The 57,671-nt window shown below is 26.3% G+C and carries 53 protein-coding genes and 1 pseudogene; 41 read left to right on the top strand and 13 right to left on the bottom strand.

What is annotated here, in order from left to right:
* The 10 genes from HMPREF1092_RS00895 to HMPREF1092_RS00935 all read left to right on the top strand — a co-directional run.
* The coding region (locus HMPREF1092_RS00895; protein ID WP_002596689.1) for a ferritin family protein at positions 1-162 on the top strand (162 nt) is incomplete at its 5' end.
* Between the two features lie 164 nt (positions 163-326).
* Entirely contained in the window at positions 327-689 is a 363-nt protein-coding gene (locus HMPREF1092_RS00900; protein WP_002596690.1) for a DUF1540 domain-containing protein, read from the top strand.
* A 19-nt stretch (positions 690-708) separates the two neighbouring features.
* The gene (locus HMPREF1092_RS17620) at positions 709-831 is read left to right on the top strand and encodes a hypothetical protein (RefSeq protein ID WP_002596691.1); all 123 of its coding nucleotides are present in this window, start codon (positions 709-711) and stop codon (positions 829-831) included.
* A 150-nt stretch (positions 832-981) separates the two neighbouring features.
* A complete protein-coding gene (rlmD, locus tag HMPREF1092_RS00905) occupies positions 982-2,349 on the top strand; it encodes a 23S rRNA (uracil(1939)-C(5))-methyltransferase RlmD (RefSeq protein WP_002596692.1) in 1,368 nt (455 codons plus the stop codon).
* Positions 2,350-3,362: 1,013 nt separating this feature from the next.
* On the top strand, positions 3,363-3,650 hold the full coding sequence (locus tag HMPREF1092_RS00910) for a DUF503 domain-containing protein (protein ID WP_002596694.1): 288 nt from the start codon (positions 3,363-3,365) through the stop codon (positions 3,648-3,650).
* 371 nt (positions 3,651-4,021) lie between these two features.
* Positions 4,022-6,241 carry an ABC transporter ATP-binding protein gene (locus tag HMPREF1092_RS00915; RefSeq protein WP_002596695.1) on the top strand — a complete coding sequence of 740 codons (2,220 nt, stop codon included), beginning with the start codon at positions 4,022-4,024 and terminating at the stop codon, positions 6,239-6,241.
* Positions 6,234-8,063: an ABC transporter ATP-binding protein gene (locus tag HMPREF1092_RS00920; RefSeq protein WP_002596696.1), complete on the top strand. Its 1,830-nt coding sequence runs from the start codon at positions 6,234-6,236 to the stop codon at positions 8,061-8,063. Before HMPREF1092_RS00915 ends, HMPREF1092_RS00920 begins: the two co-directional genes overlap by 8 nt.
* Before the next feature lie 242 nt (positions 8,064-8,305).
* The gene (locus HMPREF1092_RS00925) at positions 8,306-8,941 is read left to right on the top strand and encodes an MBL fold metallo-hydrolase (protein ID WP_002596697.1); all 636 of its coding nucleotides are present in this window, start codon (positions 8,306-8,308) and stop codon (positions 8,939-8,941) included.
* A 62-nt stretch (positions 8,942-9,003) separates the two neighbouring features.
* A complete protein-coding gene (locus HMPREF1092_RS00930) occupies positions 9,004-9,189 on the top strand; it encodes a hypothetical protein (RefSeq protein WP_002596698.1) in 186 nt (61 codons plus the stop codon).
* A gap of 124 nt (positions 9,190-9,313) precedes the next feature.
* Positions 9,314-10,090: a pseudouridine synthase gene (locus HMPREF1092_RS00935; RefSeq protein ID WP_002596699.1), complete on the top strand. Its 777-nt coding sequence runs from the start codon at positions 9,314-9,316 to the stop codon at positions 10,088-10,090.
* Positions 10,091-10,117: 27 nt separating this feature from the next.
* On the opposite strand, the gene HMPREF1092_RS00940 is transcribed toward HMPREF1092_RS00935, so the two are convergent.
* The 6 genes from HMPREF1092_RS00940 to HMPREF1092_RS00970 all read right to left on the bottom strand — a co-directional run bounded on the left by HMPREF1092_RS00940 (position 10,118) and on the right by HMPREF1092_RS00970 (position 15,347).
* Entirely contained in the window at positions 10,118-10,567 is a 450-nt protein-coding gene (locus tag HMPREF1092_RS00940; RefSeq protein ID WP_002596700.1) for a hypothetical protein, read from the bottom strand.
* A gap of 99 nt (positions 10,568-10,666) precedes the next feature.
* Positions 10,667-11,104, bottom strand: a complete 438-nt coding sequence (locus HMPREF1092_RS00945) for an ImmA/IrrE family metallo-endopeptidase (RefSeq protein ID WP_002596701.1) — start codon at positions 11,102-11,104, stop codon at positions 10,667-10,669.
* Between the two features lie 15 nt (positions 11,105-11,119).
* Complete coding sequence (locus HMPREF1092_RS00950; RefSeq protein WP_002596702.1) at positions 11,120-11,542, bottom strand: helix-turn-helix domain-containing protein; 423 nt, start codon at positions 11,540-11,542, stop codon at positions 11,120-11,122.
* A gap of 136 nt (positions 11,543-11,678) precedes the next feature.
* Positions 11,679-13,364: an ABC transporter ATP-binding protein gene (locus tag HMPREF1092_RS00960; protein ID WP_040413591.1), complete on the bottom strand. Its 1,686-nt coding sequence runs from the start codon at positions 13,362-13,364 to the stop codon at positions 11,679-11,681.
* A 54-nt stretch (positions 13,365-13,418) separates the two neighbouring features.
* Positions 13,419-14,468 (bottom strand): ArsR/SmtB family transcription factor, encoded by a 1,050-nt coding sequence (locus tag HMPREF1092_RS00965; RefSeq protein WP_002596704.1) that lies wholly within the window; start codon positions 14,466-14,468, stop codon positions 13,419-13,421.
* A 198-nt stretch (positions 14,469-14,666) separates the two neighbouring features.
* Entirely contained in the window at positions 14,667-15,347 is a 681-nt protein-coding gene (locus HMPREF1092_RS00970) for a helix-turn-helix transcriptional regulator (protein WP_002596705.1), read from the bottom strand.
* Between the two features lie 268 nt (positions 15,348-15,615).
* On the opposite strand from HMPREF1092_RS00970, the gene HMPREF1092_RS00975 reads away from it, so the two are divergent.
* From HMPREF1092_RS00975 to pulA, 13 genes are all read left to right on the top strand, one after another.
* A complete protein-coding gene (locus HMPREF1092_RS00975; protein ID WP_002596706.1) occupies positions 15,616-15,885 on the top strand; it encodes a metal-sensing transcriptional repressor in 270 nt (89 codons plus the stop codon).
* 39 nt (positions 15,886-15,924) lie between these two features.
* Entirely contained in the window at positions 15,925-18,606 is a 2,682-nt protein-coding gene (locus tag HMPREF1092_RS00980; protein ID WP_002596707.1) for a heavy metal translocating P-type ATPase, read from the top strand.
* Positions 18,607-18,682: 76 nt separating this feature from the next.
* Positions 18,683-18,880 carry a heavy-metal-associated domain-containing protein gene (locus HMPREF1092_RS00985; RefSeq protein WP_002596708.1) on the top strand — a complete coding sequence of 66 codons (198 nt, stop codon included), beginning with the start codon at positions 18,683-18,685 and terminating at the stop codon, positions 18,878-18,880.
* Positions 18,881-19,519: 639 nt separating this feature from the next.
* Positions 19,520-20,629: an ABC transporter ATP-binding protein gene (locus HMPREF1092_RS00990; RefSeq protein WP_002596709.1), complete on the top strand. Its 1,110-nt coding sequence runs from the start codon at positions 19,520-19,522 to the stop codon at positions 20,627-20,629.
* A 60-nt stretch (positions 20,630-20,689) separates the two neighbouring features.
* A complete protein-coding gene (locus HMPREF1092_RS00995) occupies positions 20,690-21,901 on the top strand; it encodes a sugar ABC transporter substrate-binding protein (protein WP_002596710.1) in 1,212 nt (403 codons plus the stop codon).
* Positions 21,902-21,973: 72 nt separating this feature from the next.
* Positions 21,974-22,903 carry a carbohydrate ABC transporter permease gene (locus HMPREF1092_RS01000; protein WP_002596711.1) on the top strand — a complete coding sequence of 310 codons (930 nt, stop codon included), beginning with the start codon at positions 21,974-21,976 and terminating at the stop codon, positions 22,901-22,903.
* Between the two features lie 4 nt (positions 22,904-22,907).
* Positions 22,908-23,834 (top strand): sugar ABC transporter permease, encoded by a 927-nt coding sequence (locus HMPREF1092_RS01005; protein ID WP_002596712.1) that lies wholly within the window; start codon positions 22,908-22,910, stop codon positions 23,832-23,834.
* A gap of 219 nt (positions 23,835-24,053) precedes the next feature.
* Complete coding sequence (locus HMPREF1092_RS01010) at positions 24,054-25,067, top strand: LacI family DNA-binding transcriptional regulator (protein WP_002596713.1); 1,014 nt, start codon at positions 24,054-24,056, stop codon at positions 25,065-25,067.
* Between the two features lie 47 nt (positions 25,068-25,114).
* Entirely contained in the window at positions 25,115-27,229 is a 2,115-nt protein-coding gene (locus HMPREF1092_RS01015; RefSeq protein ID WP_002596714.1) for a TIM-barrel domain-containing protein, read from the top strand.
* A 23-nt stretch (positions 27,230-27,252) separates the two neighbouring features.
* On the top strand, positions 27,253-28,746 hold the full coding sequence (malQ, locus tag HMPREF1092_RS01020; RefSeq protein WP_002596715.1) for a 4-alpha-glucanotransferase: 1,494 nt from the start codon (positions 27,253-27,255) through the stop codon (positions 28,744-28,746).
* Between the two features lie 65 nt (positions 28,747-28,811).
* Positions 28,812-31,172, top strand: a complete 2,361-nt coding sequence (locus tag HMPREF1092_RS01025) for a glycogen/starch/alpha-glucan phosphorylase (RefSeq protein WP_002596716.1) — start codon at positions 28,812-28,814, stop codon at positions 31,170-31,172.
* A 23-nt stretch (positions 31,173-31,195) separates the two neighbouring features.
* The gene (locus HMPREF1092_RS01030) at positions 31,196-33,211 is read left to right on the top strand and encodes an amylo-alpha-1,6-glucosidase (RefSeq protein ID WP_002596717.1); all 2,016 of its coding nucleotides are present in this window, start codon (positions 31,196-31,198) and stop codon (positions 33,209-33,211) included.
* Between the two features lie 90 nt (positions 33,212-33,301).
* Complete coding sequence (gene pulA / locus HMPREF1092_RS01035; RefSeq protein ID WP_002596718.1) at positions 33,302-35,296, top strand: type I pullulanase; 1,995 nt, start codon at positions 33,302-33,304, stop codon at positions 35,294-35,296.
* A 170-nt stretch (positions 35,297-35,466) separates the two neighbouring features.
* On the opposite strand, the gene HMPREF1092_RS01040 is transcribed toward pulA, so the two are convergent.
* Positions 35,467-35,769: a hypothetical protein gene (locus tag HMPREF1092_RS01040; protein WP_002596719.1), complete on the bottom strand. Its 303-nt coding sequence runs from the start codon at positions 35,767-35,769 to the stop codon at positions 35,467-35,469.
* A 248-nt stretch (positions 35,770-36,017) separates the two neighbouring features.
* On the opposite strand from HMPREF1092_RS01040, the gene HMPREF1092_RS01045 reads away from it, so the two are divergent.
* Entirely contained in the window at positions 36,018-37,550 is a 1,533-nt protein-coding gene (locus tag HMPREF1092_RS01045; protein WP_002596720.1) for a sodium-dependent transporter, read from the top strand.
* Between the two features lie 19 nt (positions 37,551-37,569).
* Entirely contained in the window at positions 37,570-37,716 is a 147-nt protein-coding gene (locus HMPREF1092_RS16905) for a MetS family NSS transporter small subunit (protein ID WP_002596721.1), read from the top strand.
* A gap of 35 nt (positions 37,717-37,751) precedes the next feature.
* Here the strand turns inward: HMPREF1092_RS16905 and HMPREF1092_RS01050 are convergent, their stop codons facing one another.
* A complete protein-coding gene (locus HMPREF1092_RS01050) occupies positions 37,752-38,558 on the bottom strand; it encodes a dimethylarginine dimethylaminohydrolase family protein (RefSeq protein ID WP_002596722.1) in 807 nt (268 codons plus the stop codon).
* Between the two features lie 253 nt (positions 38,559-38,811).
* Between HMPREF1092_RS01050 and gloA the strand changes: the two genes are divergently transcribed.
* Together gloA and pfkA are read left to right on the top strand one after the other, a co-directional pair.
* The gene (gene gloA / locus HMPREF1092_RS01055; protein ID WP_002596723.1) at positions 38,812-39,192 is read left to right on the top strand and encodes a lactoylglutathione lyase; all 381 of its coding nucleotides are present in this window, start codon (positions 38,812-38,814) and stop codon (positions 39,190-39,192) included.
* 54 nt (positions 39,193-39,246) lie between these two features.
* Positions 39,247-40,197: a 6-phosphofructokinase gene (pfkA, locus tag HMPREF1092_RS01060; RefSeq protein ID WP_002596724.1), complete on the top strand. Its 951-nt coding sequence runs from the start codon at positions 39,247-39,249 to the stop codon at positions 40,195-40,197.
* 47 nt (positions 40,198-40,244) lie between these two features.
* On the opposite strand, the gene HMPREF1092_RS01065 is transcribed toward pfkA, so the two are convergent.
* A complete protein-coding gene (locus HMPREF1092_RS01065; RefSeq protein WP_002596725.1) occupies positions 40,245-42,188 on the bottom strand; it encodes an FUSC family protein in 1,944 nt (647 codons plus the stop codon).
* A 244-nt stretch (positions 42,189-42,432) separates the two neighbouring features.
* Between HMPREF1092_RS01065 and HMPREF1092_RS01070 the strand changes: the two genes are divergently transcribed.
* Positions 42,433-42,759 (top strand): winged helix-turn-helix transcriptional regulator, encoded by a 327-nt coding sequence (locus HMPREF1092_RS01070; RefSeq protein ID WP_002596726.1) that lies wholly within the window; start codon positions 42,433-42,435, stop codon positions 42,757-42,759.
* Positions 42,760-42,867: 108 nt separating this feature from the next.
* Here HMPREF1092_RS01070 and HMPREF1092_RS01075 read toward each other — a convergent pair whose 3' ends face one another.
* Positions 42,868-43,791: a DMT family transporter gene (locus HMPREF1092_RS01075; protein ID WP_002596727.1), complete on the bottom strand. Its 924-nt coding sequence runs from the start codon at positions 43,789-43,791 to the stop codon at positions 42,868-42,870.
* A gap of 507 nt (positions 43,792-44,298) precedes the next feature.
* Between HMPREF1092_RS01075 and HMPREF1092_RS01080 the strand changes: the two genes are divergently transcribed.
* The 8 genes from HMPREF1092_RS01080 (at position 44,299) to citG (ending at position 51,959) form a co-directional block, all read left to right on the top strand.
* Entirely contained in the window at positions 44,299-45,270 is a 972-nt protein-coding gene (locus HMPREF1092_RS01080; protein ID WP_002596728.1) for a sugar-binding transcriptional regulator, read from the top strand.
* Positions 45,271-45,472: 202 nt separating this feature from the next.
* Positions 45,473-46,615, top strand: coding sequence for an NAD(P)-dependent malic enzyme (locus HMPREF1092_RS01085; RefSeq protein WP_002596729.1), 1,143 nt, complete (start codon positions 45,473-45,475; stop codon positions 46,613-46,615).
* 50 nt (positions 46,616-46,665) lie between these two features.
* Entirely contained in the window at positions 46,666-47,718 is a 1,053-nt protein-coding gene (citC, locus tag HMPREF1092_RS01090; protein WP_002596730.1) for a [citrate (pro-3S)-lyase] ligase, read from the top strand.
* A 27-nt stretch (positions 47,719-47,745) separates the two neighbouring features.
* Positions 47,746-48,039 (top strand): citrate lyase acyl carrier protein, encoded by a 294-nt coding sequence (citD, locus tag HMPREF1092_RS01095; protein WP_002596731.1) that lies wholly within the window; start codon positions 47,746-47,748, stop codon positions 48,037-48,039.
* The gene (citE, locus tag HMPREF1092_RS01100; RefSeq protein WP_002596732.1) at positions 48,039-48,944 is read left to right on the top strand and encodes a citrate (pro-3S)-lyase subunit beta; all 906 of its coding nucleotides are present in this window, start codon (positions 48,039-48,041) and stop codon (positions 48,942-48,944) included. Before citD ends, citE begins: the two co-directional genes overlap by 1 nt.
* Positions 48,934-50,472 (top strand): citrate lyase subunit alpha, encoded by a 1,539-nt coding sequence (gene citF / locus HMPREF1092_RS01105; RefSeq protein ID WP_002596733.1) that lies wholly within the window; start codon positions 48,934-48,936, stop codon positions 50,470-50,472. Before citE ends, citF begins: the two co-directional genes overlap by 11 nt.
* 97 nt (positions 50,473-50,569) lie before the next feature.
* A complete protein-coding gene (citX, locus tag HMPREF1092_RS01110) occupies positions 50,570-51,100 on the top strand; it encodes a citrate lyase holo-[acyl-carrier protein] synthase (RefSeq protein WP_002596734.1) in 531 nt (176 codons plus the stop codon).
* Entirely contained in the window at positions 51,093-51,959 is an 867-nt protein-coding gene (gene citG / locus HMPREF1092_RS01115) for a triphosphoribosyl-dephospho-CoA synthase CitG (protein ID WP_002596735.1), read from the top strand. The genes citX and citG overlap by 8 nt, the downstream gene beginning before the upstream one ends.
* Before the next feature lie 195 nt (positions 51,960-52,154).
* On the opposite strand, the gene HMPREF1092_RS01120 is transcribed toward citG, so the two are convergent.
* A complete protein-coding gene (locus tag HMPREF1092_RS01120) occupies positions 52,155-53,339 on the bottom strand; it encodes an MFS transporter (RefSeq protein WP_002596736.1) in 1,185 nt (394 codons plus the stop codon).
* 868 nt (positions 53,340-54,207) lie between these two features.
* Here HMPREF1092_RS01120 and rbsK point away from each other — a divergent pair.
* The 5 genes and pseudogenes from rbsK to HMPREF1092_RS17790 form a co-directional block, all read left to right on the top strand.
* Complete coding sequence (gene rbsK / locus HMPREF1092_RS01125; RefSeq protein ID WP_002596737.1) at positions 54,208-55,137, top strand: ribokinase; 930 nt, start codon at positions 54,208-54,210, stop codon at positions 55,135-55,137.
* A gap of 6 nt (positions 55,138-55,143) precedes the next feature.
* Complete coding sequence (gene rbsD / locus HMPREF1092_RS01130) at positions 55,144-55,539, top strand: D-ribose pyranase (protein ID WP_002596738.1); 396 nt, start codon at positions 55,144-55,146, stop codon at positions 55,537-55,539.
* A gap of 43 nt (positions 55,540-55,582) precedes the next feature.
* Positions 55,583-56,764 carry an MFS transporter gene (locus HMPREF1092_RS01135; protein WP_002596739.1) on the top strand — a complete coding sequence of 394 codons (1,182 nt, stop codon included), beginning with the start codon at positions 55,583-55,585 and terminating at the stop codon, positions 56,762-56,764.
* An 81-nt stretch (positions 56,765-56,845) separates the two neighbouring features.
* The gene (locus tag HMPREF1092_RS17835; protein WP_479723509.1) at positions 56,846-56,983 is read left to right on the top strand and encodes a PH domain-containing protein; all 138 of its coding nucleotides are present in this window, start codon (positions 56,846-56,848) and stop codon (positions 56,981-56,983) included.
* A gap of 140 nt (positions 56,984-57,123) precedes the next feature.
* Positions 57,124-57,204: pseudogene (locus tag HMPREF1092_RS17790) on the top strand (SHOCT domain-containing protein); the annotation flags it as partial.
* An 87-nt stretch (positions 57,205-57,291) separates the two neighbouring features.
* Here the strand turns inward: HMPREF1092_RS17790 and HMPREF1092_RS01140 are convergent.
* Both HMPREF1092_RS01140 and HMPREF1092_RS16910 read right to left on the bottom strand, forming a co-directional pair.
* Positions 57,292-57,531, bottom strand: a complete 240-nt coding sequence (locus HMPREF1092_RS01140; RefSeq protein ID WP_002596740.1) for a VOC family protein — start codon at positions 57,529-57,531, stop codon at positions 57,292-57,294.
* Positions 57,532-57,540: 9 nt separating this feature from the next.
* Complete coding sequence (locus tag HMPREF1092_RS16910) at positions 57,541-57,657, bottom strand: VOC family protein (RefSeq protein ID WP_002596741.1); 117 nt, start codon at positions 57,655-57,657, stop codon at positions 57,541-57,543.
* Positions 57,658-57,671: the final 14 nt, after the last annotated feature.

The raw sequence follows: 57,671 nt of genomic DNA on the forward strand, positions 1-57,671 counted from the left end.
GTAGATGCTGAATTTGGAGCTTGCCAAGGTAAGAAAGAATTAGCTACATTAGCTAAACAATTAAACTTAGATGCAATCCATGACACAGTTCACGAAATGTGTAAAGATGAAGCTAGACATGGAAGAGCTTTCAAAGGTTTATTAGATAGATATTTCGCATAATTTTATAGATAGAACAAAACAATTTACTACGAAATCCCTTAGAAAAGAGCTATTTTAAATAGCTCTTTTTATTTTGTTTAAAAAGCTATATCTTAAAAAGAATATAAATTAAATACTAGGACAAAATATATTTAAACTTAGATTTATTTAAAGGAGTGATATTAATGCCAACTTTAGGATGTAGCGTACAAAATTGTGTTAATAATGAAGGAGGATTTTGTGGAGCAAATACTATAATAGTAGATGGAGAAGAAGCTTATACAAGTTCACAAACTCAATGTGAAACTTATAGACCTGAAACTTTAACTAATGCTTTTAAGGCTATGGTAAATACAAATTTTCCAGGAGAAATAGCACAAATATTTTCTAGTAGGGAAGAAATTCTTATTACTCCAGAGGTAGAATGTACAGCTAGGAATTGTTTCTATAATGCAAATAATAGATGTGAAGCGAGAAATATAATGATTGTAGAAAATAGAGAAAATGAAATGAAAAATCAATGTGAAACTTTTTTAGATAATCATTAAAGCTAAAGGAGGAATAGATATGATCATAGAAATTAGAAGAGGTAGATATACAAATACATTAAGGAAAGCAAGAATGATTAAAGCTATTGGATATGGATTAGTGAGTTTAGGTGCAGTTATAATAGCAAAATCTATGAAATAAAATTTAAAGCATAACTTATTATTTTTAGGTTATGCTTTAAATTATTAAAAAAGGACAAGCTGTTGAGAAGATAAGATAATTCTATGATGGAAAGTAAGCTTAGAGTTATGATATAATTAAACGAAAATAACGAGGAAAAGGTGAAATAACGTGGTAGAAAAGAATAAAGAATATACTTTAGATATAATTTCACAAGGATATGAAGGCGAAGGAATTGCTAAAATTGAAGGATATCCAATTTTTATAGAAGGAGCATTAAAGGGAGAGAAGGTTAATGCTAAAATAGTTAAAGTAAAGAAAAATTTTGCTTATGGAAAGCTTATAAATATAGAAAAAGAATCATCAGGGAGAGAAGAGCCTAAATGTGAATTTTATAAAAGATGTGGTGGATGTAAAACACAACATATGGATTATAAAAGACAATTAGACTTTAAATGGGAAAGAGTTAAAGATTGTGTAAAAAAAATAGGGGGACTTTCAGAAGAGTTAGTAAAGTATCCTATAGGAATGGAAGAAAATCCATATAGATATAGAAATAAAGTGCAACTTCCTGTTGGTACTATTAATGGAGAACTTAAAATAGGATTTTATGCCCAAAGAAGTCATGACATAATTGATATAGATAAATGTATTATTCAAGATGAAAAAGCTGATAAAGTAAGAGAAATAAGCAAAAAATGGATGCTTGAAAATAATATAAGACCAGCTTTTAAGGATGCTAAGTTTGATAAAAAAGGTTTAATAAGACATATAATGATAAGAACTGGCTTTAAAACTGGTGAAGTAATGGTTGTTTTAGTAAGCACTAAGAAAGATATACCACATTTAGATAAATTTATAGAAGAAATAAAAAATAATATAGATGCAATTAAAAGTATAGTTTTAAATATAAACAAAGAAGATACAAATGTAATCTTAGGATTAGAATGTATAACTCTTTGGGGCGAAGATACTATACAAGATTATATTGGTGAATTTAAATTTAATATAAGTCCATTGTCATTTTTCCAAGTAAATCCTATGCAAACTGAGGTTTTATATAATAAAGCATTAGAATATGCAAAATTAAATGGAGAAGAAACAGTGTTTGATGCTTATTGTGGAACAGGAACAATAACATTATTTTTGTCTAAAAAAGCTAAAAAGGTTTATGGAGTAGAAATAATTGAACCAGCAATAATAAATGCAAGAGAAAATGCTAAATTAAATGGAATAGATAATGCAAAATTTTTTGTTGGTAAATCAGAAGAAGTAATACCTGATTTAATAGATAAAGGAATAAAAGCAGATACAATAGTAGTTGATCCACCAAGAAAGGGATGTGATATTAAACTATTAGAAGCTATAGGAAAAGTAAAGCCAAATAGAGTAGTTTATGTATCATGTGATCCTTCAACTTTAGGAAGAGATTTGAAAATATTGGAAGAACAGGGATATGAAACTATTGAAGTTCAGCCAGTTGATATGTTTCCTCAAACAAGTCATATAGAAAATGTTGCATGGTTAGCAAAAAAATAAATTAATTTAAAAAATATATAAATACTAGACTATTATAAATATTTTAATAAAGAAGAACTTCAAATTATTGAAGTTCTTTTTATATAGGATTATTTTAATGTAATAATTTAAATTTAAAAGAACCTATCACAATAATGCTTTAAGCAGAATTATAATAGGTTCTTTATTTAGAAAATCCAATCTTAGCTTATAAAGCAGAGTAAAATCTAACTTTATAAGCCTAAATACTCTCCTGGACTATCCTCAGCTGAAGTTGCACTTTCAGCTTCTTTAGTGTGAATGTTTTGGTTCCATTGATTATTCATCTCTATTCCCTCCTCATTCAAATATGATTTTACAATCTAACATAAAATCTTATTTTCGCTTATAAAGTAGAATAAAATCTAACTTTATAAGCGTAATTACACTGCTGGATTATCCTCATCTGAATTTGCATAGGCAGCTTCTTTAGTGTGAATGTTTTGGTTCCATTGATTATTCATCTCTATTCCCTCCTCATTCAAATATGATTTTACAATCTAATATAAAATCTTATTTTTGCTTATAAAGTAGAGTAAAACCTAACTTTATAAGCCTAAATACTCTCCCGGACTATCCTTATCCGAACTTGCATAGGCAGCTTCTTTAGTATGAATGTTTTGGTTCCATTGATTATTCATCTCTATTCCCTCCTCATTCAATTGGATTTTACAATAATAGTATGTGAGAAAAAAATATTTTTATACATTAAAAATATTTTTATATTACTGATATTATTTTTTTATATTAAACTTTGGATATTTATAATTATTACAGCAGTTTTATCAGATTTTATATTTAAGAATGTGATTAAAATATTTGAATTATGTAATATTTTAAAATACATCTAAAGTTAAGGATAAAAAATTAAATTAATAAAAAAATAATATCAGAGAAAGGATTGATATAGAAAAATAAAAGGAATTATATAAGGAAAGATTTATTAATAAAAATAATTTAAATATATAAACTTTATAATTTGAGGTGATTTAAATATGAAAATTTTAGTTATGGAAATTACTATGAGAGTCTCTTTTGTAAATTCTCTAAAAGAAAAAAGAATGATTCTTAGAAGTATAAGGGATAAATTAAAAAATAAATTTAATATATCAATAGCTGAAACTGGAGATAATGATAATCATAAATCTATAGTTTTAGGGCTATGTTCTGTTTCGTCTGATAAAAATGTATTAGAAAATACATCAGAGAAAATTATAAGTTTTATAGAAGAAAATTTAGATGGAGAAATAATAGATATTTATAGTGAAATAGAACACTATTAGTTAAGATATTAATTATTATGAAGAGGCATATTTAATAGTTTAAAGCTACATGTAAATTATATGTAGCTTTTTTTATTGCAAAATAATTGAAAAATGAAGTATAATTTACACATTGAGAAAAAATTGGAGGTGAGGATATTAATTAGATAACTTAATTTGGATATATCAAATAAAATATGAAAATGTTGTCGTAAAATATAAAAAAAATTTAAATTTAAAAATATTCGATATTTATGGACATATGTAATTAGGAATAAAGTATTTTTTTGAAAATATTTTTAGTTTTTTTCATTAACTATGTACAAGAAAAAATTTAAGAGTATAATATCCATATAAAGTAAAAATAGTAAAATTTTAAGGGTGGTATGAGAATGTTTAAATTATTTAAGTACTTGAAGCCATTTTTAGTGTTAATAGCAGCAGTTATTTTCCTTTTAGTAATTCAAGCAGGTACTGATTTATCTTTGCCAGATTATACTGCAAAGATAGTTAATGTTGGAATTCAACAAGGAGGAATAGAGGAAGCTGTTCCTATAGCGATAAGAGAAAAAGAAATGGATAAAGTTATGTTATTTTTAAATAATAAACAAAAAGATGAGATAAAAGAGAATTATAAATTACTTAGTAAGAAAAATTTATCAGAAGAAGAATTTGACAATAAGGTTAGTGAATATAAAGCTTTAGAAAATGAAAATATTTATGAGCTTATTACTGAGGATAAAGATAAAATAGAAGAGTTAAGTAATATTATGAGTAAGGCTTTAATGAACGTTAAAGGGTTAGAAATGGCTTATGAAAAGGGAGCTATTCCTAACATACCAAATAATATTAATATTTGGGAAATGCTAAGCAAAATGCCAAAAGAAAATTTCAAAATATTACAAACACAAATTGATGAAAAATTTGAAGAATTAGATAAAGAAATTTTAAAACAGGGTTCAATAAGTGCAATTTCGGCAGAATATAAAGAAATAGGAATAGATACTGAAAAAATGCAAACAAGCTACATATTTATAGCAGGAGCAAAAATGTTAGGAATAGCTTTAATTGGTATGTTAGCTGCAATTGGAGTAGGATATTTAGGTTCTAAAGTAGCTGCAGGATTCGGTAAAAATTTAAGACATGATGTTTTTAAAAAGGTTATTTCTTTTTCTAATACTGAATTTGATAAAATATCAACTGCTTCTCTTATAACTAGAAGTACAAATGATATTCAGCAAGTTCAGATGTTTACTATGATAATGCTTAAAATGATGTTTTATGCACCAATTTTAGCAATAGGAGGTATAATAAAAGTTCTAAAAACTGATACTTCTATGGCATGGATAATTGGAGTTGGAGTATTAGGAATTTTAATTTTAGTTTCAATTTTATTTAAATTTGCTGTTCCTAAGTCTAAAATAATTCAAAAGCTTGTTGATAAATTAAATTTAGTAACTAGAGAAGGTCTTACAGGTATGCTAGTTATAAGAGCTTTTGGAACTCAAAAAATAGAAGAAGAAAAATTTGATAAAACTAATTTAGATTTAACAAAAACAAATATTTATTTAAATAGAATTATGGCTATGATGATGCCAGTTATGATGTTCATTATGAATGGAATGACTGTTTTAATTGTTTGGATTGGAGCTCATAACATAGATACTGGAAGTATACAAGTTGGAGATATGATGGCATTTATTCAATATGCAATGCAAATAATGATGGCATTTTTAATGTTATCAATGCTTACAGTAATGCTTCCAAGAGCAGCTGTTTCATCAACTCGTGTAGCTGAAGTATTAGAAACAGAACCAGATATAAAAGATCCTAAAGAAATTAAAGATTTCGATATAGATAAAGATGGAATAGTTGAGTTTAGAAATGTTTCGTTTAAATATCCAAATGCAGAGGAAAATATATTAAGTAATATAGATTTTGTTGCAAAACCTGGACAAACTACTGCTTTTATAGGAAGTACTGGAAGTGGAAAATCTACTGTAGTTAATTTGATTCCTAGATTTTTTGATGTTACTGAAGGTGAAATATATGTAAATGGAGTAGATATAAGAGATGTAAAAGCCCATGATTTAAGGGAACAAATAGGGTATATTCCTCAAAAAGGAGTTTTATTCTCTGGAACTATAAAAAGTAATATTGCTTATGGAAGAGAAAATGCTACTGAAAGTGATATAAGAGAAGCAGCTAGAATATCTCAAGCCTTAGAGTTTATTGAAGCTAAGGAAAAAGGGTTTGATTCTGAAATAGCACAAAGTGGTTCAAATGTTTCTGGTGGACAAAAACAGAGATTATCAATTGCTCGTGCTCTTGCGAAAAAACCTAAAATATATATTTTTGATGATAGTTTTAGTGCTTTAGATTTAAAAACAGATGCAAAGCTTAGAAAAGAGTTAAGCTTAAATGTTAAAGATTCAACTATTCTTATAGTTGCTCAAAGAATTAGTACTATTATTAATGCTGATCAAATAATTGTACTTGATGAAGGAGAAATAAAAGGAATAGGAACTCATAAGGATCTTATAAAGAATTGTGAAGTTTATAAACAAATAGCTTTATCACAACTTTCAGAAGAGGAGGTGTACCATGAGTAAATTTAAAAAGGCTCATAAAGGGCCAATGGGTGGACCAGGAATGATTGGAACAGAAAAAGCAAAAGATTTTAAAGGGACTATGAAAAAATTATTTACACATTTAAGTCCATTTAAGATAGGTATATTTTTTGTAATTATATTTGCAATTGGAAGTGCAACTTTTAATATAGTAGGACCAAAAATATTAGGTGAGGCTACAAATAAAATAATGAAAGGAATAAGTTCTAAAATAAGTGGAACTGGCTCTGGAATAGATTTTGATTCTATAGGAAAGCTATTAGGATTATTAATTTTCATTTATTTGCTTAGTGCTTTATTTTCTTTTATACAAGGAGTTATCACATCAGAGATAGCACAAAAAGTTTCTTATAAATTAAGAAGAGATATATCTAAAAAAATAAATAAATTACCTCTTAAATATTTTGATAAAACAACTCATGGGGAAGTTTTATCAAGGGTTACAAATGATGTAGATATAATAAGTAGAAATTTAAATCAAGTATTATCACAAATGATAATTTCAGTAACAACTATTATTGGTGTACTTGTTATGATGTTATCTATAAGTGTAACAATGACTATTGCGAGTCTTATAGTTGTTCCTATGTCAGGAATAATAATAACATTAATAGTAAAAAAATCTCAAAAGCATTTTAAACAACAACAAGAATATTTAGGACATGTAAATGGACATATTGAAGAGATTTATAGTGGACATAATATAATGAAAGCATTTAATGGAGAAGAAAAAACTATTGATGAATTTGATAAATTAAATAGAACTCTATATGATGCAGGATGGAAATCAGAGTTTTTATCAGGGCTTATGATGCCAGTAATAATGTTTATTGGGAATATAGGATATGTAGTAGTTGCAATCTTAGGAGGATATTTAACTATTAAAAATTCTATTCAAGTTGGAGATATATTATCATTTATTCAATATACAAGGTCTTTTATGCAACCAATAACACAAACTGCACAAATAGCAAATGTAATGCAATCAACTGCAGCAGCTGCTGAAAGAGTTTTTGAATTTTTAGAAGAAGAAGAAGTAATTGAAAAAATATCAGATATTGTTGATATAAAAGATATAAAAGGTGATGTAGAATTTAAAAATGTTAAGTTTGGATACAATGAAGATAAAATAATAATAAATGATTTTTCAGCTAAAATAAAAGCTGGACAAAGAATAGCTATTGTAGGTCCAACAGGTGCAGGAAAAACAACTATAGTTAAGTTATTAATGAGATTTTATGAGCTTAATGGAGGAAATATATTAATAGATAATAAAGACTCTAAAAGCTTTAATAGAAATAATTTAAGAGAAATATTCGGAATGGTTCTTCAAGATACTTGGTTATTTAATGGAACTATAATGGAGAATATTAGATATGGAAACTTAACTGCAACTGACGAAGAGGTTAAAGAAGCTGCAAAACTTGCACATGCACATCATTTTATTAAAACTCTTGAAGAAGGCTATAACATGGATATAAATGAAGAAGGAAATAATATTTCACAAGGACAAAAACAACTTATAACTATAGCTAGAGCAATTCTTTCAAATCCTAAAATTTTAATTTTAGATGAAGCAACAAGTTCTGTTGATACTCGTACAGAAGTATTAATTCAAAAAGCAATGGATAATCTTATGATAGGCAGAACAAGCTTTATAATTGCTCATAGACTTTCAACTATAAAGAATGCAGATATTATTCTTGTAATGAAAGATGGAGATATAGTAGAACAAGGCAGTCATGATGAATTATTAGAAAGAGAAGGCTTCTATTCAGAGCTTTATAACAGCCAATTTAGTTAATTAATAAGAATATCCCAAAATTCATTTTAATGGGTTTTGGAGATATTCTTTTTTTATAAAATGTGTTACTCATGTTTCTTCTTTGAAAAAGAGGGGAGAAGTTTAATATATTAAAATAAATTTTAAGGAAGAATAAAAATGATATAATTAAAGAAGAGAAATTTTCTATATGTTTAATAGAATCTAATTTATTAAATTAAAATTCAAAAGATAAAGTTGTTAAATAAATAGGAGGATATAAAATGAAAAAAATAGTTGTAAGAGGAAAAATAGATAAAGATAGCTATATAGATATAAATTGTTACATTATAGATTATAAAGGAAAATGTTTTATAGTTGACCCAGGCTATGAAAAAGAAAAAATAATAGAGGCTGTTAAAGAAGAGAACTTAGATGTATTAGGGATATTATTAACTCATTCACACTTAGACCATATAAGTGCAATAAATTCTTTTAATGTTCCAGTATATATAGGAAAAAATGAATATAATTTATTTTTAGATAATTACGAAAATTCATATAAAGAACGCGGTTTAGAAAGACCTTTTGATTTAAAGGATATAAATATTATAAAAGTAAATAAAGATACTGAAATAGAATTTTTAGATAAAAAAATAACCGTAATAGAAACTCCAGGACATACTGAAGGAGGAGTTTGTTATAAATTTGAAGATGATTTATTTACAGGAGATACTTTATTTAAAAGAAAAGTTGGGAGATGGGATTTTAAAACTGGAAATTTAGAATCACTTAAAAAGAGTGTTGTATTTTTAATAGAAAATCTATCTGATGAAGTTAGAGTTCATCCTGGACATATGGAAAGTACAACAATTGGGAACGAAAAAAAATATAGCCCTTATTATAATGAATGGAAATAATAAGCATAAACTATAGCTATATAACGTATTTATATTAAGAAAATATTGTTATGAGGTGTTATATGGTTAGAAGGTTAATGGATTGTTGTAGCAGTTGTAAATCTAATGATGTTTGGACTAAAGTATGTAATTCATGTGGTAAGGAATTTTGTTCTAAATGCGGGCATGAGGATTATGTATTCCAAGTTCCTACCTGCCCAAGATGTCAAAGTGAAGATGTAATAAATTCAGAGCATAAAAATTTTTGATAATGTGAATTAATTTAAAAATTTGTAAGTATATATAAATTTAATTAGAATCACTAACTAAAAAGTTAGTGATTTTTTTTATGTTATAATATAAAAATATTTTAGTTTAGGAAAGGAATAGAGAATGAGATTAGATAAATTTTTAGCACAAAGTTCAATAGGAAAAAGAAAAGATGTTAGGATTTATATTAAAGATGGATTAGTAAAAGTAAATAAAAAAATAGTAACTATTCCAGCTATAGAAATAGATGAACAAAATGATTATATAGAATATAACGGAGAAAAAGTAGAGTATAAGGAAAAGCTTTATTATATGTTTAATAAACCAAAAGGTTATGTAACAGCTAAAAGCGATTTAGAACATAAAACTGTTTTTGACTACTTAGGAGATGAAACAAAAGGAGTTTTTCATGTAGGAAGATTAGATAAAGATACAGAGGGACTATTATTGTTTACTAATGATGGAGAATTTGAGCATAAAATAATGTATCCTGATAAACATGTGAAAAAGAAATATTTTTTTATAGCTTTAGGCAATTTGCTTGATAATGAAAAAGAAAAATTAGAAGAGGGAGTTTATATTAATAATGGTGAGTATTTAACTAAATCATCAAAATTAGAAGCTATATATAATTTTACATATTTAGATGTGGAAGAAGATTTTAAAAATAAATATCTTAATCACTTAGAATATAATTTTTTTAATCAAAAATTAGTAAAAGGGAATATAACTATTTCTGAAGGAAAAAAGCATCAAATAAAGAAAATGCTAAAGTCTGTAGGGTGTAAAGTAATTTATTTAAAAAGAATTTCTATAGGAAATTTAAAATTAGATGATAGCTTAGAATTAGGAGAATATAGAAATTTAACAGAGGAAGAAAAGAATAGTATATTTAAATAAAAAGGAGTAGAGAAATTAAGAATTTCTCTACTTTTTATATATTAAGCATAGCTTATTAAAAATAATTGAATTTCTAATAAATAATATTCCGCCTAAGAAAAGAGCAATTGCTATACCTATATAAAAGCTTCCTAAATAATTTAAATTTACAATGTTTAAATATCTTAATCCTATACTTAAAGAAATCATAAAAATCATTATTATATAGCTTTTAACATCAAAGAAAGCAAATGGACAATGTTTAATTAAAGGACTATTGATTATTCTTTTAGCATGTTTAGTTGTAAGCTTACTAAAAATAAAAAAATAAAATATTGCTAAAGTTATTATACCAATAACAAAATTTAAAATGTAATTTGAATTTACAGCAGATATTAAACTTTCTTTACCAATTAAAAATACTCTTATAGCAGCCAAAATCCAAACTAATCCTCCTATGAAAAGTAGTACTCTTTTGTTAACTCTAAAATATTTCATAAAAAATCCTCCTTATCTGTTGTATATTATATTTTAAATATAATATAAGTAAATATAAATTACTATATAATTAAATAAAGCACTAAAATTTTTAGTGCTTTAATCAATATTATATTTTAATTTCATTAATTTTAAAGGAATACATAAAGACTTACATATTTGTTCTAAATTTAATTCTGAGTATTCAGCATTTTGAATAAGCTTATCAGGAATTAATAATTCAGCAGCAAATTTATCAGCTTCACGCTCAAATTTGTTTTTTATTAAATGTTTATTTTCAATAAAAAGAGTAATAGAAAGATTTGTATGCAATATAGCATGTCCAAGTTCATGAGCCAAAATATATTTTGATTCTTCATAAGATAGATTAGTATTTAAATGAATTATATTAAAACTATTTGGAGTTCGTTGAAAGAATCCATTTATTTCTTGTCCAAGATAACTTTTTATTATATGAATATTTAGTGCTTCACATAATTCTAAAGGATCAGTAGTTTTATATTTTTTTATTAAAGAATTTACTGAATTTTTAATCATAAAATATTCCACAAATTAATTTTTTTTAGACTCTTTAGCTTGCATTTTTTCAGCATAATCTAGGCCAAGTTTTATAGCAGAGCTTAGAGCAATTTTACTTTCTTCAGAAAGCATTTCACCATTTAACATTAATCCTTGTTGCTCTAAAATTGATGACATTAATTCTTTTATATCATTTGAATTAGAAGAATTTGAGTTAATAGGTTCTTGAAGTTCATCATAAAAATAACTTATTGGTAGAGAACAAGCATTAGCAATATCTTTTAATGTATTTATGGAAGGGTATGATCTTCCAAGCTCTATATCACATATGTAACTTTTAGATTTATTTATATCATTAGCAAGCATAGCTTGTGTGTATTTTTTATTTAAAAGCTTTCCTTTATTTTGTCGTGCTTCCTTAATTAATTTTCCTAAATTCTCTTTTGAAATTGCCATAAGAAACCTCCATTTTATTACTAATTTAAATATATATTTCAAATAAACTTATGTCAAGAAATGGAATTATTATTTTTATAAAATATAAATAAAAAATTCCTAGAGAAATTATTTATTTTTCTCTAGGAACTTTTAATTATCCAATACTATTTAAAAGCTTAGTAAAATCACCATTTAAATTATTTATAGTTGAGAAATCTCCAGATTCAGTTATCTTACCATCTTTCATAAATAAGATTTTGTCATATTTATTTAACATTGCTTCATCTAATTTGTGAGTAATTGTTATTACAGTTAGATTTTCTTGAGATAAAAGGACTTGCTCTATATCACTTGCAGTTTTTAAATCTAATGCAGATGTACCTTCATCTAATATAAGAATAGGAGTTTCACGAATCATAGCTCTTGCAATAGCAATTCTTTGTTTTTGACCACCAGAAATATTAGAACCATTTTCTCCAACAGAAGTATCTAATCCTTTATCTAAAAGAGGTAAGAATTTTTTAACTCCACTTAGAGATAATGAATTTTCTAATTCTTCAGTTTTAAAATCTTTTGAAAGAGTTATATTATCTTTTATGCTTTTATGGAACATATAAACGTTTTGATGAATTACAGAAAGAAATTTTCCAATGCTATTAGAGTTTAAATCTTTTACTTCCGAATCATCTATTTTTACGCTACCTTCATAATTTGTATAATATCCAAGTAGAACTTTTATGAGCGTTGATTTACCACAACCACTTTCTCCAACTAAAGCATATTTTTTATTTTTTTCGAATTTGAAGTTAAGGTTATTTAATATAAGTTTTTCATCGTTATAAGAGAAATTTAAATCTTTAATTACTATATCTTTATTAAATGATTTTAAAGGTTCTCTATTATCAGGAATTTTTCCTTCATCAATTATTTTTATAAGCTTTTTATTAACTTCAGACATTCCTTTTATCATTGTAGCTTTTTGAATAATCCACATAATAGGACCAGATACACCATTACCAAGATTTAAAATTGCAATTAAAGAACCAACAGTTAGGTTACCTTTAATTAAAAAATATCCACCAACAATTATGCCAGATGTTTGGCAACCTATAGCAAGAATAAGAGATGCAGCATCAGCTATAGCTTGTAAATGTTGAGATTTAAATTTAGATTTAGATAAATTTAAATTATTATTTTTAAATTCTTTTTTTATATCAGATTCCATATTATAAGATTTTATAACTTCATATCCAGAAAAAATATCTTTAATGTTTGTTGTAAATAATTTAAGATTTTCGGAAAGTGTATTTTGACTATAACTTAATGGTTTGCTAAAAAGTAATGGAACTAAAAGCATAAGAGTACCAGTTAAGAATAAAACTAAAGTTACCCAAGGATTAATGTATAGAAGCACTATTACAGTTGCAATAAATATAACAATATCACCTATCATCATAAGATAAGGAACTATATAGTTAGTTTCTACAAGATTTATATCATTAGTAAGATTTGAAATATATGAGGCAGTGTTGTCAGAAGAAAAGTTAGAATGATTTTTATTCATTATTCCTTTGAAAATATCCTCACGTAAATAATTTATAGTTTTCTTTAAATAAAGAGCTTCGCTAGCTCCTGTAAAGTAATGATTTATTCCCATTAACAAGAAATATATAAGTGCAAAAATAGAAATTTTATAAAAATCTGATAGATTTCCTCCAACAGCAATGTCTATAATATTTCTTAGTAATAAAGCAATAAATACTTGCATTAAAGCACCAATAGACCTGATTAATACTGTTGTAAATAATGAAAATTTAAATTTAAAAATGTATTTATTCATAATGATATACTAAGAGAACACTTAGGAAAATAGTGCTCTACTAAAAACCCCCCATTAATTTAATTTTAATTTTGAATTTAATAAGTCAATAAAAAGTTTTACATTTTCTTTGTTTAAAACGTAGTAGCATTTATTATCAATTTCTTTAAAAGAAACAATATCAATAACAACAAAATTTTGAAGATGATAATTTATAGTTGAAGGTGCAAGTTTTAATTCTTTAGCTAATTCATGAGTATACCAAGGTCTTTCTGCAAGAAGAAATAATATCTTTTGCCTTGTTTTATCACTAATAAGCTTTAGAAATTTTTCAAAATGATTTTCTATATGTCTATATTTATAAGCCTCTATATTTTTATAACCTATATAACCCCAAACATTATTGGTAGATAAGTCATTTATCCTAATTCCTATTACTGAAAAATAAGATATACATAAATTAATAGTTATATTTGATTTTAAATTAATATCTAATCTATTGAACCAATTAGTATCCAAAAATTTAGCTTTATCTTTTTTATATAATTCTATATATCGTTTTTCTTCTTTGTCGAGTATATCAGAGATTTCATTTTCAAAAGTAGAGTATATTTTAGCAAGTTGATTTAAAAGATATCTTATCCTCATTTTTGTTTCTTCTGGAGAATGATAAAGGTCTAAAATAATTTTTTTATCTTCTTCTGATAGTTCAGGCAAATCTTTTATATAGTTTTCCATAAGATTTAAATCATGTTTAACTAAATTCCAGCCAGAATTATCTCCTATTAAAGTTTCGCCTAAAAAGCAACCACCAAGATAATTAAAAAGAGTTTCTAAACTACTTTTTTCGAAAACTTCAAAGTAGTCATCTAATGTTGATATTTCATAGTCATCTATATACCCATAAAATATAACTGGTAAAACATTAGTTTTATGAAAGAAGTCAAATTCATTTTTTAAAAAGCTACTTGTATCCTCTTCTAATAAATTTGTGTATTTAATTAATTGCTCATCTAAGGTTATACGAAAGCTAGAAAAATATTCGGATTTAGAATCAAAGTATTTATAGAGTACCCATTGAGCAAATTCATTTATAGGTTTCTTATAAAATTTTATATTTATCATATAATAAAAACCCTCCTTGTTAGATGATTATCTAACAACAATATACGATTATTACCTTTAAATGTCAATAATTACCTTGGAAATTTTATGGGAAAAGTTTTGTTGTGAGAAAATTTAATTTAGAAGAATTATATAAGAAGATAAATAAATTTAAAAACTAAAATTAAATAAAAAAAGAGAAGTATTTTAACTCTCTTTTTATAAACTATTTCTATATTGTATAGGAGAAAATCCAGTAATTTTTTTAAATGTTTTTGAAAAATGGCTTGTATCACAATAGCAAAGCAAATTAGATATTTCTAAAATAGATTTAGAAGTAGTTTTCAATAATAATTTTGCTCTTTCGACTTTAACTTGGTGAACATAATTTATTATTGATATATTCATTACATTTTTGAAAAGTGATCCTAAATAAGAAGGAGAATTGTTAAATTCTTTTGCCATAATATTTAGTGAAAAATAACTTTCTATATGTAAATGAATGTATTTTATCATGTTGTTTACTATAAAGTTACTTTTATTTTCAAGGCCATTAAGAGATTTGTGTATATATGAATCAAATATAATTAATTCAAGTGATTGAAGTTCTGCTAAAGTTGAACAGTCTAAAATAGATTTATAAATATTATTATATATTGATTTTATTGAAGTATTATTAATTGAATTTTTTAATATATTTTTAGCTAGGAAAGCATTCCAAATTATTAAATGATGCTTTTTAGAGGTAACATCTAGCATTGAAGCTATTTCTTTTTTATGTCTGTTACGAATTGTATTCATAATAGAATTATAATTATTATTTTCTAAAAGCATATGAAAATCTATATCTAAAAAAGATAAAAAATCTTCTGAAGAATTATTTATAAATTTGTCTATCATAATAAGCCTCCTAATAAATTATATGAGGATATTATATTAAAAAAATACAAAAAATACAAAAGTGAGAAAAACAAAAAAACATTATCCCCCTAGTAGGGTGGGGTTAATAGTGATAAAATTTACAATTTTATTTTAAATTAGATAATGTAATTAATTAGCTATTTTGCTATGAAAAATACTAATTTTAAAAAAAATTTGACAAAAAAATTTTTTAGTAGTATATTAAACACATAGCCCCCCCTACGAGGGATAGGAGAGGAGAATAAAAATGAATGATGAAAAGAAGAAAGCAGTTCAATTATTAAAAACTGCAAGAGGTCAAATCGAAGGAATAATAAAAATGATAGAGGATGAAAGATATTGTATAGATATCTCAAATCAATTAATGGCAGTTACTGCACTTATAAAAAAATCAAATAAACACATTTTAGAACAACATTTACATGGGTGTGTTAAAGCAGCTTTTGAAAATGAGGCAGATAAAGAAAAGAAACTAGAAGAATTAAATAAAGTAATAGCTAAATTAATGGGAAATTAATTTAGCTATTATAAAAAAATATAAAAGGAGAAAGCTATTATGGAGAACAAAGTCGTTAAGGTAACTGGAATGACTTGTGCAGCTTGTTCTGCTTCTATAGAAAGAGCAGTAGGTAGGATGCAAGGAGTCGAATCTGTAGCTATAAATTTAGTTTCAGAAGAAATGAAGTTATCTTATGATAAAGAAAAAATTAAGTTTGAAGATATACAAAAGAAAATAGAAAAGATAGGATATGGAGTTATTGATGATAAGAAAGAAGAAAAATCATTAGGAGCTTTAGATTCTTATAGAGTAGAAGGAATGAGTTGTGCAGCTTGTGCAGCTTCAATAGAAAAAGTTTTAAATAAGATGAATGGAGTTGATGGTGCAACAGTTAACTTTGCAGCAGAAACAGTAACTTTTTCTTATGACTCTAATAAAGTTAAATTTGAAGACATAAAAGCAAAACTTGCAAAATTAGATTTTAATTTAATTGAAAATAAAAAAGATACACATGTTACATATAAAGTAGAAGGAATGAGTTGTGCAGCTTGTGCTGCTTCAATAGAAAAAGTCTTAAACAAGATGAATGGTGTTGAAGGAGCAACAGTTAATTTTGCAACAGAAACAGTAACTTTTTCGTATGACTCTCAATTAGTTAGATTATCAGAAATTAAAGCAAAACTTGCAAAATTAGATTTTACTTTAATAGAAGATGAAGAGGAAACTAAAGTAGACAATAAAAAAGATGAAGTTAAGTTTACTAGAAACAGATTAATATTTACATCTTTATTTGCAATTCCAGCTTTTATAATTGGAATGAGTGGAGATTTTGGAATACCACTTCCAAACTTTATGGCACCAGATAAATCACCTCTTACATATGCAATTATTTTATTTATATTAGCTTCATGTGGTATATATGCTGGTAGAAGTTTCTTTAGAGTTGGTATTAAAGGATTAATAGCTTTAACACCAGGAATGGATTCTTTAATTAGTATAGGATCTGGAGCAGCTTATATTTATGGATTATTTGGTCTTTATGAAATAATTACAGGAAATACTACTTATGTTCATCAATTATATTTTGATTCATCAATTACAATATTAGCTCTTATTAGTTTAGGAAAATACTTAGAGAGTATTGCAAAAGGAAAGACATCAGATGCAATAAAAGCTCTAATGGATTTAGCTCCAAAAACTGCTACTATTATAGTTGATGGAAAAGAACAAGTTATTCCAGTTGATGAAGTTAGAACTGGAGATTTAATAGTAGTAAAACCAGGGGAAAAGCTTCCAGTTGATGGTGAAGTTATAGAAGGAACTACTGCAATTGAAGAAAGTATGTTAACAGGAGAAAGTGTTCCTATAGAAAAGAAAGTTGGAGATTCTGTTTTTGGTGCTAGTATAAACAAAAATGGAAGAATTGTATACAAAGCAACAAAAGTAGGTAAAGATACTGCTATTGCTCAAATTGTTAAATTAGTTAAAGATGCTCAAGGATCAAAAGCTCCAATAGCTCATTTAGCAGATGTTATTGCAGGATATTTTGTTCCAGTTGTTATAAGTTTAGCAGTTATTGCAGCTATATGTTGGGGAGTAAGTGGAAAAGATTTAGAATTTGTACTTACAATATTTATTTCAGTTTTAGTTATTGCTTGTCCTTGTTCATTAGGTTTAGCAACTCCTACTGCAATTATGGTTGGTACTGGAAAAGGTGCTCAACATGGAGTTTTAATTAAAGGTGGAGAAGCATTACAAATAGCACAAGGAATTCAAACAATTGTATTTGATAAAACAGGTACTCTTACAGAAGGAAAACCAGTAGTTACTGATATTGTAACTGAAGATTATGATAAAGATGAAATTCTTGCAATTGCAGGAGCAGCAGAAAAAGGATCTGAGCATCCATTAGGAGAAGCGATTGTAAAATCAGCAGAAGAAAAAGGTTTAGAACTTAAGAAAATTGATGAATTTAAAGCTATACCTGGTAAAGGAATAGAAGTTTCAATAGATTCAAAAGATATTCTTTTAGGAAATAAAAAATTAATATTAGAAAATAATATTAATATAAATGAAAAATTTGGACAAGAATCAGAAAGACTTGCAGAACAAGGAAAAACTCCTATGTATATGGTTATAGATGGTAAATTAGAAGCAATTATAGCAGTTGCAGACGTAGTAAAACCATCAAGTGCTAAAGCAGTTAAAACTCTTACTAATATGGGAATAGAAGTTGTTATGCTTACTGGAGATAATAAGAAAACAGCAGAAGCTATTGCAAAAGAATTAGGTATAACAAGAGTTATAGCAGAAGTATTACCAAATGAAAAAGCAGATAATGTTAAAAAGATACAAGAAGAAGGAAAAAAAGTTGCTATGGTAGGGGATGGAGTTAATGATGCACCAGCACTTGCTTTAGCTGATATAGGAATGGCAATTGGTTCAGGAACTGATATAGCAATGGAATCAGCTGATATAGTTCTTATGAGAAGTGATATTATGGATGTTATTACAGCTATTCAATTAAGTAGAGCTACTATGAGAAATATTAAACAAAACCTTGGATTTGGATTAGTATTTAATATCATAGGAATTCCAATAGCTATGGGAGTATTATACTTATTTGGTGGTCCATTATTAAATCCAATGATAGGAGCATTAGCTATGAGCTTTAGTTCAGTAACTGTGTTAACTAATGCCTTAAGATTAAAAACATTTAAACCAAAAATTATACAATAATTTTAAAATATAAATATTGCCATAACAAGAGGCCTTGTATCTTGTTGAGAATATAAAATAAAAGGAGAAATGAAAAATGAAAACAATAATAATTGAAGGAATGTCATGTCAAAAATGTGTTGAAGGAGTTAAAAAAGCATTAAATACTGTTGATGGAGTTGACTCAATGGAAGTTACTGTTGGAAAAGCAATTGTTGAAGGTACAGCAAATAATGCAGATTTAAAAGAAGCTATTGAAGATTTTGGATTTGATGTTGTATCAATAGAAGAATAATTTAAATTCTTTGATAAGACTATACTATAAAAAATTGTAGGATAGTCTTATTTAATAATAAGCTTTAACTAGGATACATAATAAAAAAAGAATCGCATAAATAAAGAGGTTGTTTTTCAACCTCTTTTATTTTTTATAAATATTAATACAAAAAAGATAAAGTAGATATAAATTTTCAAAAATTAAAATATAAAATATTAATAAAATATGTTTAAATTAATATTTTAAAAGTTATATATAAATTATATTTATAAAAATATAACTGCATTGATGGTGATTAATGATTTATTTAATAAAAATAACAAAAATATTGTATTAAAAAAATAGTAACAAATTTAACAAAAACTATTGAAGTTGTTAAAAAATGGTGATAGAATAAATTTACGGAAAACGTTTCCTGATAAAATATATGGGAGAAGAGTTCTATACTTGGAAAGGTTTCCGAAAAATATAATTAAATAAAATATTTAGGAATCTTTAGTAAGGTTTCAAATATAAATTAAATATAAAGATAAGTATATATTTAATTTATATTGTTACCTTAAATGAAAAATAAATAGAAAGTAAAACAATAAATTTGTTTTGAATTTTTTGGAAAGGTTTCCGTAATATGCTATAGAATTGAATGGGAGGGTTAATATGGCAGGATTAGTTTTTAAAAATCTATACAAAATTTATGAAAATGGGTTTGAAGCTGTAAAAGATTTTAATCTAGAAATAAAAGATAGAGAATTTATAGTTTTTGTTGGGCCATCAGGATGTGGAAAGTCAACAACATTAAGAATGGTTGCAGGGCTTGAGGAAATAAGTGAAGGAGAGCTTTATATAGGAGATCAATTAGTAAATGATAAAGCACCTAAAGATAGAGATATAGCAATGGTATTCCAAAATTATGCTTTATATCCGCATATGACTGTATTTGAGAATATGGCATTTGGACTTAAATTAAGAAAAGTTCCTAAAGATGAAATTGAAAGTAAAGTAAAAAATGCAGCAAAAATTTTAGATATTGAACATCTTTTAGATAGAAAGCCAAAAGCTTTATCTGGAGGACAAAGACAAAGGGTTGCAATGGGAAGAGCAATTGTAAGAAATCCAAAAGTTTTCTTAATGGACGAGCCTTTATCAAATCTAGATGCTAAATTAAGAGTTCAAATGAGAATAGAAATATCTAAATTATATAAAGAATTAGATACTACATTTATTTACGTAACTCATGATCAAACAGAGGCAATGACTTTAGGAACAAGAATAGTTGTTATGAAGGATGGAGTAATACAACAAGTTGCGACTCCAAATGAAATATATAATAATCCAGTAAATATGTTTGTGGCAGGATTTATAGGAAGTCCTCAAATGAATTTCTTATATGGGAAATTGATAAAAGAAGATAAAAAAATGTTTATTGAAATTGAAGGTAATAAAGTAGAATTAGATAAAGAGAAAGTTGATAAGATAAACAAATTTAATTCATTAAATGAAGAGGTTATATTAGGAATTAGACCAGAAAAAATACTTTATAATATTGATGAATTAGAAGGGAAATCAAAAATTAAGTTTAATAGTGAAGTAGAACTTACAGAAAACTTAGGGGCAGAAATTTATGTTCATACAAAACTAGGAACAAAAGCAATAATAATAAAAACAAAGGGTAGCGCTAATAAAGAAATAGGAGAAAAAATAGATTTTGCTATTGATGTAAACGATATTCATGTTTTCGATAAGGAAACTCAAGTTACAATTTTATAATTATAAGGGTGTTTAAAATTTAATTAAAATAAAACTTTGAATTTATGGAGGGGAATTTATATGGCTAAAAAGAGAATACTAGCTTGTCTTATGGCAACACTAGTAGCAGGATCATTATTTGTAGGATGTGGGGGATCATCAGGATCAGATTCTAAAGAAGGAAAAGAAATAACTATCTGGACTAAAGTTAAAGATGGTGAAATGAAAACAATAGAAGAACAAGCAAAGGCTTGGGGAGAGAAAACTGGAAATACTGTAAAAGTTGTTAATGATGAAGGAGGATTCCAAGATTATTTACAAGCAGCTAATTCAAGTAAAGGACCAGATATATATATTGGGATGCCACATGATAACTTAGCTTCATTCTATGAAGCAGGATTATTAGAAGAAGTTCCAGATGGTAAATTTGACAAGAGTAAATATAGTAGCGAAAGTGTATGGAATGCAACATCTTTTGAAGGGAAAAATTATGCAATTCCATTAGCACAAGAAACAGTAGCACTTTTCTATAATAAAGATAAAGTTAAAGAAGCTCCTAAAACTATGGAAGAATTAATAGAAATCGCGAAAAAAGATGGGAATGGATTCCAAATTGATTTAGGAAACTTCTATATTACAGGAGGAATAGTACAAACTTTAGGAGGATATATCTTTGGTGGTGAGCAAGGAGCATTAAAAGCAGATGATATAGGTCTTGCAAATGATGGTTCAATTAAAGGATATCAATTCTTAGCAGATTTAGTTAAAAAGCATAAACTTATGCCAGAAGATATAACAGGAGATATAGCTTCAACAAACTTTAAAGAAGGAAAATCAACTTTCTATATTTCAGGACCATGGGATGTTGAACAATTTGAACAAGCTAAGTTAAATTTTGGAGTAGCTACAGTTCCAACAATAGATGGTAAAGACTACAAATCATTCTTAGGCGTACAAACAGCTTTTGTAAGTGCAAAATCAGCAAATAAAGATTTAGCATTTGATTTCTTATCAGAGTTAATTGATAACAAGAGTGAAGAATTATTTAAGGTAGGAAATAGAATTCCAGTATTAAATGATGTTTTAGCAAGTGATGCAATAAAGGAAAATAAATACTTACAAGGATTTGTTGATCAATCAAAAGTAGCTGTTCCAATGCCAAATATTTTAGAAATGCAAGCTGTATGGAATGCAACTTCTCAAATAACTAGAGTTTATAAAGGTGAAGATGCTAAAAAAGTTGCAGAAGATATTGTTAGTGCAGTTAAAAAGGGTATAGAAACACAACAATAATATAAATAAAGCTAAGGAGGATGGAGGGAAATTTTCCTCCATTCTTTTAAGTTAGAATGAGAGAGGGGTATTATGAGCAAGAAAAAAGTAACAGTAAAAGACAACTTAAGAGCTATTAAATTTTTATCACCAGCTTTGATAAGTATGCTTATATTAACTGTATTTCCTATAATATTTACAGTAATAATAGCTTTTACTAATTATAATATAAAAACTTTAAATAAAGGCTGGGGATTTGTTGGACTAAAGAATTTTAAAGATGTTTTATTTGGACCTTTAAAAGAAGTGTTTTTACCAGTTTTTACTTGGACGATAATTTCAGCTACAATAATTACTTTAGGTGGATTTATTGTAGGATTAATATATGCTTTAGTTTTATCAAATAAAAATATGAAAGAATCTGCAATTTATAAAGGATTTTTAGTAATACCATGGGCTCTTCCAGCAGCTATTATTACTATATCTTTTACAGGGCTTTTAAATAGTCAATATGGTGCTATAAATGGAATATTAATGAATTTAAATTTGATATCTGAACCAATAATGTGGCTTACAGAACCAGGACCAGCTAGATTAGCAGTACTAGCAATTAGCATTTGGCTTGGTTTCCCATATATGATGAATGTTTGTATTGGAGCATTATCAGCAATTCCAGAAACTTATTATGAAGCAGCAAGTATTGATGGAGCATCAGCTTTTCAAAAATTCTTTAAAATAACTCTTCCATCACTTGCAAATACAGCATTTCCATTATTAATAGGTTCATGGTCATTTAATTTTGGTAGTTTTACAGCAGCTTTTCTTTTATTAGGAGGAGGACCTGTAAGACCAGATTCACCATTTGCTGGATATACTGATGTACTTGGTTCAGCGGCTTATAAAATGACAACTCAATTTGGTAGATTTGATTTAGGAGCAGCACTTTCAATTATATTATTCTTCATAGTTGGAACAATTGCATTTTTCCAAATGAGAGCATCAGGACAGTTTAAGGGGGAATAGATAAATGGAATTAAAGACTAATAAAATAAATTCTATAGAACCAAAGAGCATTAATGTAAGTGATAAAAAAGGAAAAAAGAAAAAATATAAGCATAAAAGAAAAATGACTAAACCAGAAAGAGTAACACTTTGGTTAAGCAGAATTTTTATATGGGCAAGTATACTTATAATATTATTCCCAGTTCTTGCAATAGTAACAGCTTCACTTTCAACAGGTTCAAGTTTTATTCAAAAAGAACTTATTCCTTCAGAAATTACTTTTGATAACTACATTTATGTGCTAAAAGAAACTGATTTCTTACTATGGGTATGGAACTCATTTAAAGTTTGTTTCTTAGTTGCAGTAGCACAAGTTTTAATGACTTTACCTGCAGCATATACATTTAGTAGATTAAGATTTACTGGAAAAAAATATGGGCTTATGTCACTTTTAATACTTCAAATGTTCCCAGCTTCAATGGCATTACCAGCAATACTATCAATTTCATATAGATTAAATGGTATGGATAATCATTTATTCTTAATTTTAGTAATGTGTGGAGCAAGTGCATATAATATTTGGTTAATGAAAGGATTTATAGATGGACTTCCAAAAGAATTAGATGAGTCAGCTTTAGTTGATGGAGCAAATCATAATCAAATATTTAGGAAAATAATATTCCCATTATGTAAGCCAATGCTTGTTGTAATATTTTTCTTCTCATTTATTGGGACTTTTGGAGAATTCGTACTTTCAGCAGCATTACTTAAAGATCCAAGTCTAAAAACATTAGTTATAGGATTAAAATCATTTATGGATAGTGGAGTTTCTACAAATTGGACAGCTTATGCAGCTGCATCTGTAATGGCTACTATTCCACTTGCAATACTTTTTGTATCAATACAAAAATTTGTATCAAAAGGATTAGTTGCAGGAGCAGTTAAAGAATAAATTAAAGTTACATTAATTGTAAATATGCCCTTTTTATTAAATAAAGAAATAAAATATTTAAGATAATAAATATATAAAATAAAAATAATTTTTAAAATTATAAAAATTTAAAGGATTTCATTGAAAAATGTCTAATATAATTATATAGAATTAGTATTTTTATTTAAAACAAAAAATATATATATACAATGAAATATAATCAAAGGGAGTTTATGGGTTATGAATATAAAAGATATTGCACGTCTTGCAGGAGTAGGTCTTGGAACCGTTTCGAGAGTTATTAATAATCATCCAGATGTAAAGGATGAAACAAGAGAAAAAGTACAAAAAATAATAAAAGAAAATAACTATATTCCTAATAATAGTGCAAGAAATCTAAAGAAATTAAGCTCTAATACTATAGGAGTATTAATTAGAGGTGTATTCAACCCATTTTTCTCTGAGATGGTAGATATAATAGGGAAAAGAATAAGTCAAAATGGTTATACTATGCTTTTAAGACATACAGATTATTCTGCTAGAGGAGCAGATGAAATAAGAAATTTAATAGAATTTCAAAAAGAAGTAAAACTTCAAGGCATAATATATTTAGGGTGTGATTTAAAAGAGATAGATAATACAACTTTTGAAAATATTGAAGTTCCACTAGTTCTAGCATCAACTAATAGCACATATAATACTGAGGTTAATAACTTCTCGTATGTAGGAATAAAGCAAATAGAATCTGCCTTTATTGCAACTAAATATCTTATAGAAAGAAATCATAAAAATATTGGAATAATTCTTGGAATTAAAGAAGATATTGGACTTGCATCTGAAAGGCTTCAAGGGTATAAAGAGGCTTTAATAAAAAGTAATATTGATATAAAAGAAGAATTTATTGAGTATGGAGGTTATAGTACAAGAGGAGCATATGATGCTGCACAAAGACTTATAGCCAAAAATAAAAATCTAGATTCTATATTTTGTATATCTGATATTATGGCTGTTGGAGCTACAAAAGCTCTAGAAGACATGGGGATTAAAGTAGGGAAAGATATATCAATAATTGGATTTGATGGTATGGAAATTTCAGAATTCTATAATCCTTCTATAACAACTATAGCTCAACCGCGAGAAGAAATGGCTGAACATAGTATAGCTGTACTTTTAGATATTATAAAAAATAAAGGGGAAAATAGGCACATAGTATTAGATACTAAGCTTATAGAAAGAAATTCTGTAAAAAAATAAAGAATATTCCTATATATACATAATTAAAATATAAGGATGTGATAATTATGAGTATTAAAAGATTTTCATTTGGAAAAATAATTGATTGTAATTCAGTAGTAAAAGAAATAGAAAAGGAAAATGGACAAGTTCCTTATTTTTTAGAAAAAGATTCTGTTTTAAGCTTTAAATTAGAAAAAGAAGATTTAGTTTATGGGCTTGGAGAAAATGTAAGAGGAATAAATAAAAGAGGATGGATATTTGAAAGTTATTGTTCAGATGATCCAAATCATGCTCAAGATAAAAAATCACTTTATGGAGCACATAATTTTATAATAATACATGGAGAAAATAGAAGTTTTGGTGTTTTTATAGATACACCATCAAAGGTTAAATTTGATATAGGATATTCAGAAATAGATACATTATCAATAGAAGTAGAAGAAAATAATTATGATTTATATATTATTGAAGGAACTAATTTAAATGAAATTTCAAAAGAATTTAGAGAACTTATAGGAAAAAGTTATGTACCACCTAAGTGGGCATTTGGATATCAACAAAGCAGATGGAGTTATGCAACAGAAAAAGAAGTAAGAGAAATAGGAAGAAAATTTAGAGAAAAAAATATTCCTATAGATTGTATTTATTTAGACATAGATTATATGGAAAAGTTTAAAAACTTCACAATTAATTATGAATCGTTTCCAAACTTTGACCAGATGGTTAAAGATATGAAAGAGGATGGAATAAGATTGATTCCTATAATAGATGCAGGGTGCAAAATAGAAAATGGATATGATGTTTATGAAGAAGGAATTAAAAAAGGATATTACTGTTTAGATAAAGAAGGAAATCCTTTTGTAGCAGCAGTATGGCCAGGAAAAGTTCATTTTCCAGATTTCTTAAATAGTGAGGCTAGACTTTGGTTTGGAAAGAAATATAAATTTTTAGTTGATAAAGGAATAGATGGATTTTGGAATGATATGAATGAGCCAGCTATTTTCTATTCAGAAGAGGGATTAAATAAAGCTTATAAAATAGTAGAGGAAAGTAAAAATAAAAATTTAGATATTTATAGCTTTTTTGCTTTAAAAGATGCCTTTATGGGATTAAGTAATAGTTCTTCTGATTATAATAGCTTTTATCACAATATGGATGGAAAGATTATAAAACATAATGATGTTCATAATCTTTTTGGTCATAATATGACAAGAGCAGCTGCTGAAGGATTAGATTCAATTGATAAAGATAAAAGATTTTTATTATTTTCAAGAGCTTCATCAATAGGAATGCATAGATATGGTGGTATATGGACAGGAGATAATACATCTTTATGGGAACATTTAGAAATGAATGTTAAAATGATGCCAAATTTAAATATGTGTGGATACCTTTATACAGGTGCTGATACAGGCGGATTTGGAGGGAATTGTACTCCAGATTTAATGACAAGATGGTTCCAATTCAGTATTTTTACACCTTTATTTAGAAATCACTCAGCAATGGGAACAAGAAACCAAGAACCTTTTGCTTTTGGAGAAAAATCAGAAAAAATATTAAAAAATCTTATAGAGTTTAGATATGGATTAGTACCATATATTTATAGTGAATATATGAAAGCTGTAATAAATAATGATATTATGTTTAAACCATTAAGCTTTGAATATAATGATGTAACTTCAAGGGAAATAGAAGATCAAATATTAATGGGAGATTCGTTAATGTTAACTCCAATAATAAAGCAGAATGGTAGAGGAAGATATGTTTATTTACCAGAAGATATGCTGATGATAAGAGCAAAAGGATTAAATGATATTAGTTATAAAGTCTTTTCTAAAGGACATCATTATATAAATGTAGAACTTGAAGAATTTATTTTCTTTGTAAGAAAAGATAAGATGATACTTTTAGGAGAAAGTGCTAAAAATGTTCAAAGTATAGAAAATAAAGAGCTAAACATTATAGCATTTGTAGAAGAGAAAGCAATATATGAATTATATAATGATGATGGAATATCAAAGGATTATTTAAATGGAATTTTTGATAAACTTCGCATAGAAATAATAAAAGGTAAAGAAGAATTTAATATAAACGTAGATGGAAATATAAAAGATAAAAAATTAAATATAACTATAATTTCTAAAGGTTCAAAAGATGTAAAAAAAGTATATTATATATAAAAGGTTAAAAGGGGATTGGTTTTATGAAAAAAAGAAGTAGTGGGATATTAATGCATATATCATCTTTGGAAGGAAAGTTTGGTATCGGTTCCATTGGCGAAGAGGCATATAAGTTTGTAGATTTCTTAGTTAAAGCAGGACAAAAGTATTGGCAAATACTACCTTTAGGACATACAAGTTATGGAGATTCACCATATCAATGTTTTTCTGCATTTGCGGGGAATCCACATTTTATAGATTTAGATATACTTGTTGATGATGGATTATTGAGCATTGAAGATTATATAAATGAAGATTTTGGAGCATCAGAAGAAAAAGTAGATTATGGATTAATATTTGAAAAAAGAAATAAGATTTTAAAAACTGCTTATAAAAATTTTAAAAATAAAAATCTAAATAGACATGAATCATTTGAATATGAAAGATTTAAAAATGAAAATAGTTTTTGGTTAGATGATTATAGTGATTATATGGCTATAAAAGAAACTTTTGATTTAGTTTCTTGGAAAGAATGGGATGAGGATATAAGAAATAGAGAAGAAAAGGCTTTAAGAAAATACAGAAAAGAGCTTAAAGATGAAATTGAATATTATAAATTTATTCAATTCCTATTCGTTAAACAATGGAAAGAATTAAAAGATTATGCAAATTATAATGGGATAGAAATAATAGGTGATTTACCTATATATGTTGCAGAGGATAGTGCAGATATGTGGAGTAATCCTAAAATGTTTAAAGTTGATGAAAATAATAACCCAAAAGTTGTAGCAGGATGTCCACCAGATGCATTTGCGATAACAGGTCAGCTTTGGGGAAATCCAATATATGATTGGGAAGCTATGGACAAAGATAATTATAAATGGTGGATTTCAAGAATAAGAGAAAGTTTTAAACTATATGACATGATAAGAATAGATCATTTTAGAGGTTTTGAATCATATTGGGAAATTCCATATGGAGATGAAACTGCTGTAAATGGAAAGTGGGTAAAAGGACCAGGAATAAAACTTTTTAATGCTATAAAGAAAGAACTTGGAGACTTAAATATTATTGCTGAAGATTTAGGATTTATGACAGATGAAGTTATAGAATTTAGAGATGAAACAGGTTTTCCAGGAATGAAAGTTCTTCAATTTGGTTTTGGAGGAGAAGATAGTACAGATTTACCACATAACTATGTAAAAAATTCAATTGCTTATACAGGAACTCATGATAATGAAACTATTATGGGATGGGTAAATACTATGGCAACTAAAGAAGAAAAAGAAAAAGCATTAGCTTATTTAAATGTTAAAAATTTAGATGATAGTTATGATTTTATAAGAGAAATTTGGGGTTCTGTTAGTTTTTTAGCAATTGCGACTATGCAAGATTTATTGAATCTAGGTAGTGAAGCAAGAATGAATATTCCATCAGTTTTAGGTGGAAATTGGCAATGGAGAATAAAAAAAGATCAATTAACAGATGAATTAGCAAAAAAATTAAAAGATTTAACTAAATTATATGGAAGAATTTAATCGTAAATTTAAGTAGATAAGGAATCTAATGATTTATGATAAGGAAGTATTGGAGGATTTAAATTATGAAAAATGAATTAAAGGTATCTATGGAAAGACAATTAAAAATAAAATATGGAGTTTCTATAGAAGAAGCTTCAAAAGGAGAAATTTTTAGTAGTCTTTCATCAGCTTTAATGGAAACTATAATAGATAATTGGAATAACACAAATAAAATTTATTCAAAAGGAAAACAAGCTTATTATTTATCAGCTGAATATTTAATGGGAAGAGCTCTTGGAAATAATTTAATAAATTTAGGTCTTTATGAAGAAGTTTCAGATTTATTAAAAGAATTAAATATTGATATAAATGAAATAGAAGAGGCAGAAGAAGATGCAGCATTAGGTAATGGTGGATTAGGAAGACTTGCAGCTTGTTTTATGGATTCAGCAGCAGCTATGGAAGTGCCATTAAGAGGATACGGGATAAGATATTCAAATGGATTATTTAAACAATACTTCAAAGATGGATTCCAAGAAGAATGTGCTGATAATTGGTTAACTTATGGAGATCCATGGAGTATAAGACGTGAAAGAGAAACAGTTAAAGTTAAATTTAAAGATATGGAAGTAAAAGCAGTTCCATATGATACACCAATAATAGGATATGATAGTAAAAATATAAATACATTAAGACTTTGGAAATGTGAAGCCTTAGAAAGCTTTGACTTCCATGCCTTTAATTCGGGTAAATATGCAAAAGCAGTAGAATTAAAAAATAAAGCTGATGATATATCAAGAGTTTTATATCCAAATGATGATATGAGACAAGGAAAATTATTAAGACTTAAACAACAATACTTCTTAGTAAGTGCATCTGTTCAAGATATAATAAGAAGCCATGTAAAATTACATGGAGAAAACTTTGAAAATTTATCTGAATATCATGCAATTCAATTAAATGATACTCATCCAGTTTTAGCTATACCAGAGCTTATAAGAATTTTAGTAGATGATTATAAATTAAAATTTGATAATGCATTAAAGATTGCTAAAGGGGTATTTGCTTATACAAACCACACTATTCTTGCAGAAGCGCTTGAAAAATGGGATAACAAATTAATTGTAGCTTTATTCCCAAGAATAATGCAAATAATTAAAATGATTGATACAAGATTTATAAATGAATTAAAGAGAAAAGGTTATTCTAAAGAAGAAATTGAAGAATTTAGAATAGTTAAAGATGGAGTATCAAGAATGGCAAATCTTGCAATAGCAGTAGGTTTTGCAGTTAATGGGGTAGCTAAACTTCATACAGATATTTTAAAGGATATTGAACTTAATAATTGGTATAAACTATATCCAGAAAAATTCCAAAATAAAACTAATGGAATAACTCCAAGAAGATGGCTTAGATTATGTAATAGAGAATTATCACATTTTATAACAGAACTTTTAGGAGATGAAAGTTGGGTTAAGGATTTAAGTAAGCTTAAAGAATTAGAAAAGTTTATTAATGAAGAAGAGATTCTAAAGAAATTTATGATGATAAAGCATACTAAAAAAGAACAACTTGCAAAATATATAAAAGAAACTGAAGGAGTAGAATTAGATCCAAGTTCAATTTTTGATATCCAAATAAAGAGATTACATGAGTATAAGAGACAATTATTAAATACTTTATATGTTTTAGACCTTTATTTTAGATTAAAAGAAGATAAAAATTTAGATATTCCTAAAACAACATTTATATATGGGGCAAAAGCGTTCCCTGGTTATAGAAGAGCAAAAGCAATAGTTAAGTTTACTAATGAAGTTGCAAAACTTATCAACAATGATAAAGAAATAGATGGAAAAATAAAGGTTGTATTTGTGGAAAACTATAGAGTTTCATATGCTGAAAAATTATTCCCAGCTGCTGACCTTTCAAAACAAATATCAACAGCAGGAAAAGAAGCATCAGGAACAGGTAATATGAAGTTTATGTTAAATGGGGCACCTACTTTTGGAACTATGGATGGAGCTAATGTTGAAATAGTAAGAGAAAGTGGTGAGGAAAATAACTTTATCTTTGGATTAACTGTTGAAGAAATAGAAGAAATGAGAGGAAACTACAATAGTAAAGAATATTATGAAAATAATGCTTCAATAAAGAGAGTAGTAGATTCTTTAATAGATGGAACTTTTGATGATGGAAATACAGGTTTATTTGAAGATTTATATAACTCATTAATAGAAGAGGGAGATGGATATTTATTATTAGCTGATTTTGAAAGCTTTAAAAAGGCTGAAGATAGAGTTTTTGAAGCTTATAAAGATGAAAAAAGATGGGCTAAGATGGCATTTAAAAATATGTGTAATGCAGGAATGTTCTCTTCAGATAGAACAATATTAGAATATAGTAAAGAAATATGGAACATTAAGCAAACTAAAAATACTTTATAATTTTAAAGGTAGGAGATAGTGTTATGAGGTTTGGAAAAAATAATTTTACAAGCTATGAAAAAGGTATAGAGAAAGAATGGATGCTAGCAAATGGAAGAAGTGCATTTTCAGGAAGTACTATGATAGGAGCAAATAGTAGAAAATATCATGCATTGTTAATAGCAGCATTAAAATCACCTGATGAAAGATATATGATTCTTCCAAAAGTAGAGGAAAAATTTATATCAAACAAAATAGAATATCCTCTAACAACTACTAAATTTAATGATGAAGTTATTGAAGGTTTTAAAAACCTTCAAAGCTTCAGCTATGATGGTATTCCAGAATATAAATATTTTATAAATGGCACAACTATTAAAAAGAGAGTGTTTTTAGAAAAGGGAAAAAATACAGCAGTTATAGAATATTTAATAAAAGGAAATAAAAATGGAGGAGAAATTAAACTTATTCCATATATGGCTTTTAGAAATCCTGGAGATGTTTCAGAAGCTGAAAATTTAAATTTTAAGAAAAAAAATATTATAAATGGATTTAAATTAAATCCAACTCTTAAAGAAGAAATAAATATTAAAATTTTTACTGTGGGTGGAAGAGTATCATCAAAAAATGAAAGTATAACTAAAGAAGTATATTATGATGTTGATAAAAGCACTGGAGATGATTATTTAGAAAGATATTATATACCAGGTAAATTAACAATAGATATAAATCCTTATGAAGAAAAGAAAGTATACTTCGTTTGTACTATTGAAGATGAAGATATAAATCCAGAAGAAATAATTTTTAAAGAAGAAAAGAGAATAAAAGAATTAAGAAATATATTTAAAGATGATAATAGAACAATAGCAAAATTGCTTCCAATAGCAGCTGACCAGTTTATAGTTGATAGAGATTCTATAAATAGCAAAACAGTTCTTGCAGGATATCCTTGGTTTTTAGATTGGGGAAGAGATACTATGATAGCTTTAACTGGAGTTTCTATGTCAACTGATAGGCTAGATGATACAAAAGATATTTTAAGAAGCTTTAGTTTATATGAAAAGAATGGTCTTATTCCAAATATGTTCCCAGACTTTGGACAAGATCCATTTTATAATACTGTAGATGCTTCTCTTTGGTATATTCATGCTATATATATGTATCTTTTATATAAGAATGATATAGAAGAATTAAATTTTGTAAAAAAAGAATTGTATAAAACAATTAAAAATATAATAAAGGCTTATAAAGAAGGAACTGATTTCTCTATAAAAATGGATAAAGACTATTTGATAAGTGCAGGAAATGGATTAGACCAAGTTACTTGGATGGATGTAAGAGCAAATGGAATAGTTGTTACACCAAGACATGGCAAGCCAGTTGAAATTAATGCTTTATGGTATAATGCTTTAAAAATTTCTGCTTTATTAGCAAAGAAATTTGGAGATAAAGAATACGAAGAATATGAAGAATTAGCTGAAAAAGTTAAAATATCTTTTAATGAGAAGTTTTGGAATGAAAAAGACCAATGTCTTTATGATGTTGTAAATGATGAAGAATGTGATAATGCTATAAGACCAAATCAGGCTTACGCAATATCATTACCATTTACAATGCTTCCTAGGGAAAAAGAAGAAAAAGTAATAGAAAAAATTTATGATGAATTATATACTCCATTTGGGTTAAGAAGCTTAGATAGAGGAAATGAAGATTATAAAAAAGTTTACGTTGGAGAACTTACAGATAGAGATATGGCTTATCATCAAGGAACTGTATGGTCTTTCCCACTTGGAGCATTTTTAAGTGGATATTTTAAAGTTAATGAATATTCAGAAGTAGCAAGAGAATTTATTGATGATGCTCTAAAAGAAATGGAATCACATATTGAAGATGGATGCTTAGGTGGAATAGCAGAAATATTTGATGGAGATGCACCACATCACGGAAGAGGATGTTATAACCAAGCTTGGGGTGTAGGTGAAATTTTAAGAGTTTATTATGAATGCGTAAGAGGAAATATTAAGAATTTAGAAAAAGCACATAATCATATATTTAACTAATAAATTTAATAGTTTTATAGGTTAGAGAATTTACTTTCTAACCTATAGAAATTTTTAAATTAAAATTTGTTTAGGAGAGGAAGCTTTAAAATGAATATAAAAGATATTTATAAAAATAAGAAAAAAATAAGAGAGATATTTAATTCAAGTGAGTTTGAAGAAAGATATACTTCTGATTTAGAATTAGGAGCAATATATTCAAAAGAAAGCACAATATTTAGATTATGGACACCAGTTGCTAGTGAAGTTAAGCTAGTATTATTTTCAAAAGAAAAGGATAATTTCACAAAAATTGAAGAAATAAATATGAGTGAAGATAATAATGGAGTTTGGATTGCTGAAAAGAAAGGTGATTTAGATAAAATTTATTATAGATTTAAAGTAAAAATTGATGGTAAACAAAATGAGGTAATAGACCCTAATTCAAAAGCTGTTAGTGCTAATGGTGAATATAGCATGGTGATAAATTTAGAGAAAACAAATCCAGAAAATTGGGAAAATGATGTTAAACCAGAATTTGAAGATTATACTGATGCAATAATATATGAAATGCATATAAGAGATTTTACTATAGATGAAAATTCAGGAGCAGAATTTAAAGGAAAATATAAAGGAGTTATAGAAAAAGGAACAAGAACCAAAAATGGATTTAAGACATGCTTAGATCATGTAAAAGATCTTGGTGTAACTCATCTTCATTTACTTCCAACATTTGATTATAAATCAGTAGATGAAAAGAATTTAAATGTTCCTCAATATAATTGGGGATATGATCCAGAAAATTATAATTGTCCTGAAGGTTCATATTCAACAAATCCATTTGATGGAGATGTGAGAATAAAAGAATTTAAGGAAATGGTTTATAATCTTCATAAAGAAGGCTTAAGAGTTGTTATGGATGTAGTTTACAATCATACTTATGAAGCAGAAAACTCATTATTTAATAAAGTAGTGCCGTACTATTATTATAGAGAAGATGAAAATGGAGATTTTTCAGATGCTTCAGCTTGTGGAAATGAGACTGCTTCAGATAGAAGTATGTTTAGAAAATTTATGATAGACTCTCTTGTTTATTGGGCTAAAGAATATCATATAGATGGATTTAGATTTGATCTTATGGGGATTCATGATATAGAAACAATGAAGCTTATAAGAAAAGCTCTTGATGAAATAGATAATTCAATAATAATTTATGGAGAAGGATGGACTGGAGGAGATAGCCCATTAAAAGAGAAAGATAGGGCTTTAAAGAAAAATACAGTTCAATATGGAGAACTTCAAATAGCAGCTTTTAGTGATGATATAAGAGATGCAATAAAAGGTGATGTATTTATAGATGATAAACCTGGATTTGTAAATGGAGGACAAGGATTTGAAGAATCAATAAAGTGCGGAATAGTTGCTTCAACAAACCATAGTGAAGTTAATTATAAAGATGTGATTTATTCAGATAAGTTTTGGGCAAATGAACCATACCAAACTGTAACATATGCTTCAGCTCATGATAACTACACTTTATGGGATAAGCTTCAAATAAGTGCTACTGATGAAAGTGAAGAAGAAAAAATAAAAATGAATAAATTAGTAGCGGCAATTGTTTTAACTTCACAAGGAATTTCATTTATTCATGCAGGAGAAGAACTTCTTAGAACAAAATGTGATGAAAATGGAATGCTAATAGAAAATAGTTTTAAATCAAGCGACTTAGTAAATAAATTAGATTGGACAAGAAAAGAAAAATATATAGATATATTTAATTACTATAAAGGATTAATAAAACTTAGAAAAAATCATAAAGCATTTAGGATGAATAGTTCAAAGGATATAAATGAAAGAATAGAATTTATGGAATTTGAAGAAAATAATTTAGTAGGTTACACAATAAATGGTGAAGGCTTAGATGAATTTAAAAAAGTATTAGTTTTATTTAATGGAAATAAAGAAGATGTAAAGTTAGAACTTCCAAGTGGAACTTGGACAGTAGTTGTTAATGAGAAAGAAGTAAATGAACTTGGAATTAAAAATATAAATGAAGCTAAAATAGATCTTCTTGGAAGAGCTGCTTTAGTGTTAGTTCAAAAATAAAATTCGCCATAATAGTTATAATTTATACCCCTATATATTAGGCTCTCATTTATGAGAGCCTTTTAATTTTATATTTTAATATAATATTTTTAATCAAATTTACTATAATCTTTTTATTAAAAATATTATAAATTTAAATAAATTAAGAGATGAAGTTAATTCATCTCTTTTTAAAATTGATATCTCATATTTTGAGGTTCATAGTATGAAAGTTTATGTTTTTTGCAAAGCCCACTTATAAAATCATCTATAAAATCTGCATCCTCTAAAGAACAACCAATTACAATAAAACCTGGACCTTTATCAGCAGTTATCTTAAAGTTTTTTTCCATTAATTCATTATAAAGATTATCAATTATATCAATATCACCTACTAGTGAAAAATCACCTTCACAAATTTTTTCGTATAAATATTGAGCAGAACCAGCACCATTTATTTCACCACTATTAAATACTAAGCAATACCAATCCATTTTTAAACCTCTTTTCATAAAAAATATAAGTTTATTTTAACATAAGAATTTAACATAAAAAAAGTTAAATGTTTACATTGAAACAAGTTTTGATAAATGTATAAGTTTAAGTTAAATAATGACAAAAATTCAAAATAGATGTATTATAATAAATATATTAATAATAATTAGATGATAATATAAATTCATTTTTAAAAAATAATGTATTTTATTAATAAATTATAATATTGAGAATAGGAGGGAGCTTTATGGAAAATAGAGAAGAATGGGGGTCAAAAATAGGTTTTATTCTTGCAGCAATAGGGTCAGCAGTAGGGTTAGGAAACATATGGAGATTTCCATATATAGCATATGAAAATGGAGGAGGAGCATTTTTAATACCATATTTCTTTGCAATATTTACAGCAGGAATTCCATTACTTATTTTAGAGTACTCTATGGGACATAAATATAGAGGATCAACTCCTCTTGCTATAGCTAGAGCTTCTAAAAAGTGGGAATGGATTGGTTGGTGGCCAACTATAACTTCAGCATTTATAGTGGCATATTATTCAGTTATTATAAGTTGGGCTATGAATTATTTCGTTCTTAGTTTTAAGCAAGGTTGGGGAAGTGATTCAAATGTTTTCTTTCATAATGAATTTTTAAAATTAAGTAATTCACCTTTTGAAATAGGAGGAGTTGTATGGTATGTACTTTTAGGAGTAGCAGCTATTTGGATTATAAATTGGATTGTTTGCTATAAAGGAGTTAAGAAAGGAATTGAGAAAATAAATAAAATTTTATTACCAACATTAGTAGTAATAATGATAATAATAGCAATTAGAGCAGTAACTTTAAATGGAGCATCTGAAGGACTTAATACACTTCTTACTCCAGATTGGTCAATGGTTTTAAAACCATCTGTTTGGATTTCAGCGTATGGACAAGTATTTTATTCATTAAGCATAGCAATTGGAATAATGATGACTTATTCAAGTTATTTACCTAAAAAAACTGATATAAACAATAGTGCTTTTGTAACTGCTTTTGCAAACTGCGGTTTTGAATTTTTATCAGCTATAGCTGTTTTTGCTATATTAGGATATATGGCAACAGCTCAAGGAGTTCCTATGTCAGAAGTGGTTTCAAGTGGAGTAGGGCTTGCTTTTGTAGCTTTTCCACAAATTTTCTCTGCTATGGGGCCAATAGGAAATTTTTTAGGACCATTATTTTTCTTATGCTTAATATTTGCAGGTATAACATCTTCGGTTTCATTAACAGAAGCAGTTTCAGCTCCTTTTAAAGAGAAGTTTGGATGGAGTAGAAAAAAAGTCGTAACTTGTATGTGTATAATTGGAGCTTGTATGAGTACAGTTTTTGCAACTAACGCAGGTTTATATCTTTTAGATATTATGGATGCTTTTATAAATAATTATGGAATAGTAGTTGTAGGACTTTTAGAAGTTATATTAATTGGATGGATAGTTACTCCAAAAAGTTTAAGGGAACATTCAAATAAAATATCATATATTAAAGTCGGAAAATGGTGGGATATATCAATAAAGTTTATTACTCCAGCAATTTTAATTTATATGATATTACAAAATGTTATTAATGAAATGAGTGCTCATTATGGTGGATATGATTTATTTAATCTTATTGCTTATGGATGGAGTGCTATTGGTTTTGGAATAATAGTTTCATTAATTTTATCTAAGAAACCATGGAAAGATAAAAAGATTGAAGAGGATGAAAATGAGGAAGAAGATAGATTAATATTAGAAGAAATCAATAAATAATAAAAGGGAGATAATAAAAATGACAGGAACATCAATATTATTTTTCATAATTGGAGCAACTGTATTGTGGGGTGGATTTGTAGCTTCACTAACAATACTTCTTAGAAATGAGAAAAAGTTAGAAGCAGATTTAAGAAAAGATGAAAATTTAGAATGTGATGCTTAAAAAAAGAGATTCAATATTTTATATTGAATCTCTTTTTATTTTCTAAAAACAGGAAGTGTGCTACATGCAAATCCGCCACCAGCTTTTAGTATTTCTGAATAATCTAAATAGAAAACTTTATATCCTAACTTTTCTAGTAGTTTTTTTACTTTTTTATGAGAGGTTACAATTCTTTTTTTTCCTAAATTAATAAAGTTTGTTCCTAGTTCACAAGTAGTTTTATCATCTAAATAATATAAGTTTTTTATTATTTTTTGAATTATAGCTTTATCATAAACATAATTTGAAATTACAGCATGGTTATCATCTAAAATATTAAAAACACAATCAAGGTGCAACATTTTATCTTTATTAAAATTAATAGGAATTATAGTATAATTTTTATTTAATGATTTTAGATAATTTCCAAGTTCAAGTGCGCCAGACATACTTGTTCTATTACTCATACCAACAAAAATATAATCATTATATATAAGAACATCCCCACCTTCAATAGGATTTTTCATTTTATATATTTTTTTATGTTTGCCTTTTATATATTCTTCAAGAGCAAGTGTTTCTTTAGCTCTATTTTTATTTGCTATTTTAGAAATAAAGAGAATATCATCAATTACAAAGCCAATATCTCTAGTAAAAACTTGATTAGCTCCATAAATAGGTTCTAAAAACTGAACTTTAGATCCTTGATTTATAAGAAGATTTATAAAATCATTATATTGCTTAAACATTTTATTCCTATTTAATTTTTTTAATAGGGAAAAATGAAGTAATTTAAAGTTAGAAGGATAGCACATTATAAATGTACCAATTTCCTCATAATGATTCTTATGACTTATATCCATAAATTTCACCTCTATAATTACTTTTTTATTAGCATCAACTAATACAGATTATAAATAAAATAATATATACAATTATATAAATAATAAATTATATAATACTTTATTTAGTATTCACCATATTCTTAAAAAAAATTATTATTAATATTATTTTATTTTTAGGTAAATCAGTTTATTTAAAAGTTAAAAAAATGATATGATAAAAAGGGGAATATAAAATATTGTGATTAAAAAATTTATTTAAGGAGTGATAACTATGGCAGTTAAAATGCTACATACATGCATTAGAGTAAAAAATTTAGAAGAATCTTTAAAGTTTTATAAAGAAGCTTTAGGATTAATCGAAACAAGCAGAAAGGATTTTCCTGAATATAAATTTACACTTGTTTATTTATCAAATGAAAAAGGTGGATATGAAATAGAACTTACTTACAACTATGATGTAGAAAAACCTTATGAATTAGGAAATGGATTTAGTCATACAGCAATTGGAGTAGAAAATTTAGAAGAATTTAGAGAAAAGCATATAGAATTAGGGTATAAAGTAACTGATTTAAAAGGATTACCAGGAGAACAACCAAAATATTATTTTGTAACTGATCCAGATGGATATCAAATTGAAGTAATAAGATTATAATTTTAAGCTTACAACATAGAATAAATTATAATTTTAATTGCGAAGGAGAAAACCATGAAAATAGGAATTTTAACAAGTGGTGGAGATGCACCAGGAATGAATGCGGTTATAAGAGCTATAGTAAAAGTTTCAACTAAATACGGTATAGAAACTTTTGGAATAAAAAGGGGATATACAGGACTTCTTAATGAAGAAATATATAAATTAACTGAATCTGATGTAGATTATATTTCTGAATCAGGAGGAACTATATTAAAAACTTCTAGATGTCCAGAATTTACAACAGAAGAGGGAAGATTAAAAGGCCTAAATAATCTAAAAAAATATGGAATAGATGCTGTAGTTGTAATTGGAGGAGATGGTTCTTTTCAAGGAGCACAAAAACTTCATGATTTAAATGTAAAGGTTATAGGTGTTCCTGGAACTATTGATAACGATTTAAAATATACAGATTATTGTATAGGATTTGATACAACCCTAAATACAGTTTTGGATTGTATAAGAAAAATAAAAGATACTGATGCTTCTCATGAAAAAGCTACAATTGTAGAAGTTATGGGAAGATATTGTGGAGATTTAGCTCTTTATTCAGCAATAGCTGGGGGAGGAGAAATAATTTCAACTCCGGAGAGAAAGTTAAGTCTTGAACAGATAAAAAATGCCCTTAAAAAGAATATAGAAAAAGGAAAGAAAGATAGTATCATAATAATAACTGAAAGAATGTATGATATTGAAGAAGTTCAAAAATATTTAGAAGATAATCTTGGTATTGGTGTAAGAAGTACTGTACTTGGATTTATTCAAAGAGGTGGTAATCCATCTGCAGCAGATAGAATTTTAGCTTCAAGAATGGGAGCACATGCTGTAGAACTTCTTAAAAAAGGAGTATCAGGTAAAGCTGTTGGTGTACGCAATAATGAAATGATAAGCGTAGATATTAAAGATGTTAATAAAGAGAAAGATATTAAAAAAGAGCAATATGATTTCATGGAGCTTCTTTTATAATAAAAAATAGTATCTCAATTATTTGAGATACTATTTTTTATGAAGCTTTAAGCAGGAGATAAAGCTTCAGTATTATCATTTATTTCTATTAAGTTATTTAAAATAATATAATTATTTGTTATTTCTATTAAAGAACTAACTATTATTTTTTCGTTTAAATCTTTAAAATTTGATAGTTCAAAAACTGTATCTTTTTCATTTAAAATTGAATTAATATTATTAAGTTTAGAAGTAAGTATTCTAAGATTATCTTTTGATTCATTAGTTAAAGATAAATTATGCACAAATTTATTTAGTTCATAAATAGTTGATACAAATAGCAACTTATGATTGTTTAAAATTTTATAGTTATCATAAATATCTTTCTTCTTAGATATATTAATATTGTTTTTAATAGTATCATTTATTTGAGAAATTAAGATATATACATTATTTATATAATGATCTAACTTATCTTTTTCAAATAATTTATCTAAGTTATTTAATAAATCTTTTGTTAATTCATTAGAGATATTATTTAAATTATTATTAGCTTTTTCAGAATCATATTTAAATATAAATTTATTTATTAATAATGCAATTAAAGCACCAATTAAAATAAATATAATTCTTTGTAAACTTAATAAAATTGGATTAGATACAATATGGCTTGTACTATTTAAAGCTTCAGTTGCATTAACCATTACAGCAGCTCCTATTGCAGATATTGTAACAAAAATAATTTTTTGTCTATAAGTTTTACAATATATATTTCCATACCCAGCTCCAATGATTATAAAGCTTCTAATTACATTATCTTTAAATATACTAAAAGTAACACCTATAAAAATTGCACCTATAGTTGTAGCAATAATTCTGTCCTTTGCTTTTGATTTTGTAATTTCAAAAATTGGATTTGTAAGAGATAAAACAGTATACATAATCCATCTACCTTGATGTAAATTAAAATAATCCATTATAAAACATGCTATTGAAACTTCAATTGCTACATGAAAAGCATAAGTCAATTTTATTGAGTTAAATTTAATATTTTTTAATCCATAAATATCATCTTGAATATTGTTTGTTATTTTAGTTTTATTACTTTCTTTATTTATAATAGAAACTCTATTAGTTGAATTTTTCAAAAATATAATAGAACTTAGAATTTGTATTTCTAAATTACTTACAGAATTACTATATTTATTATTTAAATTTAGTATGTATTTATCAAGCTCCTCTGGGTTTTTATTTATTAAAAATTCTTTGAAAATAGAGAAAAACTTAGATACATCATTTAGAATATTTTCTTTTGGATTTATATTTGATATTAAAAGGTTTATTTTTTCTATAGAAACTAAAATATCTAAACTATCTCTACCTTCTTTTACAATATAAAAATTTTTTTCTTTTTTATCATGAATTATATCTTTTAAATTTTGAATCATAGAATTTATTTTAATATCTAATTCTTCAGTAGACTTATTTGAGTTAATAAATTGTATTTTGTGATTAAGCATTTCTAATAGGCCTATAAATATTTTTTCACTTGCTTTTTCAATTTTATTCTTATTAATTAAAAATTGAGGAACCATTATACTTAATGCTCCGAATACTAAAGAAATTAATCTTAAAGGAAGGGCTGATAATGGTACTGGATATGCTAATAAAAATAAATATAGAAAAGTAAATGGAATATACATTGGAGTTTTTAAAATGTGGCCAAAAGAATAACTTATGAAAAATACTATTATAAAATTTATAGGAATGGCTAACCACATATTACTTGCAGCAAAAAAAGTTCCTATTCCTATTAATAAATAGAAGAAAACTAGTCCAAAAGTATTTTTTATTGGTTCTCCAGTCAAATCTTTTCCCATAAACATTAGAATACCGGTTATAGACATTACAGCAACTAAAATATTATCATTTCCAAATATAAATTTAAAAAGAAATATATATGCCATAATACATGCAAACAAAATTGTATTATTTACTATTAATTTTTTCATTTGTATACCTCTTAATTAAAAGTTTAATTTTAAAATTTAATATATTACTTTTTGAGGAGTATACCACTAATGGTATAAATTTTCAAATTTTATAAATTTAAAATATATAATATTATAAGAATAGTAATACTTCTATTAAAACTTTTGCTTATAATGTTTTCAATAAAACTATATAATAAGATATGATTATAGATAAATAGATATAGTTATATAAGTATATTAATTAACCAATGAGGTGAATAAAGTGATAGAATATAAAAATAAAAAATATGTATGTTTGTTAGATTTAGGATTTGAAACTATTAGAGGAAAATGGAAAAGTATAATAATATGTCATTTATATAAAGGACCAAAAAGATTTTTAGAATTACAAAGAGTAACATCAGGTGTAAGCCAAAAAGTTTTAACTGAAAAGCTTAAAGAACTTGAAGAGGAAGAGATAGTAGAAAGAATAGTATATGCAGAAGTTCCTCCAAGAGTAGAATATAAGTTATCTGAAAAGGGAAGAGAACTTGGTAAAGCAATGAAATTGATAGAAGAATGGTCAGTTAAATATTATGGGAATAAATAATAAAAAAGTAAACCTTTAGAAAGCTGATTTAAAATAATAGTTTTCTAAAGGTTCTATTTTTATAAAAATTAAAAGTATGCCTTTTGGTATAATTAAATTATCAAATATTTAATGAGCGGATATAGAGTTTTGGCGTGCGTTTATTCTCTTTATTTGGAAAATTATTAGTGAAGCAATTATTATTATTATTGTTCCTATTAATACATTTGTAGTTATCATTTCTCCCATAATTAAAAGCATTAAAATTGGGACTAAAATTGGTTTTATATAAAATACACTTGTTGCAGTTATAGCGGAAGTTTCTTTCATAGCACCTAAGAAGAAGAAGAAGCCTAAACCTTTTACAACAACACCAACATATACTAATAAAGCAAAGCTATGTCCATTAATACCTTTAATTATAGGAATATGGAATATTAACATGAATATAAACATAACTAAAACACCAAGATAGAATGAAAAACTGTTAGTTACTGCTTTTCCATATTTTTTTATTGTTTTTGTTGCTAGAACATTAAATAGGGCAATTGAAATTGCTCCTAATAAGGCTAAAGTAACACCAATTAAATGTTGTTCAGCATCTTTTCCAGCAGCACCTGCAAATGGATTGAATATGACTATAATTCCTATAGCAGCTATTATTATAGCAATCCAAGAACGAGGATCAAATTGTTCTTTATTTACTATTCTTGCTAATGGAACTGTCATTATTGCATTTGAACAAACAAGAATTGCAACTATGGCAGGAGTAGTAAATACTAAAGCTTCTTGTAATAAAGACATTCCTACAGAAACTTGTATAACACCTAATAGTAAAAAGTATAACCAATCTTTAGTTTTAAGTTTTATATGAAATTTTCTCATATCGCTTATTGCAAAAGGTAATAAAATTGTTGCTCCAATTAAAAATGCAACTGAATTGATTTGATAAGCATTAAGCTTGTCCATTGCTAAGTATTTACCACTTATTTCTTGAGTACTAAAGCATAATGCAGTTAAAAATATGAATATATAACCTTTGTATTTTGACATAGTAGATCTCTTCCTTCCTCTTTTGTTTTAAAGTTACAGAATAAAGTGATTATATGAAATTTTCTGAAAATTTCACTTCAATTTACAAGCTTAAGTTTTTAGTTTTTTATATAGCCCCATATATAAAAGCCCCCTTTTTATTTAATTTAACATTTATTAGTAAAAATAATAAAGTATATTCATATATCTGTAAACCTTATCATAAGGCGCGTGAATTACTACTGAATATTTTTACATTAGTTTATTAGTTGAAATTTTAAAAATAAAATTTACTAAATATAATTTGTAAGTTTTTAATTCTTAAGTTAAGAATAACAAATAAAAATTCTAAAGTCAAAACATTTGTTTAGTTTTTAATCAAATGTTTAAAAATAGATTTATTTTATTTATTATTAAAAAGTTAATTTAAGTATTTTATTTAGAAAATGTGTATGATTGAAAGTTAATATAAGTTAGAATATAATAAAAAAGATTTTAAAAAATAATATATGATTTGAGGTAGTGATTATGAAAGATTATGAAAAAATGAATCAAACCGAAAAACAAGATTTTTTAGCTAAATTATCTAGTATGTATTATGATAAATCTATGACTCAATCTGAAATTGCAAATGAATTAGAAACTACTAGATTTAAAGTTTCTAAGTATCTTCAGGAAGCGAGAGATAAAGGAGTTGTAGAAATAAATATAAATTATCCTAGACAAAGACTAAAGACTTTAGAAAAAGAATTAGTACAAAAATTTGAACTTAAAGATGCCATTATAATAGATAATCAGACTTTACCTTATGATGAAATAATATATGCCCTTGGAAAATTTGGAGCAGAATATCTTCAAAAGATAATAGTTGAAAATGATACTGTAGGTGTTTTATGGGGAAAAACAATATCAAATGTTATTAAACATATGAAACCAACTAATAAGATGCCAATTACTGTAGTTCAATTAGTGGGATCAGCTGCAAAAGATAATTTATTAATAGATTCACCAGAGCTTATTAGAAGACTGGCTAATGTATATAGTGGAAAATATAAATATTTATATGCTCCTTTATATATGGATAATGACTATGCTAGAAAATCATTTTTGCAAGAACCTGTAATAAATGATTTGATATTTTCTGCTAGTAAATCTAAAATTGCATTAACTGGAGTTGGAACTGTAAACGCAGTGTTTGCTTCATCTCTTTGGAAAGATTATTTAGATGATGATATAAATAGAAGAAATGCTGTAGGGTGCATGTATGGGCATGTATATGATATTTATGGTAATATAACTGAATCTTCTATAAATCAAAAAGTTATAGGAGTAGATATAAATATAATAAAAAATATAGAGTATAGAATTGGAGTTTCTTCAGGTAAATTAAAAGCCGAAGCTATACTAGGAGCTTTAAACGGAAATTTCATAAATGTATTAATAACAGATGCTGAAACTGCAACTAAAGTACTAGGTTTAAAATCAGATTTAAAAAACTAATTAAAAAGGGTTTGTACTATTTATTTAATATAGGTAAACCCTTTTTTTGTTGCTCAAATAACATTTATAAAAATAAAATATTTTTACAGAAATATTTTTAACATTTGTTTAATAATTACACAAATGTTTTGACAGAGGATTTTTATGGTGATATTATCTAAGTATAAAATCAAGTGAAAACTTAAGAAGAGGAAGTGTAATTATGGATGTTAAACAAGAGTCTTTAAGGTTACATAAAGAAAAGATGGGTGAAATTGAAATTAAAGGTAAATTTAACGTTGAAAATAAAGAAGATTTATCTATAGTTTATACTCCAGGAGTTGCTGCTCCTTGTTTAGAAATTGCAGCTGATAAAGAAAAGGTATATGATTATACACTTAAAGGTAGAACAATTGCAGTAATAACTAATGGAACAGCTGTACTTGGTTTAGGAGATATAGGACCAGAAGGTGGACTACCTGTTGTAGAAGCAAAAGCTTTGCTTCATAAAGAATTTGCTGGAGTTGATGCTTTTCCAATTGCATTAAATGAAAACGATCCAGATAAAATTGTTGAAATATGTAAATCTATTGCACCAGGGTTTGGAGGAATACATTTAGAGGATATAAAAGCTCCAGAATGCTTTAAAATAGAAGAAAGACTAATAAAAGAATTAGATATACCTGTATATCATGATGATCAACATGGAACTTCAATAGCAGTTTTAGCAGGACTTTTTAATTCACTAAAAATTGTAGACAAGAAAATAGAGGATATTAAAATATTAATAAATGGAGCAGGAGCATCAGGAATAGCAATTGCAAAACTTTTAATAGCAGCAGGGGCAAAAAATATAGTGTTAGCTGATATAAATGGAGCTTTAGTTGCAGGAGATAATTCTTTAAATGAACCACAAAAAGAAATTGCAGCTATGACTAATAAAGAAAGAGAAGTCGGAAAGCTTGAAGAAATAATTAAAAATAAAGATGTATTTATAGGAGTATCAGTAGGAAATATAGTTACTAAAGAAATGATACAAACTATGAATAAAGATAGCATAATATTTGCTTTAGCAAATCCAATACCTGAAATTTTACCTAGTGAAGCCAAGAAAGGTGGTGCTAGAATAGTATCAACAGGTAGAGGAGATTTTAAAAATCAAGTAAATAACCTTTTAGTATTTCCAGGAATATTTAAAGGAGCATTAAAAGGAAGAGTTACTAATATAACTGATGAAATGAAAATAAATGCAGCAAAAGGAATTGCTAGTTTAATAAGTAGTAAAGATTTAAATGAAGATAATATAATACCAAGTGTATTTAATAAAGAAGTAGTAGATGTAGTAGCTAATTCATTACTTAAATAATTTGCTCATTATAAATAACTTAAAATAAATTTTAGAAAGGAGGTAATAATATGGGATTTTATGATTTTGAAAAAAATATATTTTACAAGCCAAATAAATCTGAACTTAAAAAGGTAGAAGATTTTTTGAAAATTCAAGGTTTAGAATTAGATAATAATATTGATTATACAGTAACTTTAGAAAATAATGGACAAATAATTGGAACAGGTTCTTTTGGAGGAAATGTTATAAAATGTATGGCTATTGATAAAGAGTTTAGAGGTTATGGAGTTTCAAATATTATTGCCTCTGAACTTATAAATGAAGAGTATAGGATAGGAAACTCAAGATTATTTGTTTTTACTAAACCTAATAATGAAAATTTATTTAATCAATTAGGTTTTTACACGTTAGAGAGAGCTGAAAAAGCCATTATATTAGAAAATGATAAACACGGAATCGAAAGATATTGTAATAAACTTATAAATGAAAGTTTATATAAGGATATAAATTCAAAAAATTATAAAAATATAGCTTCAATAGTTATGAATTGCAATCCATTTACATTAGGGCATAAATATTTAATAGAAAAAGCTTCAAATGAAAATGATTTGGTACATTTATTTATATTAGATGAAGATAAATCTATATTTCCAGCAAAGGTTAGATATGATTTAGTGGAAAAAGGAATAGGTAGATTAAATAATGTAATATTACATAAAGCTAAGGATTACATTATTTCAAGTGCGACTTTTCCAACATATTTTTTAAAGAATGAAAATGATATTTTAAAGTCTCAAGCAGAACTTGATGCTAAAATTTTTGTAAAATATATAGCAAAAAGTCTTAACATAAATAAAAGATATGTAGGAACTGAGCCAATTTGTAAAGTGACATCAGAATATAATAAAGTTTTAAAAGAAATTTTACCAGAGAATGATATAGAATTAATAGAAGTAGAAAGAAAAACTTTTAATAATGAGATAATTAGTGCTTCAAAGGTTAGAGAATTTATAAAAGAGGATAAATTTGATGAATTGAGGAATTTTATTCCTCAAAGTACATATGATTTCTTAAATTCTGAAGATGGAATAGAAATTGTGGATAAAATAAAGAAAATATAATTGTCAGTATACAAAGGAGGAAATAATATGAATATAGTAAAAGCTGCATCAGCAGGAACAATTGAATCAAGTGATATTCTTATAACAATTCAACCTGGAAACTCAGGGATTGAATTAGAGTTAAACAGTACAGTAGAAAAACAATTTGGAGATCAAATAAGAAAAGTTATATTAGAAACTTTAAAAGAACTTAATGTTTCTAATGTAATTGTTAGAGCAACTGATAAAGGAGCTTTAGATTGCGTAATAAAAGCAAGAGTTCAAGCAGCAGTCGCTCGTGGTACAGAAAGTGGAAAATTTGATTTCGGAGGTGTTAAATAATGTATAAATTAAGAAGAACAATGATGTATGTTCCAGGAAGTAATCCAGGAATGATTAAAGATGCTCATATTTATGGTGCAGATTCAATAATGTTTGATTTAGAAGATTCTGTTTCAATAAATGAAAAAGATACTTCAAGACTTTTAGTATTTAATGCCTTAAAAAGTTTAGATTATGAAGGAGTAGAAACTGTTGTAAGAATAAATGGACTTGACACTCCATATGGAATGGAAGATTTAGAGGCTATAGTTAGAGCACAGCCAGATATTATAAGACTTCCAAAGACAGAAACTGCTCAAGATGTTATAGATGTTGAAAGAGAAATTGAAAGAATAGAAAAAGAAGCAGGAATTCCTGTTGGAAAAACTGGAATGATGGCAGCTGTTGAAAGTGCATTAGGTGTTATAAATGCTTATGAAATTGCAACTTCAAGTAAGAGATTGATGGGGATAGCAATTGGTGCAGAAGACTTTGTTACTGATATGAAAACTACTCGTTCTTTAGAAGGAATAGAATTATTAACTGCAAGAAGCCAAGTTCTTTTAGCTGCAAGAGCTGCTGGAATATATGCATTTGATACTGTATTCTCAGATGTTAATGATGAAGAAGGATTCATAAAAGAAACAACATTAATAAAACAATTAGGTTTTGATGGAAAATCAGTTATAAATCCAAGACAAATAGATCCAGTTCATAAGATTTACACTCCATCACAAAAAGAAATAGATAAATCTATTAAAATAATAAAAGCAAGTGAAGAGGCTAAGAAACGTGGTTCAGGAGTTGTATCATTAAATGGTAAAATGGTTGATAAACCAATTATAGCTAGAGCACAAAGAGCTATAATGCTTGCACAAGCTGCTGGAGTTGTTATAGATTTTGGAGGTGAAAATAATGATAAATAAAATCGGAAGAGAAATACCAGATAATTTAAAAGAATTAAATGATAAAAAAGTATTTAATGGTGAATTTGCTTTAGAACCAACAGGAAGATTAAGAGGAAGAACTATAAGTAAAATAGAGCCAGGAGAAGGAAAATTATTAGATAGTATAGAAGAAGCTATTAAAAAAGTTGGATTAAAAGATGGAATGACAATATCATTTCACCATCATTTTAGAGAAGGAGATTATATTCTAAATAGAGTTATGGATATAATTGCTAAAATGGGAATTAAAAATATCACTATAGCTCCAAGTTCATTAAATGGAGTGCATTCACCTTTAATAGAACATATTAAAAATGGAGTAGTAAATAATATTTCTACAAGTGGAATTAGGGGAGAATTAGCAAATGAAATATCTAATGGATTAATGGAAAATCCAATAATTATTAGATCACATGGTGGAAGAGCAAGAGCAATTGAAAGTGGAGAAATAAAAATTGATGTTGCCTTTTTAGGAGTGCCTTGTTGTGATAATTATGGTAATGCTAATGGATATGAAGGAGAATCTTTTTGTGGTTCATTAGGATATGCAAAAGTAGATGCTAAATTTGCGGATAAAGTTGTATTAATAACTGATAATTTAGTTCCATATCCAAATGTACCAGCAAGTATTGAGCAAGTTGATGTCGATTATGTAGTTAAAATAGATCAAATTGGTAATCCATCTGGAATAGTTTCAGGGGCAACTAGATATACAAAAGATCCAAGAGAATTATTAATTGCAAAATATGCTTCTCAAGTTATGTTTGCATCAGGATATTTTAAAGATGGATTTTCAATGCAATGTGGAACTGGTGGAGCTTCATTAGCTGTTGCTAGATTTTTAAAAGATAAAATGATTGAAGAAGATATAAAAGCTAGTTTTGCTTTAGGTGGAATAACTGGACAATTTGTAGAAATGCATGAGGAAGGATTAGTTGGAAAACTTTTTGATACACAAAGTTTTGACTTAAGAGCAGCTAAATCAATTGGAAAAAATCCAAATCACTATGAAATTGATGCATCATTCTATGCAAATCCACATAATAAAGGATGTGCAGTAAATCTTTTAGATTTTGTAATATTAAGTGCATTAGAAGTTGATACTAATTTTAATGTAAATGTTATTACAGGTTCTGATGGAGTTTTAAGAGGAGCATCAGGTGGACATTGTGATACAGCAGCAGGTGCAAAGCTTTCTATGATAGTTTGCCCATTAGTTAGAGGAAGAATCCCAACAATTGTTGATAATGTTATTACTACAATTACTCCAGGAGATAGTATTGATGTAGTAGTTACAGATAGAGGGATTGCAGTAAATCCAAAAAGAACTGATTTAATAGAAAGATTATCAAAGACAAGTATACCTATGTTTACAATAGAAGAATTAAAAGAAAAAGCTTATAAATTAACTGGAAAACCAAAAGCTATTGAATTTGAAGATAAAGTTGTAGCTGTTGTAGAATATAGAGATGGTTCTATTATAGACGTTATAAGAAAAGTTAAATAATAATTATATAAGGAGGTATCTTAAATAAAGCTATTAGATTAAATTTTAGTTTATAAAGATATCTCCTAATTTTACATAATAGAAAGTGGTGAATACTATGAATGCTGATGAATTAATATTTAAAATTTTAGAAGGAAAAGAAAAAAGAGTGTTAAGACAAAGAGAGCTTTTAAAAACATATAAAAATACGTTAATTTCTTTTACTTTGAATATACCTGGAATTTATAAAGTAAGTGATAAATATAAATTAGTTTTCAATGAAGGTATTAATCTTATAGAAAAAACTTTAAAAAGTGAAAATATAAAAGTTATATATTCTGAGAAAATAGAAAGAGAATCAGGATATGAATTTTTTTGTTTAGTAGATTCACCAGCTAAAGAAATAAAGAAACATATGATTAATATAGAATATGTTTCTTTACTAGGTAGATTATTTGATATAGATGTATTTGATAAAAATGGAGAACTTTTAAGTAGAGCAAATTTTAATATAGAAAAAAGAAAATGTTTAGTTTGTGAAAAAGATGCAGTGGTTTGTTCAAGAGAGAGATCTCATAGTATAGAAGAAGTTATAAGAGCTATAGATATATTAATAGATAAGTTTATTAAGGAGAATACTAATGTTTGATATTTCATTTAAATTATCAGAATTTGCTATACAAGCTATGCTATATGAAGTTTCATGTTTTCCATCACCTGGATTAGTTTCACCAATATCTAATGGCTCTCATAAAGATATGAATTTCTATACTTTTATTGATAGTACATCAGCTTTAAATAAATATATGTTTGAATTTGCTTTAGAAGGTTTTAGAGAAAAAGACCTAAAAATATTATTTTCTAATTTAAGAGAAATAGGAATAAAAGCAGAGGCCGAAATGTTTAATAAAACAAAAGGAATAAATACTCATAAAGGAATGATATTTCTTATGGGAATAACTTTAGCAGCTATTTCATATACAATATCAAATAATAATGAATTTAAATGTATAAAGAATACTATAAAAAGTATGTGTGAAGGCATAACAGATGAACTTCTGAAAGTAGAAAAAAATTCTAAAAATTTATCTCATGGAGAAAAATTATATTTAGAATATGGTATAACAGGAGTTAGAGGAGAAGCAGAAAATGGAATTCCTCTGGCATTTGATTTAGGGCTATCAGTTTATGAGAAATTTAAGGATTTAGATAATCAAAAAAGGTTAATAAATACATTATTAGTGATAATGAGTAAGTGCGATGATTCAACTATATTACACAGACATAATTTTAAAACTTTGCATTATGTTAAAAACAAAGCTAAAGAAGTCTTAAAGCTTGGTGGAATGTATAGAGAGGATAGTATAGAAATTTTAAATGAGTTAAATAATGAGTTTATAAATAAAAATATCAGTCCTGGAGGAAGTGCAGATATATTAGCTATAGTAGTACTGTTAGATTTAGTGAAAAAAGAGTTTTTTATTAAAGAAAATCCACATAAAGTATGAATTAGTTATCACAATATAGATAGGTTTTCATAATATATATTAAGAAGTTAATCAAAGTATTAGACAATTTATAGTAAAAATATTTATTATAATTGATTAAAGAAACCATAAATAAAATATATTTGTTAATTTAAAAAGTTTATTAAAATAAAAAAGAAAAGCTATTTCAAGTATTACTTGAAATAGCTTATTTTCTTAAAGTTTTATATCTGGATTTAAAGGTTTGATTTTACCAGCTCCAATTATTATACAAGCTATTACTAAAGCTGCAATTGAAATTGGGAATATCATCCATCCACGTCCGTTTGAAATTAATGATCCACCTATTAAATTACCAACTATTTGAGGTATACATAAGAATACATTATTTATTCCCATGTATTCTCCAAGCTTTTCTTTTGGTGAAACAACTGGTATTAATGCATAGAATACAACGTTCATGATACCGAATCCAAGACCATATACTATTGTAAATATCCAAAGACCAGTAACTGTGTGAGCCCACCATCCAATAATAAATGATGCTCCAAATATTATACAAGATATAAGGAATATTATTTGTTTATTGAATCTATCACACCACATTCCAACGAATAATGATAGAATAAGTCCTATTGCAGTAAATCCAACTAATGCATAACTAATGTTAGCATCTGAAATACCTAAATTTGAGTAGTATGGAAGCCAAAATGGCATTATTAATCCATAACCAATATAGAAGAAGAAAGCACACATAAATACTTTCATAGCACTAACATTTTTTAATACTTCTAAGCTAAGTTTTGATGGCTTATGGAATTTGCTAGTATCTTCTTTAACAAATAATGTTGCAAGTATAATTGGTATTAATACAACAATTAGAACAACTATGAATGGAAGGGATTTAGACTTATCGAAAAGACTAACTCCTGTAAAGAAAACTATAACTCCACCTAAAGAGAAGAATAATTTTCCAAGACCTGTAACAAGACCAATTTGGTTTGCTTCAACTGCTTCAGGCATCCATGAATAATAAGCTCCTTGATAGAAGTTTAAAGATGCATATACTATAAATGCAAAAATAAACATTTCTATATAAGTTGTAGAGAAACCTAATAAGAACAAGGCAACGGCACCTATAATACCACCTATTAAAACCCAAGGTTTTCTCTTTCCAAGCTTCATGTTTGTTCTATCACTTAATGCTCCAGCTATGTAAGGGAATATAATTCCTGTAACAGGAGCCATTGTAACAAGTACAGCAAGTTTAAATGCTGAAGGTGTTACAGTTTTTACTAATAAAGGTACAACTGTACTATTCATATTCCATGCTAATCCAAGACCTATACTTGGTAAAGCAATAAGAAATGGAATAAGAGCACTTTTCTTTTTAGTTCCCATATATAATTCCTCCTCTAATAATAATATAAATATATTTCTGTAAATCTATACATTCATTTTTGTAAACGTAATAATCTTTCTGAAATAAAGTATATACTAAGAATTAAAACTTGCAATCACTAAAATGATAATATTTAAAGTTTATTTATAAAATTAATAGAATTTCAATAAAAGTGAGCATAAAAAATAGAAGAAAAATTTTAAAATTCCTATATAAGAATACTATGGAAATGAGGTAGATTAAGAGTTGTGGAGATTGAAAAATTTCTAAAAGTAAATATTTACAGGTAATAAATTTAATATAATAAATATAATTACATAAAAGGATTAAATGCTTATAAATGCTTGATTTTGTAAGTAGAAAATGGATTTGAAAATAGAATAAATGAGATCTAAAAAATTTTATTTAATCGATTACTTTTTACTTAATATGGAAAATGTAATTATGTATTTTTATTTTAATATTACAATAAAAAAAGAAAAATTAAAAGAATTATATAAGTAAAAAAATAGGCTAAAATAATGAATTTTAAGAAAACGTATTCATAAGATTGAAATAGAATTGAATAAAAAATAATCAGAAAAAAATATAAATAAAGATAATATTTTTTAATTTAAAATGGATTATACTTAATAGATATTTATATAAAAATTACATATAGAAATATCTTTAATATAGAAATCAAAAAGTATTTTATAAGTATACATCTAAAATAGTGTATAGCTAATTATATAAAATGAAAAAAATGTTGTTTACAAAATATTTATAAAAAATACTTGAAAAACGTTTTCATAAGATGTATTATAAATTTATAAACAAAGTAAAACGGTTTACTAAAATTTATATTAAAGAAATCGGGGGAATATTATGAATAAAGTATGTGTTTTAGGAAGCATTAATATGGATTTAGTTATAAAGGTTAAAGATATGCCAAAAGTTGGGGAAACTATTCTTTCTAAATCTTTTGAAAAAATAGCTGGTGGTAAAGGTGCAAACCAAGCTGTAGCAGCTAAAAGATGTGGAAATGAAGTTTCAATGATTGGAAAGATAGGGTTAGATGATAATGGAAAAGCCTTAAAAAGATTATTAGAAGATGATGAAATAGATACAAGCTTAATATTTGAAGATGAAAAAAATCCAACAGGAATGGCAATGATAACTGTTGATGAAAATAGTGATAATTCAATAATAGTTATTTCAGGTTCAAATATGAATATAAATGAAGGTGAAATAGAAAAATCAAAAGAAAAGATAAAAAATAGTGATATATTAATTTCTCAATTTGAAACACCAGAAGATATGACAATTAAAGCATTTAATATAGCAAAGGAAAATGGAAAAATAACAATATTAAATCCAGCACCAGCAAAAGAAATAAAAAAAGAATTATTAAAAGTTACAGATATAATAATTCCAAATGAAACAGAAGCAGAGCTTTTAACTGGAATAAAAGTAAATGATCTAGATACAGCTAAATTAGCAGGAAAAAAATTATTAGAATCTGGAGTTAAATTTGCAATTATAACATTAGGTGAAAAAGGTGCTGCAATAATAAACAATGAAAGAGCAGAATTAGTAAAAGCGTTTAAAGTTAATGCAGTAGATACTACAGCTGCAGGTGATAGTTTTATAGGGGGATTAAGTTCAAAACTTAATATAAATGATTTAAACTTTGAAAATTTAATTAAAGCTGTTACTTTTGGAAATAAAGTTTCATCAATAGCAGTTCAAAGAGAAGGAGCACAACCTTCAATACCAAATTTAGAAGAAGTAATAAAAGTATATGGAGAGGAGTAAATTATAATGAGAAAAACACAATTATTAAACAATGAAATTGGAACAGTAATATCACAAATGGGGCACACAGATTCTTTAGCAATAGGAGATTGTGGATTACCTATACCAATGGGAGTTCAAAGAATTGATTTAGCATTAATAAAAAATCTACCAAGATTCATAGATACATTAAAAGCTGTTCTTTTAGAACTTCAAATAGAAGAAGTTTTAATTGCAACTGAAACAAAAGAAGTTAGCCCAAGTCTTTTTGAGGAAATAAAAAAAGAGATAGGGGATACAAAAATAACTTTTATATCTCATGAAGAATTAAAGACAAGCTTAAAAGATTGTAGAGCAGTTATAAGAACAGGAGAGCAAACACCATATGCTAATATTATTCTAAAATCAGGAGTTGTATTTTAGTTAATTAAAATTAAACATTAGCACAATAAAGGAGAGAAAAATTGTGAAAAATAAGGGGATATTAACACCATTTTTAATAGCATTACCTAGTATAGGATTAGGAATTGCGTGGAATATGAATAGTACAGTAGTACCATTATTAGTAAAGACAGCTACACCATCAGCATTTAAATTAGCAATTTTAGTGGCTATGGCTCCTGTAACAGGAATGTTATTTCCATATTTGGGAGGAGCAATAAGTGATAGAACTAATTGTAAGTTTGGTAAGAGAAAACCTTGGGTTTTACTTGGTGGAATAATTGGATCAATTGCTTTGTTTTTACTAGGATTCTCAACAGAATATATATTAATGTTTATATTTGCATTTATTTTCTATGGTTCTTTGAATTTTGCACAAGGTGCATATTATTCATGGATGCCAGAGGCAGTTACACCAGATAAAATTGGTATGGTTAATGGAATTGGAAAATTATTCTTTGGATTAGGAGGAGTTTTAGTATTCTTCTTAGGAGTTGATTTATTTGATATATCAAAATCCCTTCCATTTTTAGCAGTTATAATTGCTGTAATGGTACCAATACTTATAGTAACTTTTTTCGTGAAAGAAGATACTACAGAAAAATTAAAACCTACAAAAATAAGTTTTGATTTCTTAAAAAATAAAAGTGCTATGAAATTATTTATGTGTGCATTTTTCTTCTATATAGGATATGGATTTATAATGCCATTTTGGATTCCTTATTATACACAGGTAAATGGATTCTCAAGTACAGATATAAGTTATGCACTTGTTGGATTTACAGCTATGGGAGTAATATTCTCAATATTCATAGGAATATGGTGTGATAAGTTTAATAAGCAAATAATAATACTTATTGCATGTATAATATTTGGAGCATCTTTCTTTATTGGATGGAATGTAAAATCATTAACTGGATTATGGGCATTTACAATAGTTTATGGACTTGGATATGCAATGCTACAAGTTGTATTCTATGCATTAATACCTGTAGTTGCACCAAAAGAAAAACTTGGAGAATATATGGGAATAAATAATATATTCTTATGTATACCTCAAATAATAAGTAACTTAATAGGGGGATATTTAATAACAAATGGACATGGTTCACTTATATTCCCAATTTCAATTGCAGCTTTAGTAATAGCTTGTATAATAATTGCAAGTGGTAAATTACAATCAGCTAATCCTGATATGAAAATTTAAATAGTAATAAGGTTTGTAAAGAGAATTTAAATATTAGAAGAGTAAGTCAAATTTAAAGTTTGATTTACTCTTTTATTTATAATTAGATTTTTAGATAAAGAATTAATTTATGGATTAAAGCAAAAAGATATAACTTTAGATAAAGTTAATTCAGTAGAATATGAAACTGGAATTATATTTTCAAGGATAAAAATATGGAATGAGCAGAATATATTATAATTGATAAAGTTTTAAATAAATATGCAAAAATAATGGTTAGTCATATAACAGAAGAATTAGGACTTTATAAGAACAGAATGCTAAGACCTAGAATTGTAGAGGAAACAAATGAAGATAGAATAAATTAATTAGCCAAATTAGGAAAGTTAAGAGATTCAGGAGTTTTAACTCAAGAAGAGTTTGAAGAAGCTAAAGGAAAAATACTTAAAGATATAGTTTAAAATAAGTATTATATTTTTAAAATTGATATTTTTATATAAAAATTAAAAATAAAAAGTGAGAATAAATAAAATTCTCACTATTAACAATTAAAATTTTAAATTTTCAAGGAAAGATAATTTTACTCCATTTATATCTTTAGCAAATAGAATTTTTACTCCATTAGCAACAGAGATAGGCCCTTCAAGTATTTCAACATTAGAAGTTTTTAATTTTTTTATAGTATCTTCTAAATTATCTACTCCAAACCCTAATGTAATATTTCCTGAATTATTACAGCTTTCATGCCCTTCAATAAGCTCAATTACTATTGACTCCTCACCTTTCATAAAAGCTATTTAAACACCTTTGTTAGGAGAAAATCTATTTATAACTTTCATATCTAATATATTAGTATAAAAATTAATAGATTCATCTAGATTTTTTACATTAATAGTAGTTAATTGATATTTCATCTTAATCATCTCTT

It is taken from the genome of Clostridium thermobutyricum (genome assembly GCF_000371465.1).
GTDB lineage: Bacteria > Bacillota > Clostridia > Clostridiales > Clostridiaceae > Clostridium > Clostridium thermobutyricum.

What these genes read in the sequence shown, in the direction of transcription:
- citF (WP_002596733.1), top strand. Translation starts at nt 48,934, where the DNA reads ATGATAAATAAAATCGGAAGAGAAATACCAGATAATTTAAAAGAATTA.
- citE (WP_002596732.1), top strand. Translation starts at nt 48,039, where the DNA reads ATGTATAAATTAAGAAGAACAATGATGTATGTTCCAGGAAGTAATCCA.
- HMPREF1092_RS01025 (WP_002596716.1), top strand. Translation starts at nt 28,812, where the DNA reads ATGAAAAATGAATTAAAGGTATCTATGGAAAGACAATTAAAAATAAAA.
- HMPREF1092_RS01015 (WP_002596714.1), top strand. Translation starts at nt 25,115, where the DNA reads ATGAGTATTAAAAGATTTTCATTTGGAAAAATAATTGATTGTAATTCA.
- HMPREF1092_RS01040 (WP_002596719.1), bottom strand. Translation starts at nt 35,769, where the DNA reads ATGGATTGGTATTGCTTAGTATTTAATAGTGGTGAAATAAATGGTGCT.
- HMPREF1092_RS01030 (WP_002596717.1), top strand. Translation starts at nt 31,196, where the DNA reads ATGAGGTTTGGAAAAAATAATTTTACAAGCTATGAAAAAGGTATAGAG.
- malQ (WP_002596715.1), top strand. Translation starts at nt 27,253, where the DNA reads ATGAAAAAAAGAAGTAGTGGGATATTAATGCATATATCATCTTTGGAA.
- HMPREF1092_RS00970 (WP_002596705.1), bottom strand. Translation starts at nt 15,347, where the DNA reads ATGATAGACAAATTTATAAATAATTCTTCAGAAGATTTTTTATCTTTT.
- HMPREF1092_RS00985 (WP_002596708.1), top strand. Translation starts at nt 18,683, where the DNA reads ATGAAAACAATAATAATTGAAGGAATGTCATGTCAAAAATGTGTTGAA.
- pfkA (WP_002596724.1), top strand. Translation starts at nt 39,247, where the DNA reads ATGAAAATAGGAATTTTAACAAGTGGTGGAGATGCACCAGGAATGAAT.
- HMPREF1092_RS00915 (WP_002596695.1), top strand. Translation starts at nt 4,022, where the DNA reads ATGTTTAAATTATTTAAGTACTTGAAGCCATTTTTAGTGTTAATAGCA.
- HMPREF1092_RS00965 (WP_002596704.1), bottom strand. Translation starts at nt 14,468, where the DNA reads ATGATAAATATAAAATTTTATAAGAAACCTATAAATGAATTTGCTCAA.
- HMPREF1092_RS16910 (WP_002596741.1), bottom strand. Translation starts at nt 57,657, where the DNA reads ATGAAATATCAATTAACTACTATTAATGTAAAAAATCTAGATGAATCT.
- HMPREF1092_RS00990 (WP_002596709.1), top strand. Translation starts at nt 19,520, where the DNA reads ATGGCAGGATTAGTTTTTAAAAATCTATACAAAATTTATGAAAATGGG.
- pulA (WP_002596718.1), top strand. Translation starts at nt 33,302, where the DNA reads ATGAATATAAAAGATATTTATAAAAATAAGAAAAAAATAAGAGAGATA.
- rbsK (WP_002596737.1), top strand. Translation starts at nt 54,208, where the DNA reads ATGAATAAAGTATGTGTTTTAGGAAGCATTAATATGGATTTAGTTATA.
- HMPREF1092_RS00940 (WP_002596700.1), bottom strand. Translation starts at nt 10,567, where the DNA reads ATGAAATATTTTAGAGTTAACAAAAGAGTACTACTTTTCATAGGAGGA.
- HMPREF1092_RS01080 (WP_002596728.1), top strand. Translation starts at nt 44,299, where the DNA reads ATGAAAGATTATGAAAAAATGAATCAAACCGAAAAACAAGATTTTTTA.
- HMPREF1092_RS00950 (WP_002596702.1), bottom strand. Translation starts at nt 11,542, where the DNA reads ATGGCAATTTCAAAAGAGAATTTAGGAAAATTAATTAAGGAAGCACGA.
- HMPREF1092_RS00920 (WP_002596696.1), top strand. Translation starts at nt 6,234, where the DNA reads ATGAGTAAATTTAAAAAGGCTCATAAAGGGCCAATGGGTGGACCAGGA.
- HMPREF1092_RS01075 (WP_002596727.1), bottom strand. Translation starts at nt 43,791, where the DNA reads ATGTCAAAATACAAAGGTTATATATTCATATTTTTAACTGCATTATGC.
- rbsD (WP_002596738.1), top strand. Translation starts at nt 55,144, where the DNA reads ATGAGAAAAACACAATTATTAAACAATGAAATTGGAACAGTAATATCA.
- HMPREF1092_RS00975 (WP_002596706.1), top strand. Translation starts at nt 15,616, where the DNA reads ATGAATGATGAAAAGAAGAAAGCAGTTCAATTATTAAAAACTGCAAGA.
- HMPREF1092_RS01065 (WP_002596725.1), bottom strand. Translation starts at nt 42,188, where the DNA reads ATGAAAAAATTAATAGTAAATAATACAATTTTGTTTGCATGTATTATG.
- citX (WP_002596734.1), top strand. Translation starts at nt 50,570, where the DNA reads ATGAATGCTGATGAATTAATATTTAAAATTTTAGAAGGAAAAGAAAAA.
- HMPREF1092_RS01005 (WP_002596712.1), top strand. Translation starts at nt 22,908, where the DNA reads ATGGAATTAAAGACTAATAAAATAAATTCTATAGAACCAAAGAGCATT.
- citG (WP_002596735.1), top strand. Translation starts at nt 51,093, where the DNA reads ATGTTTGATATTTCATTTAAATTATCAGAATTTGCTATACAAGCTATG.
- HMPREF1092_RS01045 (WP_002596720.1), top strand. Translation starts at nt 36,018, where the DNA reads ATGGAAAATAGAGAAGAATGGGGGTCAAAAATAGGTTTTATTCTTGCA.
- gloA (WP_002596723.1), top strand. Translation starts at nt 38,812, where the DNA reads ATGGCAGTTAAAATGCTACATACATGCATTAGAGTAAAAAATTTAGAA.
- HMPREF1092_RS16905 (WP_002596721.1), top strand. Translation starts at nt 37,570, where the DNA reads ATGACAGGAACATCAATATTATTTTTCATAATTGGAGCAACTGTATTG.
- HMPREF1092_RS01010 (WP_002596713.1), top strand. Translation starts at nt 24,054, where the DNA reads ATGAATATAAAAGATATTGCACGTCTTGCAGGAGTAGGTCTTGGAACC.
- HMPREF1092_RS01085 (WP_002596729.1), top strand. Translation starts at nt 45,473, where the DNA reads ATGGATGTTAAACAAGAGTCTTTAAGGTTACATAAAGAAAAGATGGGT.
- HMPREF1092_RS00925 (WP_002596697.1), top strand. Translation starts at nt 8,306, where the DNA reads ATGAAAAAAATAGTTGTAAGAGGAAAAATAGATAAAGATAGCTATATA.
- HMPREF1092_RS00945 (WP_002596701.1), bottom strand. Translation starts at nt 11,104, where the DNA reads ATGATTAAAAATTCAGTAAATTCTTTAATAAAAAAATATAAAACTACT.
- HMPREF1092_RS17620 (WP_002596691.1), top strand. Translation starts at nt 709, where the DNA reads ATGATCATAGAAATTAGAAGAGGTAGATATACAAATACATTAAGGAAA.
- citD (WP_002596731.1), top strand. Translation starts at nt 47,746, where the DNA reads ATGAATATAGTAAAAGCTGCATCAGCAGGAACAATTGAATCAAGTGAT.
- HMPREF1092_RS01120 (WP_002596736.1), bottom strand. Translation starts at nt 53,339, where the DNA reads ATGGGAACTAAAAAGAAAAGTGCTCTTATTCCATTTCTTATTGCTTTA.
- HMPREF1092_RS00960 (WP_040413591.1), bottom strand. Translation starts at nt 13,364, where the DNA reads ATGAATAAATACATTTTTAAATTTAAATTTTCATTATTTACAACAGTA.
- citC (WP_002596730.1), top strand. Translation starts at nt 46,666, where the DNA reads ATGGGATTTTATGATTTTGAAAAAAATATATTTTACAAGCCAAATAAA.
- HMPREF1092_RS00910 (WP_002596694.1), top strand. Translation starts at nt 3,363, where the DNA reads ATGAAAATTTTAGTTATGGAAATTACTATGAGAGTCTCTTTTGTAAAT.
- HMPREF1092_RS00935 (WP_002596699.1), top strand. Translation starts at nt 9,314, where the DNA reads ATGAGATTAGATAAATTTTTAGCACAAAGTTCAATAGGAAAAAGAAAA.
- HMPREF1092_RS01050 (WP_002596722.1), bottom strand. Translation starts at nt 38,558, where the DNA reads ATGGATATAAGTCATAAGAATCATTATGAGGAAATTGGTACATTTATA.
- HMPREF1092_RS00930 (WP_002596698.1), top strand. Translation starts at nt 9,004, where the DNA reads ATGGTTAGAAGGTTAATGGATTGTTGTAGCAGTTGTAAATCTAATGAT.
- HMPREF1092_RS00995 (WP_002596710.1), top strand. Translation starts at nt 20,690, where the DNA reads ATGGCTAAAAAGAGAATACTAGCTTGTCTTATGGCAACACTAGTAGCA.
- HMPREF1092_RS01000 (WP_002596711.1), top strand. Translation starts at nt 21,974, where the DNA reads ATGAGCAAGAAAAAAGTAACAGTAAAAGACAACTTAAGAGCTATTAAA.
- HMPREF1092_RS00980 (WP_002596707.1), top strand. Translation starts at nt 15,925, where the DNA reads ATGGAGAACAAAGTCGTTAAGGTAACTGGAATGACTTGTGCAGCTTGT.
- HMPREF1092_RS00900 (WP_002596690.1), top strand. Translation starts at nt 327, where the DNA reads ATGCCAACTTTAGGATGTAGCGTACAAAATTGTGTTAATAATGAAGGA.
- HMPREF1092_RS01140 (WP_002596740.1), bottom strand. Translation starts at nt 57,531, where the DNA reads ATGAAAGGTGAGGAGTCAATAGTAATTGAGCTTATTGAAGGGCATGAA.